We start from the raw sequence: 56,975 nt of genomic DNA, 5'->3' as shown, positions 1-56,975 counted from the left end.
CTCGGCTCCCCCGAGGACGTCGCGCCGCTGATCGTGTGGCTCGCATCGGAGCTCTCGGCAGAGGTCACCGGGCAGGCCATCGGCATCGGTGGCGACCGGATCACGCTCTATTCCCACCCGGCCTCGCTGCGGACGGTCGATTCCGACGGGGGCTGGAGCGCCGCCGGCATCGATGCCGCCTGGCGTTCGGAGCTGGCCGACCTCGCCCAGCCTTCCGGTCCGCCGTCGCGGGACTGAGGCCACGAGATGAAGGGTCACTACAGCGACGTATGGCAGGCCGTGGCGAGCGCGTTGCCGGATCGACCGGCGATCACCACCCGCGAGGCCACGCTGACCTACCGGGAGTTCGCCCGGGCCGCCGGCGCGTTCGCCACGCGGCTCCAGGATGCCGGGATACGCCCGGGCGACGCGGTCGCGATTCTGATGTACAACCGCCCGGAGTACCTCGTCGCGCTGTTCGCCTGCTTCGCGACCGGCATCGCGCCGGTGCCCATCAACTACCGTTACCGCCCGACCGAGGTGGCCGAGCTGCTTCAGGACTCGCAGGCGGCGGCGCTGCTGTTCCCGACCTCGCTCGCCGATGTCGTGACCGCGGCGGTCGCCGAGGCCGCGAGCATGCCTCTGCTGATCCAGGTCGATGACGGTGGCGGACCGGTCGAGGGCGCCTTGGACTACTCCGAGATCATCGCCGGGGGCGGCCGACTGCCCGCGACGCCGCCCGCGGACGGCGAGCTGCGTCTGTACACCGGGGGAACGACCGGCCGGCCGCGCGCCGTGGTGTGGGGCACGCAGGACATCCTCGAGGTGCAGCTGTACTCGATCTACGCGTCCTCCGGGTTGCAGACACCCCAGACGATGGCCGATGTCGTGCGGATCGCGGCGGACCCGGAGACGCCGAGAGTAGCGACCCTTCCGCTCGCCCCGTTCATGCACGGCACCGCGCTGTTCACGTCGATGAACACGCTCGTGCTGGGCGGCACCGTGATCATCAATGCATCGCCGCGGCTGGACGCCGACGAGGCGGTTCGTCTCGCGATCGACAAGGGCGCCACCCGGGTGATCGTCGCCGGGGACGCGGTGGCGCTTCCCCTCGTCGAAGCCGCGGAGCGGGCGGGCATTGCGCGACTCGGCAAGGTCGATTCGATCATCAGCTCGGGGATGCGGTTCAGCGACGCGACCAAGGGGCGACTGCACCTGCTCGGCGACATCTCGATCATCGATCTCCTCGCCTCCACCGAGGGCGGCCCGTTCGCCGTCAGCGTGACGGCGCGCCCCGAGGATCTCCCGGGTCACCTGCGGATGCTTCCGGGTGCGGTCGTTCTCGACGAGGAGCTGCGCGAGGTGCAGGGCACCGTCGGCGCCCGCGGCATCCTGGCCTTCCGCGGAACGCTTCCCAAGGGCTACTTCGGCGACGAAGTGAAGTCCCGTGCCACCTTCCCGGAGATCGGGGGCGTTCGTCACGTGATGCCCGGCGACTGGGTCGAGGTGCTCGAGGACAACTGCGTCGAACTGCTCGGTCGCGGCAGCTCGGTGGTCAACACCGGCGGCGAGAAGGTCTACCCCGTCGAAGTCGAGGATGCGCTGCTGGCGCACCCTTCCGTCGCGGACGCCATCGTGTTCGGACTCCCGGACGCGCGGTTCGGCGAAGCGCTGACGGCCATCGTGGTGCCCACCGAGGGGGCCGTCGTCACCGAGGCGGACCTGCGCGCGCACGTCGAGCCGCTGCTCGCCGGCTACAAGAAGCCGCGGCGGATTCTGGTGCGCCCGAGTCTCGAGCGCAGTCCCCACGGCAAGATCGACATGGCCCGGCTGAAGGAAGACGCTGCTCAAGAGCTGGCCGCCCAGGCGAAGTAGCGGCAGTGTTCCGCTCGCATTCCTGAGCTGAGCACCGCAAGGGAGTGTGCCCCGTCCGATCCCTCGGGCGGGGCACATCCGTGCGTGGTCTGCGCAGACGGTCCGCGTCAACCTCAGTTGACATGTTCTCGATACGTCAACTATGGTTGACGGATGCCGCGGACGCGGCATCCGGAATCCGAAGGACGAAGCGTATGAGCGGCGACGAGATCCGGACCCTCATCGGGTCGGTGCCCGAGGGTGCGCCGATCGCCGAGCTGCACCGGCTCGCCGGGGTGCGACAGGAGATCGCTCGCGCCGAGGAGGTCCAAGTGCGCCGCGCGCGCAACCTCGGATACTCCTGGCAGGCGATCGCCGCCGCCCTGGGCGTGAGCCGGCAGGCCGTCCACAAGAAGTACGGTCGTAAGTGACCCCGAGGAACCAGAGGTAGAACTGTGTCCGTAGAACGCACCGAGGATGTGGAGCGCGTCCTGTCCGATGCCGGCGCGGAGCCGGTCGAGGCGGCACCCGCTGCGACCGGGCGTCGCCGCGGTCAGAAGGTTCCTGAGGGCCCGCGCGCGACCTTCGGCCAGCTCCTGCCGTTCATCTTCGAGCACAAGCGCGTGCTCGTGCTGGTCGCCGTGCTCAGCGTGCTGGGCGCGATCGCGACCCTCGCCCAGCCGCTGCTGGTCGGCCAGGTCATCGAGCGCGTGCAGAACGAGGATCCGCTCGGTTCGCTCGTGTGGGTGCTCATCGCTCTGGTCATCGTGTCGTCCGTGATCTCGGGCTACCAGCACTTCCTGTTGCAGCGGACCGGTACCGCCGTCGTCTATTCGAGTCGGCGCAGGCTGATCTCGCGCATCCTGCACCTGCCGATCAGCGAGTTCGACGCCCGACGCACCGGCGACCTGGTCTCGCGCGTCGGCACCGACACCACGCTGCTGTACGCGGTGCTCACCCAGGGCCTCGCGGATGCCGTGGGCAACGCGCTCATCTTCGTCGGCGCGTTGATCGCGATGGCGATCATCGACCCGATCCTGCTGCTGCTGATCGTCGTGGTGATCGGCGTCTCGGTCGTCGTCGTGGTGCTGCTGAGCGGCAGGATCCGCACAGCATCCACCGAGCAGCAGGCCAAGGTCGGCGAGCTCGCATCCGCTGTCGAGCGCGCGGTCGGCTCGATCCGCACCGTGCGCGCCGCCGGGGCGACGGAGCGTGAGGTGGCGTCGGTCTCATCGCTCGCGACGGATGCCTACGCCGTCGGCGTGCGCATCGCGAAGGTCTCGGCGCTGGTGGTGCCGGTCGCCGGCATCGCTCTGCAGGTGTCGCTTCTCGCCGTGCTCGGCGTCGGCGGATTCCGCGTCGCATCGGGCGCGATCAGCATCGCCAGCCTCGTGACGTTCATCATCTTCCTGTTCCTGCTCATCGCCCCGCTCGGGTCGACGTTCGGAGCGATCACCTCGGTGAACCAGGCGCTGGGCGCCCTCGGGCGCATCCAGGAGGTCCTCGACCTGCCCACCGAGGAGCAGGGCGACGCAGCAGCCGCGTCCGCCCTGCGATCCGCAGAGGAGCGCGAGGGAGCGGTCGCGAGGACCGACGCCTCGGCGTCGGTCGCGATCGCGTTCCGCGACGTGCGGTTCCGGTATCCGGATGCCGTCGTCGCGGCCCGCGAGGCGGCGACAGCGGAGGCGCGTGCCGTGCTGGAGCAGGTGCATCTGGAGCGCTCCGCAGCGGACACCGCCGGCGAGGAGAATCGCGACGTCCTGCGCGGCGTGACGTTCGCGGTGCCTCGTGGTTCGCGCGTCGCCCTGGTCGGGCCGAGCGGGGCGGGGAAGAGCACGGTGCTCTCGCTGATCGAGCGGTTCTACGATCCGACCGGCGGGGCGATCGAGCTCGACGGTCGCGACATCCGACTGCTCCCGCGGGAGGAGCTGCGCGCGCAGTTCGGCTACGTCGAGCAGGACGCCCCGACCTTGGCGGGAACGATCGCGGACAACCTGCGACTCGGTTCTCCCGACGCGTCCGACGCCGCCTGCGAGCGGGTGCTGCACGCCGTGAATCTGACCGAGGTGCTCGAGCGCAACCCGCTCGGCCTGCAGGCGCCGGTCGGCGAGGGCGGAGTGATGCTCTCGGGCGGCGAGCGTCAGCGGTTGGCGATCGCGCGGGCGCTGCTGGCCGCTCCGCCGATCCTGCTGCTGGACGAGTCGACCTCCTCGCTCGACGGCGTCAACGAGCAGCGGATGCGCGAGGCCATCGACGCGGTCGCGGCAGGGCGGACGCTCATTGTGATCGCGCACCGGCTCTCCACCGTGGTGGACAGCGACCTGATCGTCGTGCTGGATCGCGGTCAGGTCATCGGCCAGGGAACGCACTCCGAGCTCATCGCCTCGACACCGCTGTACCGGGATCTGGCCAAGCACCAGCTGCTGGTCTAGCGCCCCGGCTCCTCTTCCGCTCCGAATCGCCCTTCGCTCCCGAGCACCCCTTCGCTCGCCTGTCACAACACGCCCGGTGACGCGACAGTTTGCGACAGCCGAACCAAAAGGGCCCGTGACCCCGGCCGCTCGCCTGTCGCTACACGCCGGGCGGCGCGACCGTTCGCGACTGCGGAACCCAAGGCACCCGCAACCCCAGGGGCCCCCGCAACCCCGGCCGCTCGGCTGTCACAACACGCTCGGTGACGCGACAGTTCGCGACTGCGGAACCCAAGGCACCCGCAACCCCAAGGGCACCCGCAACCCCGGCCGCTCGGCTGTCACAACACGCCGGGCGACGCGACCGTTCGCGACAGCGGAACCCAAGGGGCCCGCGACCCCGGCCGCTCGCCTGTCACAACACGCCGGGCGACGCGACAGTTTGCGACAGGGGACCTGAAGGGGTTCCCGCAACCCAAGGCACCCGCAACCCCGGCCGCTCGCCTGTCACGACACGCCGGGCGGTGCGACCGTTTGCGACAGGGGAGCCCAAGGGGTTCCCGCAATCCAGGGAATCGCACCCCCGGGGTACCCGCAACCGCGGGCGCGAAAGGATCAGGCGCGCTGCAGGCGGTACCGCAGTGCGGACAGCTCGGCCTGCAGCGGTGCGGGGATGCGACCGCCGAAGGTGCCGTAGAACTCCTCGGTCAGGTCGGCCTCGCGCAGCCACGAGGCGGGGTCGATCGCGAACAGCGCTTCGAGGTCCTCCTGGGGCACGTCGATGCCGTCGAGGTTCAGGTCCTCGGTGCGCGGCAGGCGCCCGATGGGGCTGTCGACCGCGGAAACGGAACCGTCGATGCGACGGATGATCCAGTCGATGACACGCGAGTTGTCGCCGAAGCCGGGCCACAGGAAACGACCGTCCGAGCCCTTGCGGAACCAGTTGACCTGGAAGATCCGGGGCGCGCGGTCGAACCGCAGCTTCTGGCCGACCTTCAGCCAGTGCCCGAAGTAGTCGGCCATGTTGTAGCCGCAGAAGGGCAGCATGGCGAACGGGTCGCGGCGCAGCTCGCCGACGGTCCCCTCGGCGGCGGCGGTGCGCTCAGAGGAGATGTTCGAGCCCATGAACACGCCGTGAGTCCAGTCGGTGGCCTCGACCACCAGCGGAATGTTCGTCGCCCGACGGCCGCCGAACAGGATCGCGTCGAGCGGGACACCCTCCGGGGTCTCCCAGTCAGCGGCGATCTGCGGGCACTGACCCGCGCCCACGGTGAAGCGGGAGTTCGGATGCGCCGCGGGGCGTCCGGAATCCGGGGTCCACGCGTTGCCTTCCCAGTCGGTGAGCTGTGCGGGCGGCTCGTCCGTGAGCCCTTCCCACCAGACATCACCATCGGGGCGCAGCGCGACGTTCGTGAAGATGGTGTTGCCCCACAGCGTCTCGACCGCCGTGACATTGGTCGACTCGCCGGTTCCGGGCGCGACGCCGAAGAACCCGGACTCGGGGTTGATCGCCCACAGACGTCCGTCCTCGCCGGGGCGCAGCCAGGCGATGTCGTCGCCGAGGGTCTCGACGCGCCAACCGGGGATCGTCGGGCGCAGCATCGCGAGGTTGGTCTTGCCGCACGCGGACGGGAACGCCGCAGCGACGTGGTAAGCCCGCCCGGCGGGGTCGATGACGCGGATGAGGAGCATGTGCTCCGCGAGCCAGCCCTCGTCGCGGCCGATGACGGACGCGATCCGCAGCGCGAAGCACTTCTTCGCGAGGATGGCGTTGCCGCCGTACCCGGACCCGTACGACCAGACTTCGAGGGTCTCGGGGAAGTGGACGATGTACTTCTCGTCGTTGCAGGGCCACGCAACGTCCTGCTCACCCGGCGCAAGCGGGGCGCCGACGGAGTGGACCGTCTTGACCCAGTGCTTGCCCTTCGCGATCTGGTGGAGGACGTCGGTGCCGACGCGGGTCATGATGCCGATGGAGGTCACCGCGTAGGCGCTGTCGGTGACCTGCACGCCGATGTGCGAGAGCGGACCGCCGACGGGGCCCATCGAGAACGGGACGACGTACATGGTGCGTCCGCGCATGCTGCCGGCGAAGATGCCCCGCAACGTGTCGCGGATCTCGGCGGGCTGGATCCAGTTGTTGGTGGGGCCGGCGTCCTCTTCGCGCTCGGACGCGATGAACGTGCGGCCTTCGGTGCGGGCGACATCGCTCGGGTGCGAACGGGCGAGGTACGAGCCGGGACGCCACTCGGGGTTCAGCTTGATGATCTTGCCCTCGTCGACCATCTCGCGCAGCAGGGCGTCGTTCTCGGCACGCGAACCATCTACCCAGTGGATGCTGTCGGGCTGGGTCAGCGCGGCGATCTGGTCGACCCAGGCGATGAGGTCGGCCATGCCGGCGCCCGCGATCTCGGGCCGCTTGCCGAACTCCGCGCTCACCGGGGCAGGTCCGCGTGCGGTGCGCGGCGCGGGGCGGGTGAAGATGTCGGCCAGTGCCATGGTTACTCCTCTTCGATCGTCAGATCGGTGCTCTTCCTCTACTATGCGAGGTATCCCTAGGAGTTTCAGCTCTTATGCAGATCAAGAATGGCCATTCTTTCAGTATCATCAAGGAATGGCCCCCACCTCTCTGGAACTGTCCACGCTGGGCCACCGCATCCGGCACCAGCGCGTCTCGCAGCACCTGACGCTGGACGAGCTGGGCGAGCTGGTCGGGGTCGCGGGCAGCCAGCTGAGCCTGATCGAGAACGGCAAACGCGAACCGAAATTGTCGCTTCTTCAGGCGATCGCGACGGCGACGGGCGTCGAGGTGACCGACCTTCTCTCCACCGAGCCCCCGAACCGCCGCGCAGCGCTGGAGATCGAGCTGGCACGCGCGCAATCCAGCTCGATCTTCCGCCAGTTGGGCATTCCGGCCGTGAAGGTGACCAAGGGCATCCCGGATGAGACGATCGAGTCGATTCTCGGTCTGCACCGCGAGCTGCAGCGTCGCGAGCGCGAGGCCATCGCCACACCCGAGGAAGCCCGCCGCGCCAATACCGAACTGCGGCTGCGGATGCGCGAGGGCGACAACTACCTGCCCGAGATCGAACAGCTCGCGGAGAAGCAGCTCAAGGCCGCGGGACATGTGTCCGGCGCCCTCACCCACCGCACGGTGAGCATCATGGCCGAGCAGCTCGGCTTCGAGCTTCTCTACGTCAACGACCTCCCGCACTCGGCCCGTTCGGTCACCGACCTCGAGCACGGTCGCATCTATCTGCCGCCCGCGTCGATCCCGGGTGGCCACGGACTTCGGTCGATGGCACTGCAAGCGATGGCGCACCGGCTCCTCGGGCATCAGCGCCCCACCGATTACGCCGATTTCCTCGAGCAGCGCCTGGAGATCAACTACTTCGCAGCGTGCGCGCTCATGCCCGAGACCGCGTCCGTCGCCTTCCTCTCGCAGGCCAAGAAGGATCGCAACCTCGCCGTCGAGGACTTCCGCGACGCGTTCGGCGTCACCCACGAAGCCGCCGGGATGCGTCTGACGAACCTGCTCACCCGGCATCTCGGCATCCCCCTGCATTTCCTCCGCGCCGACGGTTCGGGTGCGATCTCGCGTGTGTACGAGAACGACGACCTGCCGCTCCCCCACGATGTGACCGGGTCCATCGAGGGACAGATCGTCTGCCGCAGATGGTCGGCCCGCGCAGCCTTCTCGGAGCACAACCGCACGACCGAGCACTACCAGTACACCGATACCCCGGCGGGGACGTTCTGGTGCTCGACCCAGACCGGATCGACCTCCGACGGGGAGTTCTCGATCACCGTCGGCGTCCCGTTCGACGACGCGAAGTGGTTCCGCGGGCGCGAGACGCAGAAGCGGGCGACCTCGACGTGCCCCGACGAATCGTGCTGCCGACGACCCCCGGCCGATCTCACCGCGCGCTGGCAGGGCAAAGCCTGGCCGAGCGCTCGCGTGCACATGCAGATGTTCTCCCCGTTGCCCCGCGGCGCGTTCCCCGGGGTGGATGACAACGAGGTCTACACGTTCCTGGACCGGCACGCGCAGGGCTGAGGTCAGTCTGCGGCGACCTCAGGGGTGACGGATGCCGCGCCCGCAGCACCGACGGGCACGACGCCGTCGGCTTCACCGGTGGCACGCCCGCCCGGCGGGCTCCACCGCAGCCAGGCGCGGACGTAGATGACCAGCGCCAGCACGAGTCCGGCCACCACCCACAGCACCACGAGATAGTCCACCCACGAACCGATCGGCGGCGACCCCGGCAGAAAGGTCCGCAGGGGGATGATGGCGAACAGCATCGCGGCCATCCAGCTCATCAGGGTCGCCTCGACCTTGTGGCTGCCGCGGTACGCGACGATCGCCACGGTCAGCGCGAGCACCGGCAGAACGGTCATCAGGGCCAGGAGGACCACCCCGAACGCGACCGTCGCCACCGATCGCGCCGCGGTGATCCGCACCTGGGACACCGGCTCGCCGTCGATGACGAGTTCCTCGGTGCCGCCGATCGCCTCCGATGAGAAGGTCCAGCCGGGCACGTGTGCCGATCCGCACAGCACCGTGGTCACCGCGCTCGGCTCGCCGTCGACGGTCTGCAGCGACAGGAACGCGACATCCACGCTGTGCGTGTCGAACGGCCATCGTTCGATGTACCCGTCCGTGATGAGCCGCAGCGATTGCGGCGACGGGATCTCGTCCGCGGCGAAGGTGAGCGCGCGGGGGCCGTCGTTGTCGGTGACCACCACCGTCAGCGGGTCGCTGAGCAGCCCGGTGTCCGCCGTTCCCACGGGACCGAACGACACGACGCTGAGGTTTGCGACGAGCCGGTCGGCGGGCGCGTCCACGGCCTCCGGGCGCAGAGACAGCAGCACCGCATCGGAGGGAGGCTCCTCGGTGCACCCCTGGATGGTGGCGAACCGGTCGTTGACCGCATACAGCGCGACGACGGCCACGTACACGATCAGGACCGCCACGAGCCCGAAGATCAGCCCGCGGCTGCGGCGCGGCGGTTTCGTCGACGGCGGATCAGGCGTCACGGGGACAGTGTGGCACGGGGCGGCTCACGCGGTGATGAAGGCCCGATATCGATCCAGGGCCGCCCCGATCTCGGCATCCGTCGCCGCGCCGGGCGCGAACAGTTCCGGAACCGGAGAATCCGTGTGGCGGCCGAGCGCGAGCGAGTGGGTCCAGACGCCGACGACCTGCCCGCGCGCGACGATGGTCGGCCGCACGATGCCGTTGATGGCAGGGCCGATGTGGGCGAGGAACTCGGACGCGCACACCGATGTGCGGTCGGCGTACGAGATGTAGTACTCCTCATACGGCGGGAGCGCGAGGACCTCGTGCGCGGCCGCGCTGCGCCGCGGCGCCTTGCCCGCGGCGACGTAGGTCGGTTCGCGATCGTCCGACGCGATCGAGATCCGATCGGATGCCGCTTCGGCGGCGGCCCGCGCGACTCCCAGCGGCAGTCCGGACCACCACGCGAAGTCCCGTGCCCCCGCAGGGCCGTGCGAGGTGATGTAGCGGACGAACAGTTCGGCGAGCGGATCAGCCGGGGACGCGGCATCCGTCACCCATTCGTCGGTGCGGACGATGTACTGCTCACGCGTCGGACCGGCGGGACGCGGCACGACCGGGCCCTGGCAGACGAGGCCGCGCAGGGACAGGGCGACCAGAAGGTGGTAGCCGCGCTGCGACGCGGTGCTGACGCCGCCGCCCTCCAGGACGGCGAACAGCTCTTTGCGGGAAAGCCGGTTGCCGCCGCGGAGGGCGGTGAGGGCGAGTCGCTCGGCCTTCGCCAGCTCGTCGGCGTCGATCCCCTCGGCGCGGTGCACGGCCGCGGCCGCGTTGCGCTGCCGCTCGGCGGTGACCGAGAGCACCCAGCCGAGATCACGCGCGGGGATGACGTGGATGGTCCCGCGCATCGTCCACGACCGCACGATCTCGCCGCGGTCGAAGGCCGCATCCACGTCCCGGACGGTGGACGCACCTTTCGTCCGCGACGCGAGTGCCCAGCGACCGCCCCAGAACTCCTGGCCCTGCGTCGCGAGCATGTGCTCGGCGGCCGCGGCGATGCTCGGCGCGGGCGCGGTGAGGCGATGCGAGCGCAGCCGCCGCTCGATGATCCGGGAGCTGTTCACCTTCGTATTCTGCCGCGGCCCGCGGACGGGATACGTCCGCGTTACCGTCGCGTCACCCGTACGGGTTGGCGGTGAGGGTGTATTTGGTCTGAAGGTATTCGTGGATGCCCTCGGCACCGCCTTCGCGGCCCAGGCCGGACATCTTCCAGCCGCCGAAGGGGGCGGCGGCGTTGGAGACGACGCCCATGTTCAGGCCCATCATCCCGGTTTCGAGCCGCTCGATCATGCGCTGCCCGCGGGCGAGGTTATCGGTGAAGACGTAAGAGACGAGTCCGTACTCGGTGTCGTTGGCAAGGCGCACGGCCTCGTCCTCGGTGTCGAACGGCACGATCGCCAGAACGGGCCCGAAGATCTCCTCGCGGAGGATCTCACTGCCCGGCTGCACGTCGGTGATGACAGTGGGTTCGTAGAAGGTGCCCGGTCCGTCGATCGCGTTGCCGCCGGTGCGCACCGTCGCGCCGCGCTGCACCGCGTCGCCGACCAGTTGCGCGGCCTTCGCGACCGCACGGTCATCGATCAGCGGGCCGATCGTGACACCGTCCTCGGTGCCGCGGCCGATCGCGAAGCCCTGCACGCGCTCGGTGACCCGCTGCGCGAACGCGTCGGCGACCGAGCGGTGCACGATGAACCGGTTCGCGGCGGTGCACGCCTGCCCGATGTTGCGGAACTTCGCCGCGATCGCGCCGTCCACCGCCTTGTCGAGGTCGGCGTCCTCGAAGATCACGAACGGGGCGTTGCCGCCGAGCTCCATGGAGGTGCGCAGGACGCCGTCCGCGGCCTGCTTGAGCAGGGCCTGACCCACCGGCGTCGAGCCGGTGAACGACAGTTTGCGCAACCGCGGGTCGCGGATGATGGGCTCGGACACGGCGCCGGTCTGCGTCGTGGTGATCACGTTCACCACACCGGCGGGCAGCCCGGCATCCTCGAGCACCTTCGCGAAGTACAGGGTCGTCAGCGGAGTGAGCGCGGCGGGCTTGATCACCACGGTGCAGCCGGCCGCCAGTGCGGGGGCGACCTTGCGGGTGGCCATCGCGAGCGGGAAGTTCCACGGGGTGATCAGGTAGCACGGGCCGACAGGGTGCTGCGAGACGATCATGCGACCCGTGCCCTCCGGGTTCGGACCGTACCGGCCCTGCACGCGCGCGGTCTCCTCGCTGAACCAGCGCAGGAACTCACCGCCGTAGGCGACCTCGCCGCGCGCCTCGGCCAGCGGCTTGCCCATCTCGATCGTCATCAGCAGCGCGAAATCCTCCTTGCGCTCCTGCAGCAGATCGAACGCGCGACGCAGCAGCTCGGCGCGCTCGCGCGGCGGCGTCGCCGCCCACGCCGGGAACGCCTCGACCGCGGCATCCAGTGCAGCCTTGCCATCGGCCGGCGAGGCATCCGCGATCTGCTTGACGATCTCCCCGGTGGCCGGATCGAAGACCGGCAGACGCTTCTCATCCGTCGCCGGGCGCCACGCGCCCCCGATGAACAGGCCGTCCGGCACGCGCTCCATCAGCTCGGTCTCGCGGTTGTCAGTCACAAGGGCTCCTCGTTCTCTCGGGATGCCGCGGCTCGTGCTGCGGCATCCCCTCTCGTTGGCTCATCGCCCAGTCTGGCTGCCTGCGCCCGGCCAGGCGATGTACGCGGTGTACACCCCTCCGCGCTCGGGTGTTCGTCTCGGACGGTCAGACGGCGAGCGCCGGTGCGCTCTGCGGCAGCAGGAAGCGGGCGAAGAACTCGGTGAGTTCCTCGGTGGCCGTCAGCGGCAGCACCGTGGCCACGTACTGGTCGGGGCGCACCACGACGACGGCGCCTGCGCCGCGGTCGATGCCGCGCAGGTCGAAGATCTCGTCCGCCGGATCGGTGGCGTAGACCTTCTCGTAGTCGATCAGCTGGAACGGGCCGACCCGAGGCAGGAACACCTGCGGCACGGTCTCGAGTGCGACCTCGTCGTGAGGCACCGGGTAGATGACCTTCACGTCGAAGACGCTGTCGCGGTCGGCGCCGACCGGAGTGAACCGCGCAAGAGGCGACTCCGTGGACTCGGCGAGCCACGTCGCCCACTCGTCCAGTGCGGATCTCTGGCCGGCCTGGGTCTGCGGGGCGAACGCGTAGATGCGCCACCGCCCGTCGGCCCGGGCGTGATGGCCGAGGTGGATGGGCACGGCGTCGGCGACGCGCATGACCGGGGCGGAGCGGAAGCGCTTCCCGATCGGGAAGCCCTCGGCCAGGTGCTGGAAGGTCGCCTCGCCGATCAGCAGCGACGGCGGGTATTGCGTCATGAACCCGGCGGGGAACTCCGCGGTCCGGACGTAGAAGTCGCCGAGCTCCTCGGGGCTGTCGAACTCCTCGGGCTTCTTGGCCATCAGGCTCGACCACTGCTTGTCGAAGTCGATGAGGTTCTGGGCGATCACCTGACGCTCAGCCGAGTAGGTGCTCAGCACCGACCCGGGGCTGCGACCCTCGAGCACCTGTCCGAGCTTCCAGCCGAGGTTGAACCCGTCCTGCATCGAGACGTTCATGCCCTGACCCGCCTTGGCGCTGTGCGTGTGGCACGCGTCGCCCGCGATGAACACGTGCGGCTCGCGGTCGCTGCCGGCCTCCACGTCATCGAAGCGGTCGGTGACGCGGTGTCCGACCTCGTAGACGCTGTGCCAGGCGACATCCTTCACGTCCAGCGTGTAGGGGTTCAGGATGGCGTTGGCCTTGGCGATGATCGACTCGAGGGACGTCCGGCGCACCGCGCCGTTGTCACCTTCGGGCACCTCGCCGAGGTCGACGTACATCCGGAAGAGGAAGCCGCCTTCGCGGGGGATGTGCAGAATGCTGCCGGCCTGCGACTGGATCGCGCACTTGGAGCGGATATCGGGGAAATCCGTGACCGCGAGCACGTCCATGACGCCCCACGCATGCTGGGCGACCTCGCCGACGTACGTGCAGCCGATCGCGTCGCGCACGCGACTGCGCGCGCCATCGCAGCCGACGACGTACTTCGCATGCACGACGCGCTGCTCGCCGGCGCGTGGACCGTCGGTGTACTGCAGGGTCACGGCGACCGGGTACTCCCCCTCGTCGGCGACCTCGAGGGTCACGAACTCCAGGCCGTAGTCGGGCGTCACGCGGGCCGGCGAATCGGCGGCCACCTCGGCGAAGTAGTCCAGCACGCGGGCCTGGTTGACGATGAGATGCGGGAACTCGCTGATCCCCTGTGCGTCATCGACGGTGCGTTGCGTGCGGACGATCTTGGCCGGGTCGGCCTTGTCGGGGGTCCAGAAGTTCATGACGGTGAGGTGGTAGGCCTCTTGGATGATCTGCTCGGCGAAGCCGAACGCCTGGAACGTCTCGACGCTGCGGGCCTGGATGCCGTCCGCCTGACCGATCTCGAGCCGACCGGGGCGTCGCTCGATCAGGCGCGTGACGACGCTCGGGAACTGGGCGAGCTGCGCCATCAGCAGCATGCCTGCCGGGCCGCCGCCGACGACGAGCACGTCGATCTCGTCGGGCACCTCTTCCGGCCGATCGATCCCGGTGCCGGCGGCCGGCTTCCTGCGGGGATCGCCTGATACATAGCCGTGGTGGTGGAACTGCATGACATGTCCTCCTCGGACAGCGGTGTCGAGGTGAGTGGGGGGCGGTTGCGGAACGGGCGTTAGCCGTTCTATATTCGAACGATACGTTCTACTTCTGAACAGATCGTATACGGTCGTCCATTGAACCCGCAAGGGGAGGCCCCGATGACGGAGACCGCCACCGCGCCCGCGTCCCAGACGTTGAGCCGCGGCATCCGGATCCTGGAGATCCTCGCGAGCGCGCGCCAGCCGCTGTCGATCGACGAGACGGCCCGCCGGCTGGGCGTGCATCGGTCCGTCGCGTACCGGCTGTTGCGCACGCTCGAGGATCACGGCCTCGTCACCCGGGACGGCACGGGCCGGATCCAGCTCGGTGCGCGCATGGCCGCCCTCGCGGCGGGAGTCGCGCACGATCTGCAAGCCGAGGCCCTGCCCGAGCTGACCGCCGTCGCCAACGAACTCGGCGCGACCTGCTTCATCGCCGTGCTCGACGCGGACGAGTGCGTCACGCTCGCCAGCGTCGAGCCCCGGCACGCGACCGCGTCGGTCGCCCAGCGGCCGGGGTCGCGGCATCCGGTCACCGCCGGCGCCCCCGGCAAGGCGATCCTGTCGGTGCTGCCGCAGAGCCAGTGGCCCGGCGAGGTGACCGATCGGCTTCGCCGGGAGGTGACGGATGCCGCGGACCGCGGATTCGCGACCAGCCACGACGAGGTGATCCCGACGCTGCGATCCGTGTCCGTCCCGCTGATGCTGCGCGGTCGCCCGCCCGCCGCGATCGCCGTCGTCTACGTCGCGAGTGCGCACGAACCTGCGGAGATCGCCGCGCGGCTGCAGCGATCCGCGGCCGTGATCCAGGACGCGTTGGGCAGTTGAGCCGCGGTCGCGGGTGGGTTCGCGCTATGCGGCGGCGTGCGACATCTCTTCGACCAGCTGAACGGTCTGCGCGGCGACGCGCTGCGGCACGCCGTCGAACGCCTCGGTCCGTGCATCCGAGGCCATGTAGACGCTCTCGCGAGCGAGGAAAGCGGCCCGATCGCCCTCGGCGCTGACCGCCCAGACGAACTCCTCGGTCTCGGGCAGGCCATACGCAAACTCGATCGTGAAGCCCGCACCCCCGCGCACCTTCGGCATCCACTCGTTCCACCAGGCGACGAACGCCTCGTATTCGCCGGGGACGAGCGTGTACCTGCGCAGCTGGGTCGTCTTCATGTCCTCAGCTTCGCACGCGGCGCGCACGTGCTTCGCACGCATCGACGCTCCGCAGTCGCCTTGTGCGCCCTCGACGCGCCCGCCGCCCGCAAGAGGTGACTGCGGAACGGGTTGGGGTGCGGGGCCGCGCGCGGGGGGGGGCGCCGTATACTCGAACGGTCCGGGGCGGGGTCCGCGCCGGTGCTCGAAAAAGGGGCACGTAGCCGCGGCATCCCGATCGCCGCTCGCGAGACACATACGGAACTCACCGTCCGTTCTGTCTCTGGAGCTGCCCATGCCCACCGTCTCCGCGCACGTCGCCGCCACGCTCGCTCGCCACATCGACCACGTCTTCGGCGTCATGGGCAACGGCAACGCGTACTTCCTCGACGCGCTCCAGCGCTCCACCGACGTCGGCTACACGGCCGTGCGCCACGAGGCCGGCGGCGTCACGGCCGCCGACGCCTACCACCGCGCCGGTGGGGGCCTCGCCGCGGCGACCGCCACCTACGGCGCCGGATTCACGAACACGCTCACCGCGCTGGCCGAAGCGGTGCAGGCGCACGTCCCCCTCGTGCTGGTCGTCGGCGACGAGCCGACCTCGGGACCCCGGCCGTGGGACGTCGACCAGATCGCCCTGGCCTCGGCCGTCGGGGCACGCACGTACACGGTCGGGCGAACGGATGCCGCGGCGACGACCGTCATCGCGATCGAGCACGCGCTGACGTACCGGGTGCCCACCGTGCTGGCCATCCCGTACGACGTCGCGACGCTCGATGCCGGACCCGTGCCCGACGCTCCCGAACCCCGCCTGCCGCATCCGTTGGCACCGGCGGGTCCGTTCGCCGAGCAGACGATCCGCGATGTCGCGGCGGCGCTGGCCGGAGCGAAGCGGCCGTTCCTGCTCGCCGGACGCGGGGCGTGGATCGCGGGCGCCGGCGAGGTGCTCGGCGAGCTGGCGGACGCGACCGGAGCCGTCACCGCGTCGACCGCGCTCGGCCGGGGGATCTTCCCGCGCTCCGAGTTCGACCTCGGCGTCACCGGCGGCTTCGGCGCGGAGGCTGCCATGCAGCTCGTCACCGAGGCCGACGTCGCCGTGGTCTTCGGCGCCTCGCTCAACCAGTTCACGATGCGGTTCGGGTCGCTGTTCGGGCCGCGGACGCGCATCTTCCAGGTCGACATCGCGCCGGCCGCGACGCATCCGCACGTGGGTGGCTATCTCCGGGGGGATGCCGCGGCCGTCGCCCGCGCGATCGCCGCCGAGCTCGCGCGCACTCCCGCGGTTCCGAGCGGTTGGCGTGAGCGCCTCGACATCCCTGCCCTGCGTGCGTACGAGGCGGGCGACGACATCGCTCCCGATGGCGCACTGGATCCGCGCTCGGCGGCGGCGAGGATCGGCGAGATCCTCGAGAGCACCGACGCGCTGCGGGACCGGGTCGTCGTCTCGGACGGTGGGCACTTCATCGGGTGGGCGAACATGTACTGGCCGGTCGCCGCGCCCGACCGCATGATGATGGTCGGCACGGCGTTCCAGTCGATCGGCATGGGCTTCGCGAGCGTTCCCGGCGCTGCCCTCGCGCAGCCGGACGCGACGATCGTTCTGACCACGGGCGACGGCGGCGGGCTGATGGCCCTCGCGGACCTGGAGTCGGCGGTGCGCGTCGCCGCGGGCCGCGGCCTGGCGGTGGTCTGGAACGACGCCGCCTACGGCGCCGAGGTGAACCTGTACGGACTGAAGGGCCTCGCGAAGGAGCCCATGCTCATTCCGCAGGTCGACTTCGCCGAGGTCGCCCGCGGGTTCGGAGCGCGGGGAGTCGTCGTTCGCACCTTGGCGGACCTGGACCGGCTCGCCGAATGGGCCCGGGTCCCGGCATCCGATCGTCCGTTCCTGCTGCTGGACCTGCGGATCTCGGGATCGGTCATCGCGCCGTACCAGCTCGAGATCATCCGCGTGAACTCGTGAGAGTCGCCGGTCGCTGAGCCGTGGCCCGGCAACGCCACCGAGACCCGGGCCGATAGCGCCGGGTCTCGGTGGACCGGGGGGTTCTGGGTGCCGGAGCGCGGCCCGGGTCAGGCCTTGGCCAACCCGTAGATCGGGCTGACCGACTGCTCGGCCTCGTGATCCGGGCCGAGCGGGATGCCGGAGCGATCGCGCAGCAGCAGCGTCGCGGCGAGGCCGACCAGCGTCATGCCCACGAGGTACCAGGTGACGGCGGTGGTGGAGCCGGTGGCCTGCACCAGAGCCTGCGCGATCGTGGGAGCGAACGCGCCGCCGAGGATCGCGCCGATCGCGTACGAGATCGAGACGCCGGAGAAGCGGATCGACGCCGGGAACAGCTCCGAATACAGGGCCGCCTGCGGCCCGTACGTGAAGCCCAGGCCGATCGTGAGGATCGCCAGGCCCAGGAACAGCAGGCCCACGTTCCCGGTGTTCACCAGGGGGAACAGGGTGAACACGCCGACCAGCTGCAGGATCCAGCCGATGATGTAGGTCGAACGGCGGCCGATGCGGTCCGAGACCCAGCCGGCGAGGAAGGTCGACAGCAGCCAGGTCACCGCCGACCCGGTGACCGCCCACAGCACCGGTCCGCGCTCGAGCCCGACCGGGCCCTCGGGATTGGTGGCGTAACCCTGGATGTAGCCGCCCGTGGTCATGTAGCCGACCGCGTTGTTGCCGGCGAAGACGAGGGCAGCGATGACGACCAGCAGCGTGTGCTTGCGGAAGAGCTGGATGATCGGCATCTGCGCCTTCTCTTTGCGCGCGGCGAGCTCGGTGAACACCGGGCTCTCCTCCACGCGACGGCGCACGTAGTAGCCGACGAGGATGAGCACGACGCTGAGCAGGAACGGGATGCGCCAGCCCCACTGCAGGAACGCGTCGCCGGGAGCGATGACGGTCATCAGCGCCATGACGCCGGACGCGAGAAGCAGTCCGAGCGGGACGCCGATCTGGGGGGCCGCACCGAAGACGCCGCGGCGCTTCTTCGGCGCGTGCTCGACGGCCATCAGGACGGCGCCGCCCCACTCGCCGCCGGCCGAGATGCCCTGCAGGATGCGCAGCAGCACCAGCAGGATCGGGGCCCAGACGCCGATCGCCTCATAGGTGGGCAGCACTCCGATGAGTGCGGTGGCCGCGCCCATCAGGATCAGCGTCCACATCAGCACGACCTTGCGCCCGTACTTGTCGCCGAAGTGCCCGGCCAGGAACGCGCCGAGCGGGCGGAAGAGGAAGCTCACGCCGACGGTGGCGAACGCGATGATCGCGCTGTTGGCACCGAGCGGCGCGAAGAAGAGCTGCCCGAAGACGAGCCCGACCGCCGTGGCGTAGATGAAGAAGTCGTACCACTCGACGGTGGTTCCCACCACCGTGGCGAAGACGACGCGCCGCCGATCGGTGGTGCTGGCGATGGTGCCGGTGGGGGTGAATCCCTGCGGCGGTGGTGCGGTCATGGGTGACTCCAATGTCAATTCGACGTCCCTGCGCGGCAAGCCGGGGGTGGGACTTGCCCGTTCCCTTGAGATAATATACGATTTCAGATACAACGCAAGGGCGAGGGAGCTCATGAGCAATTCGACGGATGCCGACGGCCGCTACGGGCCGCTCCCGGTTCGGCCGGGCAAGATCATCGCGATCCACCTCAGCTATGCGTCACGCGCCGACCAGCGCGGCCGCCGCCCCGCGGATCCTTCGTACTTCTTCAAGCCGTCCAGCTCTGTGGCGGCATCCGGCGGCACCATCGAGCGCCCCGACGGCACCGAGCTGCTCGCGTTCGAGGGCGAGATCGCACTGGTCATCGGCACTCCGGCCCGGCGGGTGTCACTCGCCGACGCGTGGAACCATGTCGGCTGGGTCACCGCGTCGAACGACTTCGGCCTCTACGACCTGCGGGCCAACGACAAGGGCTCCAACGTCCGTTCCAAGGGTGGCGACGGATTCACGCCGATCGGACCGGATCTCATCGACGCACGGGCGGTCCACCCCGCGCAGCTGCGCCTGCGCACCTGGGTGAACGGCACGCTCGCGCAGGAGGACTCCACCGCCAGGCTGCTGTTCCCGCTCGCTCAGCTCGTCGCGGATCTGTCCCAGCACTTCACTCTCGAAACGGGCGACGTGATCCTCACCGGCACGCCGGCCGGCTCATCGGTCGTCGTTCCCGGCGATGTGGTCGAGGTCGAGGTGGACGCCCCCGGCGCGGGGTTGACCTCGGGTCGCCTGCGCACCACCGTCACCCAGGGCGAGACCGCGTTCGACGAGACGATCGGCTCACTGCCCGCCGTCGATGACACCCAGCGGGCCGAGGCATGGGGTTCACTGGCAGCGGCCGGACTGCCGCCCGAGGCGGGCGAGCGCGGCTCGGCCGCCGGGCCCACCCTCTCGCCTGCGCTGCGCGAGAAGCTGCTGCGCATCCCGGTCGCCGGCCTCTCGGGACAGCTGCGCAAGCGCGGTCTGAACAACGTGACCATCGACGGCGTGCGCCCCATGCACCCGGGCACCAAGATCGTCGGCACCGCGAGGACCCTGCGATTCGTACCGGGACGCGAGGACCTGTTCGCCTCCCACGGCGGCGGGTACAACGCGCAGAAGCGCGTGTTCGACGCGGTCGACGAGGGCGAGATCATCGTGATCGAGGCGCGCGGCGAGACCGGATCCGGCACGCTCGGCGACATCCTGGCGCTGCGGGCGAAGGCGCGGGGCGCCGCGGGGATCGTCACCGACGGGGGCGTGCGCGACTTCGACGCGGTCGCGGCGATCGGCATCCCGGTGTACACCTCCGGCGCGCACCCGGCGGTCCTGGGCCGCAAGCACGTGCCGTGGGATCACGACGTGACGATCGCGTGCGGAGGCACCACCGTGCAACCCGGTGACATCCTCGTCGGTGACACGGATGGCGTGATCGTGCTGCCGCCCGGGATCGCCGAGGAGGTCGCCGATGCCGCTCTGGCGCAGGAGGACGAGGACGCGTGGGTGGCCGATCAGGTCGCCGCAGGGCATCCGGTGAATGGCCTCTTCCCGATGAACGCCGAGTGGCGGGGGAGGTATGACGCATGGCGTCAGACGAAATCATGACCGTCGCCCCGATCGATCAGAGCAAGTCGCAGCAGGCGTACCACTGGATCAAGGGCCGCATCGCGAATCAGGACTTCACCCCGGGCTACCGGCTCGTGCTGGGCTCGATCGCGGGCGAACTGGGCATGAGCGTCGTGCCCGTGCGCGAGGCGATCCGCCAGCTCGAAGCCGAGGGGCTGGTCACGTTCGAGCGCAACGTCGGCGCGCACGTCTCGATGGTCGATGACACCGCGTACCGCTACAGCATGCAGGCGCTCAGCATCCTGGAGGGCACCGCCACGGCGTTGGCCGCGCGGCGACTGACGGCGGAGGACATCACCCGCGCACGGAGCGTCAACGACCTCATGGTCGAAGTCCTCGATCACTTCGATCCGCGATCGTTCACGGCGCTGAACCAGGAGTTCCACTCGATCCTGTTCGCGCAGTGCGCGAACCCGCGGATCCTCGACCTGGTGAACGCCGAATGGGGACGCCTCGGCCACCTGCGGGATTCGACCTTCAGTTTCGTCCCCGGCCGCGCCGCGGAGTCCGTGCGCGAGCACGAGAAGATCCTCCAGCTCATCGAGTCCGGCGCGCCTCTCAGCGAGATCGAGATCGTCGCCCGGCGCCACCGCTCGGCCACCCTCGACGCCTTCCTCATCCACGAACACCCCGACGAGGCCCTCGGCCTCCCCGCTTTCTGACACCACTGCGAGGTACTTCATGACCGACACCGCCACCAGCCTGCAGGCCCACCACGTTCCGGCCGACCTGCCCACCCGCATCCAGCACTACATCGACGGCGAATTCGTCGACAGCGCCGACGGCGACACCTTCGACGTGCTCGATCCGGTCACCAACGAGACGTACCTGCAGGCGGCCGCCGGCAAGAAGGCCGACATCGACCGCGCCGTCGCCGCCGCCCGCCGCGCCTTCACCGAGGGCCCCTGGCCCCGGATGCTGCCCCGCGAGCGTTCCCGCGTCCTGCACCGCGTCGCGGACATCGTCGAGTCCCGCGACGCGCGCCTGGCCGAGCTGGAGTCCTTCGACTCCGGTCTGCCGATCACGCAGGCGCTCGGCCAGGCACGCCGGGCCGCAGAGAACTTCCGCTTCTTCGCCGACCTGATCGTGGCTCAGGCCGACGATGCGTACAAGGTGCCGGGGCGCCAGCTGAACTACGTCAACCGCAAGCCGATCGGCGTGGCCGGCCTGATCACGCCCTGGAACACGCCGTTCATGCTGGAGTCGTGGAAGCTCGGCCCGGCACTGGCCACCGGCAACACGGTCGTGCTCAAACCGGCCGAGTTCACGCCGCTGTCGGCGTCGCTGTGGGCCGGGATCTTCGAAGAGGCCGGACTGCCGAAGGGCGTGTTCAACCTCGTCAACGGACTCGGTGAGGATGCCGGAGACGCACTGGTCAAGCATCCCGATGTCCCGCTCATCTCGTTCACCGGTGAGAGCAGCACCGGCCAGCTGATCTTCGGCAACGCCGCCCCCTTCCTGAAGGGACTGTCGATGGAGCTCGGCGGCAAGTCGCCGGCGATCGTGTTCGCCGACGCCGACCTCGAGGCCGCCGTCGACGCCACCATCTTCGGCGTCTTCTCCCTCAACGGCGAGCGCTGCACCGCCGGCAGCCGCATCCTGGTGCAGCGCGACATCTACGACGAGTTCGTCGAGCGCTACGCGGCCCAGGCGTCCCGCGTCATCGTGGGCTATCCGCACGACCCGAAGACCGAAGTGGGCGCCCTCGTGCACCCGGAGCACTACGACAAGGTGATGAGCTATGTCGAGCTCGGCAAGTCCGAGGGCCGCCTGGTCGCCGGTGGCGGGCGCCCGGACGGCTTCGACACGGGCAACTTCGTCGCACCCACCGTCTTCGCCGACGTCCCGCCCAGCGCGCGCATCTTCCAGGAGGAGATCTTCGGCCCGGTCGTGGCGATCACGCCCTTCGACACCGACGAGGAGGCGCTGGCGCTGGCCAACGACACCAAGTACGGCCTGGCCGCCTACGTCTGGACCAGCGATCTGAAGCGCGCGCACAACTTCGCGCAGTCCGTCGAGGCCGGCATGGTCTGGCTCAACTCGAACAACGTGCGCGACCTGCGCACCCCGTTCGGCGGAGTGAAGGCGTCCGGGCTCGGCCACGAGGGCGGCTACCGCTCGATCGACTTCTACACCGACCAGCAGGCCGTGCACATCACTCTCGGCGAGGCCCACAACCCGACCTTCGGCAAGGCCGAGCACCACACCGAGACCGACCTCGACGACCCCGACCCGCGCTGATCGCCGCCGACCGACCCCCACGCAAGGACGCTCTGATGACCACTGACAAGACCCTCACCTCCTCGGGCTTCTACGTCTCGCAGGAAGCCCCCATCCACACCGACAACCCCATCGCGACGCCCGCCGCGCCCGCGCCGGACATCCTGCGCTGCGCGTACATGGAGCTCGTCGTCACCGACCTCGCCGTCTCACGCGCGTTCTACGTCGATGTCCTCGGACTGCATGTCACCGAGGAGGACGCCGACGCCGTCTACCTGCGCTCGACGGAGGAGTTCATCCACCACAACCTGGTCCTGCGCAAGGGACCGCTCGCCGCCGTCGCCGCGTTCTCGTATCGCGTCCGCGCGCCGGAGGATCTCGACAAGGCCGTGGCGTTCTACACGGAGCTCGGATGCCGCGTCGAGCGTCGTGCGGACGGCTTCACGAAGGGCATCGGCGATTCGGTCCGCGTCGAGGACCCCCTGGGCTTCCCCTACGAGTTCTTCTTCGAGACCGAGCACGTCGAGCGTCTCTCCTGGCGCTACGACCTGCACACGCCCGGCGAGCTGGTGCGCCTGGATCACTTCAACCAGGTGACCCCGGACGTGCCCCGCGCCGTCAACTTCATGCAGAGCCTCGGCTTCCGCGTCACGGAGGACATCCAGGACGACGAGGGCACCGTCTACGCCGCGTGGATGCGCCGCAAGCCGACCGTGCACGACACCGCCATGACCGGCGGCGACGGCCCCCGCATGCACCACGTCGCCTTCGCGACGCACGAGAAGCACAACATCCTCGCGATCTGCGACAAGCTCGGCGCGCTGCGCATGTCCGACCGCATCGAGCGCGGTCCCGGTCGCCACGGCGTCTCGAACGCGTTCTACCTGTACCTGCGCGACCCCGACGGACACCGCGTGGAGATCTACACGCAGGACTACTACACGGGCGACCCGGACAACCCGGTCGTCACGTGGGACGTCCACGACAACCAGCGCCGCGACTGGTGGGGCACGCCGGTGGTGCCGTCCTGGTACACCGAGGCCTCGTTCGTCCTGGACCTCGACGGCAACCCCCAGCCCGTCGTCGCACGCACGGACGCCAGCGAGATGGCGGTCACCATCGGCGCGGACGGATTCTCATACACGCGCCCGACCGACGCGCCCGAGGAGCTGCCCAGCTGGAAGCAGGGCGAGTACAAGCTCGGCAATCAGCTCTGACCTCGGCATCTTGCGCCGCCATCCCCGTCCGTGTCCCGCTTTGACAGCTTCTGGCGCCCCCAGACAGTGAATAGTGGGACATGGTCGGGCGCCGGCGCAGGCACCGGTCGCAGGACACCCGCAGTGCAACGGAGGATGACGGATGCTGGATGACACGACGATCGCCGCGATCGCCGCAGAGCTGGCCGAGGCGGGGCGCACACGCAGCGTGATCCCCCGGATCACCGCGCGCTACCCGGACGCGACGATCGAGGACTCGTACGCGATCCAGGGCGTGTGGCGGGACGCGAACATCGCAGCGGGCCGGCGCCTGGTGGGCCGCAAGATCGGGCTGACCTCCAAGGCGATGCAGCAGGCGACCGGCATCAGCGAGCCCGACTACGGCGTCATGTTCGATGACACCGTGTGGGACAACGGCGCGACGATCCCCTTCGACGACTTCTCCAACGTCCGGATCGAAGTGGAGCTCGCGTTCGTCCTGAACCGGCCCCTGGAAGGCCCGCACTGCACCCTGATCGACGTCCTGCGCGCGACGGAATACATCACCCCCGCCCTCGAGGTGCTCAATTCGCACATCGAGCTGGAGGGGCGCACCATCGTGGACACGATCTCGGACAACGCCGCATACGGCGGGATGGTGCTGGGCGGCATCCCGATGCGACCCGATCAGATCGACCTGCGCTGGGTCTCCGCCCTGCTGTACCGCAACGAGACGATCGAAGAGACCGGCGTCGCCGCCGGAGTGCTCAACCACCCCGCGACCGGCGTCGCGTGGCTGGCGAACAAGTTCGCGCAGCACGGGGCCCGCCTCGAAGCGGGCGAGATCATCCTCGCCGGATCCTTCACCCGGCCCATGTGGGTCTCGCGCGGCGACACGGTGCTGTGCGACTACGGACCGATGGGAACCATCACATGCCGCTTCAACTAGCTCCGACCTTGCGCGATCGACTGGCCGCGGCATCCCGCCCCCTCGTCGGGATGTGGGTGTGTTCGGGATCGCCGCTGGTCGCCGAGGTCTGCGCCGGTGCGGGCCTGGACTGGCTGCTGATCGACATGGAGCACTCCCCCAACGGCCTGGAGTCCGTACTCGCCCAGCTGTACGCCGTCTCGGCGTACCCGTCGACGGCGTTGGTGCGCGTACCCGTCAACGATGTGGTCATGATCAAGCAGGTGCTCGACCTGGGCGCGCAGAACATCCTCGTGCCCATGGTCTCGTCCGCGGCCGAGGCGGAAGCCGCCGTCGACGCGGTGCGCTACCCCCCGCGCGGCTCGCGCGGCGTCGGATCCGCACTGGCCCGCTCCGCCCGGTGGAACCGCGTGGACTCGTACCTGCCGAACGCCGACGCGCACGTCTCGCTGTTCGTGCAGATCGAGAACTCCGCGGGGGTGGATGCCGCGGCCGAGATCGCCGCGGTGGACGGCGTCGACGGGATCTTCGTGGGACCGTCCGACCTGGCCGCATCGATGGGACTACTCGGTCAGCAGAGTCACCCGGACGTCGAGGCCGCCGTCCTGCGCACCTTCGACATCGCCCGCGACGCGGGCACGCCGGTCGGTGTCAACGCATTCGACCCGGCCGTGGCCGACCGCTACCTCTCCGCCGGCGCCGCGTTCGTGTTGGTCGGCGCCGACGTATCCCTGCTGGCCCGCGGGTCGGAGGCCCTCGCGGCCCGGTTCATCGCGGACGACGGCGCGGCCGAGCGCGCGTCGTACTGACCGCGCCGGACGGCGGGACGGCATCCCGCGGTCTGCGCGGGGGTCAGACCCGATCGAGCCGGGCGACGCCGATCTTCGAGTCCGCCATGCCGTAGAAGACGTAGCGCACGCCGTCGATCTCCTCGATCGCCGTCGGGAAGACCACGTTCGGCACGATTCCGGCGCGCTCGTCGTCCGTCTCGGCCTGAAGCAGCGGCTCGGGCGTACGGGCGATCACGACGGACGGATCGTCCGCGTCCAACAGCATCGCTCCTGCCGCGTAGTGCACGTTCCGCTGGTGTGCGAACGCGTTCTCGATCCGCCCGGTCACGCCGTGGTGCAGCAGCAGCCAGCCCTCCGGGACCCGCAGCGGCGCGGGGCCTCCCCCGATCTTCGTGGCCTCGAAGTCGAACTCGGGACCGGCGAGGAAGCGGTGCTGCGTCCACAGCGTGAGCGCGGACAGGTCCGCGCGGACCGCGTCGACCGGAACGTAGCTGATCCAGATCGACTGTCGCTCATCGGTGACGCCGGCCGGCACCACCACGCCCTGACCGGGCTTGGTCTCGCCCAGATCCCACATCGGCCGGTGCAGCACGGCGAAACTGCGCACTCCGTCCGGCGCGGTCACCGCCTCGGGGAAGAAAACGGTGTCCTTGTTGTGGAACAGGTTCAGGTCGATGTCGAGGGCGTCGTCGTACGCGAACAGGACGGGTCCGAGCCGACGCCACTCCCGCAGATCGCTGGACACGGCGAGCGCCGTGCGCGGGCCGAGCGGCCCGTACGCGACGTACGTCATGACGTGCAGCCCGAGCTCATCGATCCACGTGATGCGCGGGTCTTCGACGCCGGCGTTGCCCACCCCGCGCTCCCAGGAGCGGTCGGGTTCCAAGACGATGCCCTCGCGGGCGACGCCCACCGGGACCCCGTCCTCGATCACGACCCGAGCCAGCACGACGCGTGAGACATTCCCCTCGGCCACGACGCGGGGCAGCAGGTACAGCTCGCCGTCCGGTCCGCGGCCCGACGCGGGGTTGAGGACGCCCTCCGCCTCGAGCGGATTGCCCTCCTCGGGGCTCATGATCACCCCGACCCGGGTGAGCGTGTACGGAACGGTGGGAAGTTTCACAGTGGTCATGTCAGCCTTTCACGCCCGACCCGATGTCGGAGCTCTGGAATTGGCGCTGGAAGATCACGAACAGCACGACCGCGGGGATGGCGAGCACCACGGCGCCTGCCAGGATCGCCCCGAACGGGTTGGATGCCGAGGCGGCCACCGTCGTGATGTAGTTCGCCAACGACACGGCCAACGGCTGCAGCGCCGGATCCTTGGTGATCAGGAAGGGCCAGAGGAACTCGTTCCAGGGCCCGATGAAGGTGAGCAGCACCACGGTCAGCAACGCGGGCCGCACCAGCGGCAGGGCGACGCTCCACAGCACGCGCATCTCGCTCGCGCCGTCGACGCGCGCCGCGTCGAACAGCGCGCGCGGCACCTGCAGGAAGTACTGCCGGAAGATGATCACGGCCGCCGAGTTGATCGCGAACGGCAGGATCATGCCCAGGTGCGTGTCGGCCAGTCCGTAGTCCCGGGCGATCAGCACGTAGAGCGGGATCATCAGCAGCTGGAACGGCACGATCTGCACCAGCAGGGCGATCGAGAACGTCAACCCGCGACCGCGCCAGTGCAGCACCGAGAGGGCGTAGCCGGCCAGAACGCCGAACACCACCGTGCAGAGGATCACTCCGGCGGTGAAGATGCCGGAGTTCACCAGGCCCGACAGCAGACTGATGCGCTCGTTGATCTCGACGTAGTTCTGCAGCGTGATGTTCGCCGGATTCGGGAACGCCCCCGCCGGAGTCGGGTCGGGCTTGGTCTGCAGCGAGCCGATGACCATGTAGTAGAAGGGGAAGAGGAACGCCAGACCTCCCACCGCCAGCACGATCCAGCGTGCGATCGCGCCGCCGCGGCCGGGGTGACCGCGGCGAGGCGGAGCGGCATCCGTTCCGGTCTTCTTCCGCGCCTCTGCGCGGGTGCCGGTGGCGGTCATGACTCCTCATCTCCCACGAGCTTGCGCTCGATCAGTGCGAGCGCCAGCACGAGGATGACGAGGATCACGCCGATCGCGGCCGCCACATCCGGATTCCCCTGCTCCAGACCCTTCTGGTACATCAGCAGCACCGGCGAGGTGGAGGCCCCGTTCGGTCCGCCGCCGTTCGTGAGCAGATACGGCTCGGTGAACAGGTTCGCCCCGGTGATCGTCGCCAGCAGCAGCACCAGCAAGGTCGCCGATCGCACCCCGGGCACCGTCACGGAGAAGAACGTGCGCACCGGTCCGGCGCCGTCGGTGGCCGCGGACTCGTACAGCTCGTGCGGTACCGCCTGCAGCGCCGCCAGGTACAGCAGGATGAAGAACCCGAGCTGCTTCCAGGTGACGAAGAAGGCGATCGTCGGCATGGCGAGGAACGGGTTGATCAGCCACGACGGGTCCGGTGCCAGTGGGCCGAGGACCTGGTTGACCAGGCCGCCGCCGCTGAACATGAACAGCCACACGCCCACGACCGCGACGGATGCCGTCACATACGGCACATAGAAGCTCACCCGCAGGAACAGGCGCGCCCGCACGACGCGATTGAGCGCGGTCGCCAGCAGCAGCGAGAGCACGACGGTGAGCGGGACGTTGATGATCAGGAAGATGCCGACGTTGAGGAACGAACGCCAGACCGCTGGATCCGTGGCCACGGTCACGAAGTTCTCGAAGCCGACGAAGTCCCGTTCGACGTCTGCGCCCGGCGCTGCGAAGAAGTAGTCGTGGAAGGACATCCAGACCGCGAAGATCAGCGGGAAGGCGAAGACGACGCCGATGAAGATGAGGTATGGAGCGCTGAGCAGGATCCCGAGCGGGTTCTCGCCGAGGATGCGGCGGCGGCGCCGGGCCGAGCGCGCGTGCTGCGCGCCCGCCCGGGCCGAGTCCGTCTCCGGCTCCGCGATCGCGGAGGACATGACCGTCAGCCCTGGCCGACCAGGGTGTCGACCTCGGCGGCCGTGTCGGTGAGGAACGACGGGATGTCGCCTTCGCCGAAGATGACGGCCTTGGAGTAGGCGTCGCGGAACGTCTGCCACACCTCGATCGAGTTCGCCACGTTCGGCACCTCGACGACGCGTCCTGCCTGGTCGCCGAACACCTCGTATGCGGGGTTCTCCGCGAAGAAGTCGGGGTACACGGTGGTCAGGTCTTGACGCAGTGGCATCTGCCCGGTCAGCTCGAGGAGCTGTCCATCCTGTTCCTCGCTCGTCGCGAACTTCAGGACGTCCCAGGCGGTGCCCTTGTTCTTGCACGCCGAGAAGAGGCCGACGTTCTTGGCATCGCTGAAGGTGTAGGTCTCCTCAGCGGGTGTTCCGGCCGACGTCGGAACGGGCACGGTTCCCCAGTCCACGTCGTCGCCGAAGTAGTCGATGGCCCACGGGCCCGCGATGGTCATGGCCGAGTTACCGGCGACGAACGAGTCGCCATTGAACTCCTCCTGCCCCGCGAGGCCTTCCTCGTACATCGTCGCCCAGAACTCGGACACCGCCTGGCCGGCGTCGGAATCGAAGGTCGCCTTGCCGTCCTCGACGAGCAGCGTGCCGCCCGTCTCCGCCCCGTACAGCGGGTAGAAGTCGAACCACGACTGGAAGAACTGGCTCGCCGGTGAGGGGTAGATCGCGTACGGAGCGGCGCCGGACGCGGTGAGCGTGCGCGCCGTGTCCAGGAACTCGTCATACGTGGACAGAGCGGGTGCCTCAGGATCGAGACCGGCGGCGGTGAACATGGCCTTGTTGTAGAAGATGACGACCGGGTTGGATTTCCAGGGCATCTGATAGAACTCGCCGTCCGCCGAGGCATACTGCGCCGCGTTGTCGCCGCTGCGCGCGTTGATGTAGTCGTCACCGTCCTCGAAGCTCGACAGCGACACGAGCCCGCCCGCCTTCTCGAACTGCGGCACCGCTGCCGGCGACGTGTTGAAGATCAGGCAGGGCGCGTTGCCCGCGGTGATGGCGGCACTGATGACAGCCTCACTGCTGTCACCGGCCGGAATCTCCTGTGCCTTGACCTGCTCGTCGGGGTGATCGGCATTCCACGCCTCGACCATCTGCTTGCCCCACTCGATCTCGGCCTCGTTGTTCGAGTACCAGATGGTGATGTCGCCGCGGGCCTCCAGGTCATCGCCGCCTCCTCCCCCGCCGCCGCTGCCGCAGGCGGTGAGGGTGAGTGCTCCGGCGGCGGTGAGCGCCGCGATCGTCATGCTTCTTCGCATCGTTCTTCCTTTCCATCCAGACGCGACGTCCGCCGCGTCCTGAGTCGCCCAGTCAGCTGGGCGTATCGCGCCGCGGTGCGGGTGCCGCACCGGTCGATTCGCGCACGACGAGATGCGCGGGGGCGAGCTCGGAGTCGTCGAGCTCATCGCCTGCAATGGCGGCGAGAAGCGTCCGCGCCGCTGCTGCTCCCCACTCCACGACGTCCGTCGCGACGGAGGTGAGCGAGGGGTAGACGTGACGGGCGATCTCGCTGTCGTCGAAGCCGGCAATGGACAGGTCGCCGGGGACCGACAACCCGCCGCGCTGCGCGACCGCGATGCCCGCCAGCGCCATCACGTCGTTCGAGTAGCAGATCGCGGTGGGGCGGGTTGCGGCATCCGCGATCAGCGCCCTCGTGGCCTCGGCCCCCTGCCGCGCGCTGAAGTCGGTGTCCACGACGCGATGGGCGATGCCGCGGCGCTCGCAGGCCCGCTCGAAAGCCGCGCCCCGGCGACTCGCGTGGAGCATCTCGGGAGAGCCCGCGACATGCGCGATCGACCGATGACCCAGGTCGGCGAGGTGGTCGACGGTCGCGATGACCCCGTCGATGTCATCGACGGAGACCGCAGGGAAGGCCGAAGCGACATCGGGGTGGCCGAGCGTGACGGCCGCCAGGCCGAGGGACTCGATGAGATCAAGCCGCTCGTCGCCGGCGCGCAGATCAGCGAGGAACACGCCGTCTACGCGCCGCTCGGATGCGAGCTTGCGGTATGTGTCTGCTTCGCGACCGTGCGAGGGCACCGATGCGAGAACGAGCGCCTGCCCGGCCGGCGACAGCTCGCGCTCGACACCCGCGATGAAGGCGGGGAAGAAGGGGTCGCCCGCGACGATCTCGGTGTCGCGCTGGAGGACGAGCCCGAGCGCGAACGAGCGGTTGGTGCTCAACGATCGAGCCCGCACATCCGGCGACCAGCCCAATTCCGCGGCGATGGCGAGGATCCGGCGGCGCGTCGCGACGTTCACACCGGGCCGGTCATTGAGGGCGAACGAGACGAGTCCCTTGCTGACCCCCGCGCGCTGCGCGACGTCGGCGATGGTCGGGCGTCGTGTCCGACCCACGTGCGATTCATCCATCCGGCTACGCTGCCTTCTAAACCGGTTTATTAAACCGGTTTAGGCAACCGTACCCCACCGGATGCGAATTGTCGACGGATGCCCGCGGCCGTGCGATCTCTCGCGTCGTGATCTGCGCGACGCGTTCGCATGGCACTCTGGACCGATGAAGAGAGACGTCGCCAGCCGCATCGAACTCGAAGTGACCGAGCCCGCAGAGTTCGTGTTCTCGATGGCGGTGAGCGGTCACCACACGCCGGTCACCGAGCACATCACGTTCACCGTCGACGGGGATCCGCTGACGTTCGCATCCGTTCCGGATGCGCACGGCACGCGACTGCACAAGGTGACCAGCCCCACGGGTCGCCTCGTGGCGTCGTACGACGCCTCGATCCACGGCGAAGCGGCCGCGACGGTGGCGAACCCCACCGACCTGATCACCTACCGCCGTCCGAGCCGGTACGCGGAGTCGGACACGCTCGGACCGACCGCCTACGCCGAGTTCGGCGGAATCACCGACCCCGCCGAACTCCTCTCGTCCGTCTCGTCGTGGGTGGGCACGCGCCTGGTCTACGTGAGCGGGTCGAGCCTGCCGACCGACGGCGCCACCCGCACACTGCTCGCCCGGCAGGGCGTGTGCCGGGACTATGCGCACCTGACCGTGGCGTTGCTGCGTGCCCTCAACGTGCCCGCCCGCGTGGTCTCGGTGTACGCGCCGGGGCTGTACCCCATGGACTTCCACGCCGTGGCCGAGGCGTGGATCCAGGACGCCTGGTACGTGGTGGATGCCACCACCCTCGCGCCGCGCTCCACCCTCGTGCGCATCGCCACGGGCCGGGATGCCGCGGACTCGGCGTTCCTGACCGTCGTCTCGGGACGCGCCGACCTGGTGGACCTGGAGGTGCTGGCCATCGTGGACGAGCTGCCGAACGACGACCTCACCCAGCTCGTCCGCATGCACTGAGCCCCCGGGCGGCGCGGTGGCGGTCCGCGGAGGCGCGTGGCAACGTATCCCGTATGAAGAAGTGGGTCGTACGTTTCCTTTCGCTCCTGGTGTTCAACGTGGTCGTGCTGCTTGTCATCGGCTGGCTCACCCCCGCTCGGGTCGGCTGGTCCGCCCTCTGGGCGGGTGTCATCCTCACGGCCCTGACCATCTGGATCAAGCCGCTGATCCATAAGGCGTTCACCGGCATGGTCGCGAAATCCGCGAATCAGCGCACCAGGGTGGGCGAGAAGCTCGTGCAAGGTGTCCTCGTCTTCATCGTGGCGCTGATCGTCTGGATCCTGACGGTGATCCTCTCCGGGGTCAGCGTCGGAGGGTGGCTCTGGGGGTACATCCTCCCGCCGGTGATCATCCTCATCGGCTGGGCGATCTACGACGCGATCGACGACCGGGTCGAAAGCTCAGCCGGGGCGCTCTACGACAGGGCCACCGGCTCGAAATCGACCAGCACCTCGGTCCCGCCCCCGGCCATTGCGTCCCCCGAGACCGCGGCCGCGCGGCGGGAGCTGGACGACGGTCTGACCGAGGAACAGCGCCGGATGCTGGACGAGCTGGACAGGAGCTGATCGGCCGCTGTCGATCGGATCGATTCTCGATCGTCATAGGGGTGTCACAGGCCGACCAGATGCCGGCCGATCACACGACAGCCCCACAGATGAAGGCGGATCCCATGCGGTACACACTTCTGCTCCACTATCCCGAGATGAGCGCGACGGAGCTCGGACCGGAGGCCCTGGCCGACGGCATGCGCGAATTCGACGACTACGCCAAGGCGTTGGACGCGGCCGGTGTGCTGCGCTCGGCCGAGGTCCTGCAGCCGTCATCGGTCACCACGACGGTGCGCGGCGGCGACCCGCTGCGGGTGCAGGACGGCCCCTACGCCGACACGAAGGAGCAGCTCGGCGGCACATTCGTGATCGAGGTCGACGACCTCGATCAGGCCATCGTGTGGGCCGGCAAGGCTCCCTCGGTGAACTGGGGAGCGGTGGAGATCCGGCCCTCCGGCACCCGGTTCCTCGACGGAGCCTGGACGTCGTTCGACTACCGATGACCTCTGCCCCGCGAGCGGATGCCGGCAGCGGGCGCCGCGCCCACGCCGCCGCCGAGCGGGTCGCGCGCGCGTCGTACGGTCGCATCCTCGCGGTGATCGCCGTCGCCACCCGCGACGTGGCCCTTGCTGAGGACGCGCTCTCCGACGCGTTCGAGAAGGCCCTCCGCGCGTGGCCGGAATCCGGCATCCCGGACAACCCCGAAGGGTGGCTGGTCACAGTGGCCCGCAACCGTCTGCGCGATCTGATGCGTTCGTCCGCTGCCCGCACGAGCGCGCCCCTGCTGGAGAGCATTCTCGGCTCGGACGATCGGGATGCCGCGACCGTGCTCGCGGATCGCGACCGCATCCCCGACAAGAGGCTCGAACTGCTCTTCGCGTGCGCCCATCCGGCGATCGACCCCGGCATCCGCACACCGCTGATGCTGCAGGTGGTCCTCGGGTTCGACGCCGCGCAGATCGCGCGCGCCTTCGCCGTCGAACCGGCGACGATGGCGCAGCGGCTGGTGCGGGCGAAGCGGCGGATCCGAGACGCGGGCATCCCGTTCGTCGTTCCGGCGCGCGCCGACATGCCGGCGCGCCTCGACGCGGTGCTGGAGGCCGTGTACGGCGCCTACGCGATCGACTGGCTCGAGGCGCCGGCGGCGGGGATCGACGCGGTCCGCGAGTCGATCGCCGACGAGGCCCGCTGGCTTGCCGTGCTGCTGGCCAGCCTGCTGCGGACGGAAGCCGAGGCATGGGGCCTGGCGGCGCTTCTGACCTTCGCGCAGTCGCGAGCGCCCGCGCGCGACGTGCGACCCTGGCCTCCACTGGACGAGCAGGATCCGGCTGGGTGGGATGCCGAGCTCATCGCGGAGGGCCGAGCGCTGCTGCGCCGAGCGTCGGCGCTGGGGAACCCGCTGGGCCGCTTCCAGCTGGAAGCGGCGATCCAGGCCGTGCACTGCGACCGTGCGCGCACGGGGATCCTGGATGCCGAGACGCTCGTGAAGCTGTACCGCGGGCTGGTCGCGATCGCCCCGACCGCCGGCGCGCGAGCCGCCCTCGCCGCCGCCGAAGCGCGCCTGTGACGCTGCCGGCCCGGATCAGGCCGCGCTGCGCTCCGCCGCCTCGACGACGTTCAGCAGCAGCAGGGCGACGGTCATCGGACCGACTCCGCCGGGGTTCGGCGACAGGAAGCCCGCGACCTCGGCCACATCCGGGTGCACGTCCCCGTGCACCTTGGCCTTGCCGGTCTCGGGATCCTCTTCGCGCGTGACGCCGACATCGAGGACGGCGGCACCCGGCTTCACGTCGGCTGCGGTGATGAGGTGCTTCACTCCGGCCGCGGCGACGATCACATCGGCCTGGCGGAGGTACTGGCCCGCGTCGACCGTGCCGGTGTGCGTCAGCGTGACGGTCGCGTTGAACTCGCGACGCGTCAGCAGCAGGCCGATGGAGCGGCCGATGGTGACGCCGCGACCGACGACGACCACGTGCTTGCCGTTGAGGTCATAGCCGTTGCGCACCAGCAGCTCGATCACGCCGCGCGGCGTGCACGGCAGCGGCGAGGTGATCGGGCTGTTGACGTTGAGCACGAGCCGGCCGAGGTTCGTGGGGTGCAGGCCGTCGGCGTCCTTGTCCGGGTCGATCCGCTCGAGGATCGCGTCGGTGTCGATGTGCTTGGGCAGCGGGAGCTGCACGATGAAACCGTGGCAGGCGGGGTCGGCATTCAGCGCGTCGATGGCCGCTTCGACCTGCTCCTGCGTGGCATCTGCGGGCAGCTCGACCTGGATCGAGTTCATGCCGATCGCCTCGGACTGGCGGTGCTTCATTCCCACGTACAGCTGCGAGCCGGGATCCGCGCCGACCAGCACGGTCGCAATGCCGGGGACGATGCCCCGTTCGGCGAGAGCCGCGACGCGCTCGCGCAGCTCCTCCTTGATGGCCGCCGCAGTGGCGACCCCGTCCAGTCGTTGTGCGGTCATCGTTGTCGCCTCCGGGTTGCGCGAGCGGGGACTCGCAAAGCTTGTCGTATCACTATGCCCGTAGGTATGCGCATAGGCAAACGCGCACGCGATCTACTGAACGAGACCCGGGTACAGCGGGAACTGCGCCGTCAGCCTCGCGACGCGGACCCGCAGGGCCTCCACGTCGGCGTCGGGCAGCAGCGCGAGGGCGATGATGTCCGCGACCTCGGAGAACTGCGAGTCCCCGAATCCTCGGGTCGCCAGCGCCGGCGTGCCGATCCGCAGGCCCGACGTGATCATCGGCGGCCGAGGGTCGTTGGGCACCGCGTTGCGGTTCACGGTGATGCGGATCTCGTGCAGCAGGTCTTCGGCCTGCTTGCCGTCGATCTCGGCGTCGCGCAGGTCCACGAGCACGAGATGCACGTCGGTGCCGCCGGAGCGGACGGTGATGCCGGCATCCTTCACGTCCTGCTGCGACAGCCGCTCGGCGAGGAGGTGCGCGCCACGCAGGACACGCTCCTGGCGCTCTTTGAACTCGGGGGTGGCGGCCAGCTTGAACGCCGTCGCCTTGGCCGCGATGACGTGCATCAGCGGCCCGCCCTGCTGTCCGGGGAACACGGCCGTGTTGATCTTCTTGGCGATGTCGGGGTCGTTGGTGAGGATGAAGCCCGACCGCGGGCCGCCGATCGTCTTGTGCACGGTCGAGGAGACGACGTGCGCGTGCGGCACCGGGTTGGGGTGCAGTCCGGCCGCCACGAGACCGGCGAAGTGCGCCATGTCCACCCACAGCAGCGCGCCGACCTCGTCGGCGATCTCGCGGAAGCGGGCGAAGTCCAAGTGCCGCGGGTATGCCGACCATCCGGCGATGATGACCTTCGGCCGGAACTCGATCGCGAGGCGACGCACTTCGTCCATGTCGATCAGGGACGTCTCGGGGTCGACGCCGTAGGCGACGATGTTGAACAGGCGCCCGGAGAAGTTGATCTTCATGCCGTGGGTGAGGTGACCACCCTGGTCCAGCGAAAGCCCGAGCAGCGTGTCGCCGGGGCGGGCGATCGCGTGCAGCACCGCCGCGTTCGCCGTCGCCCCCGAGTGGGGCTGGACGTTCGCGAATCCGGCGCCGAACAGCGACTTCGCGCGTTCGATCGCGAGTTCCTCTGCGACGTCGACCTCTTCGCAACCGCCGTAGTAGCGGCGGCCCGGGTAGCCCTCGGCGTACTTGTTGGTCAGCACCGAGCCCTGCGACTGCAGCACCGACACCGGTACGAAGTTCTCGGAGGCGATCATCTCGAGGTAGCCGCGCTGTCGCTCGAGTTCGCGCTGGAGGACCTGCGCGATCTCGGGGTCGACCTCGGCGAGCGGCGCGTTGAAGTAATGGTCGGTCATTGGCGTTCTCCTTGACTGCGGCGCGTCCCGGCTTCTGTGCGAAGTCCGTTATTGAGTAGTCCGCGATGCGGACGTATCGAAATACGCATCGACCCAGGCGTACGGTCGAGTGCCGTGTCGGTCGCTCCCCGGTGGTTACCCACCTCAACGCCAGTCGCGACAACCCGAGCATAACGGATGCCGGTCCGTGCGAACGCGGGACTCGGCCGCTAGGCTGGAGACTCCTTTTGTTAGGAGCCTTTACATGAAGCTCGTGCGCGGCGGCACCATGGGGATGGCAGGCGTCCTGCTCGCGCTGCTGGCGGGTTGCACGGCCGCGACCCAGAATGGAGCCACTGTGTCAGCACCCGCCGCCTCGCCCGGAGTCGTCCCCGCACCGCTCTCGATCGCGGTGGACGCCACCGCTGCCCCGTTCCGCATCGACCGGCACGTCCGGATCCTCGGGAACCCGGATGCCGCGGCCGCCCTCACCGCGATCGTCGCGGCCCGGACCGGCACAGCCGTCCCCGCCCGCGAGAGCGCACCCCCCGCCGCCGAGAGTGCACCCTCCGCCCCCGAGAGTGCACCCTCCGCTCCCGAAAGTGCACCCTCCGCCCCCGAGAGTGCACCCTCCGCCCCCGAGAGTGCACAACAGACTCCCGAGAGTGCACCGACGATCGCCCTGCGCATCGAGCCGGGCGGCGCGGCCGAGTCGTACCGGATCACGGCGGATGCGGCATCCGTCGTCGTCACGGGCGCCGACGCGGCCGGGCTGTTCTACGGGGTACAGACGCTCGGGCAGCTGATCATCCGGAACGGTTCGGGCTTCGTCGTGCCGGCCGCGCGGATCGCCGACGCCCCGCGTTTCGCCTACCGCGGCGTCATGCTCGACGTCGCGCGGCATTTCTTTCCGGTCGAGACCGTGAAGGCGTACATCGATCGTGCGTCGGGGCTGAAGCTCAACGCGCTGCACCTTCACCTCAGCGACGACCAGGGCTGGCGGATCCAGCTGGACTCGCGGCCACGGTTGACCGAGCGCGCCGCCGCCACCGCGGTGGGAGGCGACGCCGGCGGCTTCTACTCGAAGGCGGACTATCGCGAGATCGTCGCGTACGCGGCATCCCGCCACATGATCGTCGTGCCCGAGGTCGACGTGCCCGGCCACACGCACGCCGTCGGGCTCGCCTACCCGGAACTGGCGGAGGAGCCGGACCTGCCGCATCTCGTCAGCGATGGCGAGGGTGCGCCGCCGGTCGCGGGGACTCCGTACACCGGCACGGCCGTGGGCTTCTCGTCGCTGAAGATCCACGACGAGGCCACCTACGACTTCGTCGCCGACGTCATGGGCGAGCTCGCCGCGATGACACCCGGCCCGTATCTGCACATCGGCGGCGACGAGGCGCTGGGCACCGACCCCGACGATTTCGCGCTCTTCATGGCGCGCGCGACCGGAATCGTGGCCGACCTCGGGAAGATCCCGGTGACGTGGCACGAGGCCGGCGCGGCCCCCGACATCGACCCGAGCACGATCGGCCAGTACTGGGGATTCACGACCCCGACCGACGGCGCGGACGAGAAGGCGCGGGCCTTCGCCGACAGCGGCGGGGTGATCCTCTCCCCCGCCGATGCGGTGTACCTCGACATGAAGTACGACGCGTCGAGTCCGTTCGGCCTGACCTGGGCGAACGGTCCGACCAGCGTGCAGCGCGCGTACTCGTGGGAGCCCGCGTCGATCATCGACGGCGTGGACGAGGACGACATCCTCGGCGTCGAGGCCCCGCTGTGGACGGAGACGATCCGAACCCTCGACGACATCGATCGGATGGCCTTCCCGCGGGTGGCCGCCGCGGCCGAGATCGCCTGGTCGTCGGCCGACGGCGAGCTGCGCACGTGGGAGTCGTTCCGGTCGCGCGTGGGAGCGCTCGGCCCGCTGTGGACGAGCCTCGGCATCCGCTTCCACGCCTCGGACGAGATCCCGTGGGCCACGCAGTGAGCACGATCATCCACTCCATCCGCCTGGTGGATGCCGGACGGATCGTCGAGGACGGGTGGGTGCGCGTCGAGGCGGAGCGGGTCGTCGCCGGCGGCGCCGGCGACGAGTGGCGCAGCGTCGCCGAGCCCGCCGATGTCGTCTGCGACGGCGAGCGGATCGCGGGCCCGGGCGCGATCCTCACTCCCGGATTCCTCGACATCCACGGCCACGGCGGCGCCGGGGAGTCCTACGACGACGGACCGGACGCGATCCGCGCCGCGCGAGCGCTGCACCGCGCGCACGGCACCACGCGTGCGGTCCTCTCGCTGGTGACCGCCCCGCTCGAGACGCTGGAGCGGCGCGCAGCCACGGTCGCCGACCTGATGCAGACGGATGCCGACATCCTCGGCTCGCACCTGGAGGGTCCGTTCCTCGCCGGCGCGTATCAGGGCGCGCACGATGGCGCGCTGCTGCGCGCGCCCGACGCGGCCGCCGTGGAGCGGCTGCTCTCGGCCGGGCGAGGGACGGTACGACAGGTCACCCTCGCGCCCGAGTTGCCGGGCGCGCTCGAGGCGATCCGGCTCGTGGTCGACGCGGGCGCCGCGGCGGCCGTCGGGCACACCGGGGCGGACTTGGACCTCACGCGCGCGGCCTTCGATGCCGGCGCGACGATCCTCACCCACGCGTTCAACGCGATGCCGCCACTGCATCACCGGGATCCCGGACCCGTCGCAGCCGCGGCATCCGACGCCCGGGTCACCCTGGAGGTGATCGCCGACGGCGTGCACCTGCACCCCGCGCTGGTCCGCATCGCGTTCCTCCTGGCGCCCGGGCGGGTCGCCCTCGTCACCGACGCGATGGCGGCGGCGGGACAGTCCGACGGCCGCTACGCACTCGGATCGCTCGGCGTCGACGTGGCGGGCGGCATCGCGCGGCTGGCGGACGGCGGCGCGATCGCCGGCTCGACCCTGACGCAGGATGCCGCGCTCCGCTGCGCCGTGGGGGCCGGGGTGCCGCTGGGCGATGCGGTGGCGGCGCTCACCGCGGTGCCCGCGCGGGCCATCGGGCGCTCCGGCGATCTCGGATCGCTGCGTCCAGGCATGACGGCGGATGCCGTGCTGATGTCGCGCTCGCTCGAGACGGTCGCGGTCTGGACGGCGGGCATCCGCGACTGATCCGCCCGCGGCCAGGATCGCGGCCCGCCGTAGAATGGACGCATGTCCGACAGTTCCCGCGCGCGGCCGGCCGCTCCCCGCGAACCAGGCACCCGCGCACCCCTCTCCGCGATCGACGTGCTGGCGTTCGTGTGCGAGCTCTTCGCGTTCGTCAGTCTCGCGATCTGGGGCTTCGCCGCATGGCAGTTCCCGTGGAACGTCGTCGCCGGAATCGGTGCGCCCGTGCTGGCCATCCTGACCTGGGCGCTGTTCGTCTCCCCCCGCGCCGTGTTCGAAGTGCACCCGTTCTTCCGCGCCATCGTCGAGCTCCTGGTCTACGTCTCCGCGACGCTCGCGTGGTGGAGCCTCGGCCTCACCTGGGTGGGGCTGGTCTTCGGAGTGGTCTCGGTGACCGCCGGAGTCCTGGCCGGTCGGCGACGACTCGCGTGAGCGCCGGCGCCGACGTCGTCGCAATGCTGCGCGCCGCTCTCGGCGACCGGGTCGACACGTCGGAGCGGGCGCGGGCGGACGCGCGTGCCGACAAGTCCGGGCACGCGGCATCCGGAACACCGCTCGCCGTCGTGCATGCGGCCTCGGTCGCCGACGTGCAGGAGACGCTGCGGATCGCGACCGCGACGAGCACGCCGGTCGTCCCCCGAGGCGCCGGCACCGGCCTGGCGGGCGCGGCGAACGCCGGCGCCGGCGAGATCGCGCTGTCGCTGCGCGGCATGGACCGGATCCTCGAGGTGCGGCCGGATGACCTGCTGGCGGTCGTGGAACCCGGCATCCTCAATGCGGACCTGAACGCCGCGCTCGCCGAGGAGGGCCTCTGGTGGGCGCCGGACCCGGCCAGTCGCGCGATCTCCACCGTCGGGGGCAACATCGCCACCGGCGCGGGCGGACTGCTGTGCGCGAAGTACGGCGTCGTCCGGGATGCCGTACTCGGCGTGGATCTGGTCCTTGCCGACGGGCGGCTGCTGACGCTCGGCCGTCGGACCGTGAAGGGCGTGTCGGGGCTGGACCTCACCGCGCTCGTCATCGGATCCGAGGGGACGCTGGGTGTCGTCGTCGGCGCGACACTGAAGCTGCGGCGGCTCATTCCCGGCGAGGTATGCACCCTGGCCGCGACCTTCGCGGACGTGCGCACCGCCGCCGAGGCATCCGCCGCCGTCACCGCCTCGGGCGCGCAGCCGGCGATCATGGAACTGATGGATGCCGCGTCCCTCGCCGCGGTGCACGCTCTGCTTCTGCTGGATCCGCCGACGCCCGGCGCCGCGCAGCTGACGATCCAGACCGACGGACCCGCCGCCATGGCCGAGGCCGGCGAGATCGCCGAGGTGCTGCGCACGGCGGGCGGGACGGTCACCGTCTCGCGCGATCGTGAGGAGGGCGAGCGGCTGCTCGCGATCCGGCGCTCGATGCACCCGGCCATGGAGACGCTCGGCACCACCCTCATCGAGGACGTGTCCGTCCCCCGCAGCGCACTGCCGGCGATGTTCGACGAGATCGCGCGCGTCGAGCGCGAGCACGGCGTGGTCATTCCGACGGTGGCGCACGCGGGCGATGGAAATCTGCACCCCAACTTCATCTTCGCCGGCGAGCGCGATGCCGCCGGCATCGTCGAGGTGCCCGCCTACATCTGGGATGCCGCGGACGATCTGTTCCGTGCCGCCCTGCGCCTGGGCGGCACACTCACCGGGGAGCACGGCGTCGGGGTGCTCAAGAGCCGGTGGCTGGTCGATGAGCTCGGCGCGGACCAGTGGGAGCTGCAGCGTCAGATCATGCGCGCGTTCGACCCGCTCGGCATCCTGAACCCGGGCAAGGTGTTCGTCTCGTGACCTCCCGGCGGATCCACGTCAGCGCGGCCGTGATCACCGATGCCGCGGGGCGCGCGCTGGTGGTGCGCAAGCGAGGGACCGCGATGTTCATGCAGCCCGGGGGCAAGCCGGAACCGGGCGAGAGCGCGGCCGAGGCGCTCTCGCGCGAGCTGCACGAAGAGATCGGACTCGTCGTCGAGCCGGGTGCGCTGCAGCCGCTCGGCAGTTTCGAGTCGGACGCCGCGAACGAGCCGGGGCACCGCGTGATCGCCGAGGTGTTCCGCGTCGACGCGGAGCCCGAGGCGGTGTCGGCGCGGGCCGAGATCGCGGAGGTTCGCTGGATCACGCCGCGCGAGGTCGCGTCGATGCCGCTCGCGCCGCTGAGCCTGGACTTCCTGCTCGCGCTCGCCTGGGCAGACCGCCCGCTCCGGTAGCCCGGCCCGCCGCGCGCTACAGCCCCTGCCAGTCGGGCTTGTGGGCGAACGTGTACCGGTAGTACTCCGCGAAGCGCAGAGCGGATGCCGCGGCGTCGTCCACGATCACCGTCGCGTGCGGGTGCAGCTGGATGGCCGATCCGGGAAGCGACGCGGTCAGGGGTCCCTCGACGGCCCCGGCGACCGCCTCGGCCTTGCCTTCGCCGAACGCGAGCAGCACCAGATGGCGGGCGCGCAGGATCGTGCCCAGGCCCTGTGTGATGCAGTGCCTGGGCACGTCGTCCACCGAGTCGAAGAAGCGCGCGTTGTCCTCGCGCGTCTGCATCGTGAGGGTCTTCACGCGCGTCAGTGACGCGAACGAGGAGCCGGGCTCGTTGAACCCGATGTGGCCGTCGGTGCCGATGCCGAGAAGCTGCAGGTCCACTCCGCCGGCATCCACCAGCGCGCGCTCGTAGTCCTCGCCTGCATGCTCGATCCCCTCGAGCGAACCGTCCGGGATCCGCACTCGGGCCGGGTCGAGCCCCAGGGGCTCGACGACCTCGCGCGTGATGACCGAGCGGTAGCTCTGCGGATGCGCCGGCGCGAGGCCGACGTATTCGTCGAGGGCGAACCCGCGTACGCGCGCGACGTCCGCGCCGACGAGCCGGGACCGGAGCGCGTCGTACACCGCGAGGGGGGTCGAGCCGGTCGCGAGGCCGAGCACCGCGCCGGGATCGCGCCGGATGAGCCGGGCGATCTCGTCGGCGGCGAGACCGCCCGCCGTTGCGGCATCCGGGACGATGACCACCTCAGCCATGCGCCCGCGTCCCCTCCGCTCCGGCGCGCGGAGCCCCCACCAGGGCGGCGCCGAGCGCAGCGGCCGGCGAGCCGGCGGGCAGCAGCTGCACCCGCCGCTCGAGGCGAAGGGAGCGCATGAACGGCGAGGCCTCGGCGCTGGCGGCGAGCTCGGCCGACACATCCGTCAGAAGACGCGCGCCCAACCCCGATACGCCTCCTCCGAGCACGACCACGTCCACGTCGGCCGTCAGGACGAGGATCCGTACGGCCGCCGCCACGCCGCGAGCGAGGCCCGCCCGCAGATCCCGGGCGATCGGCTCACCCGAATCGGCGGCGTCGAAGACGTCTCGCACCGGTAGCGCGCCGGAACGGCCCCACCGCTCGGCGATGGGGCCGTTCCGGCCCCACCGCTCGGCGATGGCACCGCCGCCCGCGAACGCCTCGATGCAGCCGCGCTGGCCGCATCTGCACAGCGGCCCGTGCGGGTCGATGGAGATGTGCCCGACTTCTCCGGCCGTTCCGCGCACCCCGCGCCACAGCTCGCCGTCGGCGACGATCCCGGCGGCGACCCCCGTGCCGAGGTTCAGGTAGGCCATCGACCCGGATGCGCCGAGCGCCGAGCCCGAGCTGACAGTCTGCAGTGCGTACGCTCCGAACGCCGCCGCCTTCACGTCGTTCTCGACCCGCACCGCCACGCCGAGCCGCGGTCCCACGGCGGCAACGAGGTCCAGCTCTTCGACGCCCAGGTTGACGGCGTGGACCACGCGCGAGGTGCCCGGCTCGACCTGCCCGGGGATGCCGATTCCGACGGACTCTATCGGTCCGTGCGCCGCCGCCTCTGCGCCGAGCGTGCGCACGGCCTTCAGAAGAGTGCGGATCACGGCATCCGGCCCCCATCCCGTCGGGAGCCGCAGGCGGCGCACGATCGCACCCGTCGCGTCGACGGCCACCGCGTCGGTCTTGGTCCCGCCGATGTCGAGCCCGATCCTCATCGGCCGTCCTCCCCTCGGGAGCCGGCGGTGTACGACGCGCACATCAGCCCTTGACCGCCCCCGCGACGAGTCCGCTCGTCATGCGGCCCTGCACGATCAGGAAGAAGATGACCACCGGGATCGCGACCAGGGTGGATCCGGCCATCAGCTCGGCCCAGTTCGTGCCGCCGTTGGGGTCCAGAAAGGTGCGCAGCCAGACCGGCAGGGTCATCGATTCCGGTCGAGGGTTCAGCACGAGCGCGAACACGAACTCGTTCCACGCCTGAATGAAGCCGAACACGCCGGTGGCGACGAGTCCGGGCGCGAGCAGCGGGAACGTGATGCGCCAGAACGCCTGTGCGCGGCTGAGCCCGTCGATCATCGCCGCCTCTTCCAGCTCGACCGGAACGCCGTTCACGAAGCCGCGCAGCGTCCAGATCGTGAACGGCAGAACGGTGGCGATGTAGACGGCGGACAGCCCCACCACGGTGTTCAGCAGCGCCCAGCTGTCGATCAGCCGGAAGGTCGAGATGATCATCGCCTCGGCCGGGATCATCTGGACGAGCAGGATCGTGATGATGAACGCGGCGCGGGAACGGAATCGGAACCGGGTCACCGCCAACGCGGCGAGGAACGCGAACACGAGCGCCACCGCGACGGTGAGAAGCGTCACCTGCAGCGAGTTCAGCAGTGCGGGCAGGAACGGCGCCCGGTCGTTGTGGAAGATGACGTTCACGTAGTTGTCGAGGGTGCCGTTGTCGGGCCAGAAGTGAAGCTCCGTCCCGCGCACCTGCGCGTTCGGCTGGAACGAGGTGTTCACCATCCAGTACACCGGGAACACGGACGCGAAGAAGACGACGATGGCGGCGGCGCCGGCGAGCACCGAGCCGACCCGGCGACGGGCACCTCCCCCGCGGCGCCGGGGAGTCGTCGCGGGCGGGCGTGATCCGGCGACGGCGGTCACAGCGTGTCCTCCTTGACGGTGCGTCGGACGTAGAAGATCGACACGCCCGCGAGCATCAGCACGACGATGACGGAGATCGCGCCGCCGGCCCCGAAATCACCGGAGCCGAGCGAGACACGATAGATGTACACGCCGAGCGTGTTGGTCTGCTCGGCGAGGCCTCCGATCGACTGGAGCGCGTAGATCTGCGTGAATACGCGCAGGTCCCAGATCACCTGGAGGATCGTGACGATCGCGAGGATGGGACGGATGAACGGGACCACCACGAACCGGAAGCGCTTGAACGCGCCCGCTCCGTCCAGCTGTGCGGCCTCGAGGATCTCGTCGGAGACCTGCGTAAGCCCGGCGTAGACGGTGAAGGCGACGAACGGCACGGCGCCCCACACGATGATGATCGATGCCACGAAGAAGAAGCTGAGGGGCTCGATCAGCCAGGAGTGGCCCTCGAAGGGAAGCCCGAACCACTGGCTCAGGACGTTGTTGAGCACCCCGTACTGGGTGTCGAAGATCCATCCCCAGACGATCGTGGCCGACAGCGGCGGCATCGCCCACGCCAGCAGCAGCCCCACCGAGACGAGTGTGCGCAGCGCCGCACCCAGTCGCTTCATGAGCAGCGCCACGAGCACGCCGAGGATCATCGTGGCGATGACGCAGACGGCGGCCAGGACGACGGAGCGGCCCAGGACCTGCCAGAACTCCGGATCGGTCAGCACGTCCGCATAGTTGCCGAGGCCGACGAACTCCGGCGGCGCTCCGAAGATCTGCGCGCGTCCGAACTCCTGGAATGACATGACGAACAGCTGGATCAGCGGCCAGCCCGTGATCGCCGCCAAGACGATCAGCGCAGGGACGAGCAGCGCATAGGGCGTGAAGCCGCCTGCCCGCCGGGCGCGTTTCGCGCCGGGCGCGGCGGGAGGCTGAGGCGCCAAGATCCTCTCGCCCTCGACCGCGCTCACCGCGGGGCCGAGGTCGTCGCGGACGCTGGACATGTCGGGTCTCCTCTGGATTGAAGCCGGGCCGGCGGTCGACAGGCGCCGCCGGCCCGGATGAGAAGGGGTCGCACCGCTGCGGCGCGGGCCCCTCCGGTGGATCAGCCGTTGAGGATGTCTTCGATCTTCGTGTCCACTTCAGCGGCCAGCGCCGGCACGTCGCCGCCCTGCGCGATCTTCACGAAGAAGTCCTCCAGCACGCGGGATGCCTCGACCTCTGCCCAGTTGGGCGACGCCGGGGTCAGCTTCGCATTGCCGGCGGCCTCGGTGAAGGCCTGCGCTTCGGGAGTGTCACCCAGGGTGGAGGCGAGGGACTTCTTGGCGGGGATCAGCCCGTTCTCGCCGTAGATCGTCTGGAACCCGTCGCTGAGGATGATCTCCAGTGCCTTCTTCGCCAGGTCGGGGTGATCCGACTTCGCGGAGATGCCGATGTTCGAGCCGCCGGCGAACACCTGGGCGGCGCCGCCGTCCATACCCGGCAATGCGTAGACGAATGGGGCTGCGGGGGGCGTTGCCGTCTCGCATTCGCTGGCCAGGCCCAGGGCCCAGTTCGGCGCGGAGAACTGGATCGACTGACCCTCGCAGTACGGCGTCCAGGGCTCGGCGTTGTCGCCGTCCTTGGGAGCCAGCGACGCGGTCGTCATCAGGTCCTGCACCTGCAGCAATCCGGCGACCGACTCGTCCGAGCTCAGCTGCGCGTCCCACGTGTCGCCGTCGGCGACGGCGATCTCGCCGCCGTTCTCCCAGATGAAGGGCAGCGCGTTGTACCAGTCCTGGCCGGCGAAGGAGAAGCCCGACTTCCCCGGGTTCGCGGCAGCGAGCTCCTTGGCCTGGGTGACGAAGTCGTCGAGGGTCGCCGGGGCCTCGGTGACGAATGCGGGGTCGGCGAAGACCACGCGGGCACCGGAGTACAGCGGCGGGGCGTAGAACTGGCCGTCGAACGAACCGGCCTCCACGAACCCGGGAAGCAGGTCGTCGCCGCCGAGGGCCTCGTACTGGTCCGTGATGTCCAGGAGGGCGCCCACCGAGGTGAACGCCGGCGCCTGCGTGTTGCCGAACTCGACGAGGTCGGGGCTGTCGGAGCTGGAGAGGCTCGTGGTGAGCCGGTCGACGAGTCCCTCCCACGTCTGCTCTTCGATGACCAGCGTGGATCCGGGGTTCTCCTCCTCGAACGTCTCGGTGAGGTAGTCGCGCGCCGCCTGCGGCGTGTCCGCGCCGACGAGCCAGACTCGGATTTCGGCATCCGCCGAGTCCGAGGGCGACGTGCCAGAACCTCCGGCGCAGCCCGCGAGCACGACGGCGGTCGCGCCGAGGAGCCCGAGGGCTCCGAGCTTCTTGTTCATGGTGTGTTCCTTCGTCTTCTTCTCTCGGTGTTGGCTGGGCCGGGTGACCCATCCGGGTGGTGCGGGCCCGATCGGGCCGGCGGTGACGGACGGCGCTATGACACGCCGAGTTGTCCCGACAGGACCATGACGGCGGCGCCGCGCAGGACGATGTCCTGGCCCTGCTCCGTCATCCGCACCCGCACGCCGTCATGGAACTCGGCGAGCGTGCGAGCGCGAAGGGTGTCGACGGTCGCCTCCGCGAGCGGTCCGTCGAGGAGTTCCGGAGGACCGGACAGGACGATCTCGGACACATCCAGCACACCCACGATCGGGGCCAGGGCGATCCCCAGCCGCTCGCCCGCATCGCGGAGGATGCCGACGCGCGATGCGTCGTCGTCCGCGGCCGCCAGCCGCGCCGTCAGGGCGGGAACGGCGAGCCAGGCCTCGAGGCATCCCACCTTTCCGCATGCGCACACCGGGCCCCCGTCGGTGCCGATGGTCACGTGTCCGATCTCACCGGCGGCCGAGTGCGCCCCGCGCATCGGTCGCCCCGACGCGAGCAGGCCGGAGCCGACGCCGCGGCCGACCTTGACGAGCAGGACGTCGTCTCCCGCGCCGCCGAAGGTGTACTCCGCCAGGACGGCCGCGTTCGCGTCGTTGGCCACGAGCACCGGCAGCCCCACGGCATCCTGCAGGGCGGTCTTGAGATCGAAACCCGCCCACCGCAGATTGGGAGCGGTGAGGATCACGCCGTCCTCGTCCACGATGCCGGGCGTGCCGACCCCGATGCCCAGGACCGGGGCGTGCGCGTCCCCGACCAGGTCGCGCGCCAACCGGACGACGGCGCCGATCACGTCGCCGTCGGTCAGCGCGGGCACCTCCCGACGCGCCACGATGGCGCCGTCCAGGGTGAGCACGGCACCGATGAAGACGTCGCTGCCGGACAGGTCGATGCCGACGATGCGATGGCCGGCCCGGTCGAGATCGACCAGGATCGCCGGCTTGCCCGGACCGGACGCCTCGCGCACGCCCATCTCGGCGACGAAGCCGTCCGAGATGAGGTCGGAGATCAGGTCCGAGATCGTGACCCGCGTCAAGCCTGTCTCGCGAGAGAGGTCCGCACGGCTCATCGCGCCCTGGTGGAACAGCGTCTGCAGAAGCAGCGAGCGGTTGTGACCGCGGGCGTGCTCGGGCAGGACCTTCTTCCCCTGCCGCAGCGTGCGGCCCGGACGGAAGGTGCGCCCCGCTCCTGGGGCGGAGGACGGCGATTCGAGAGCAGGGGCACTGCGCGGTGCGTCCGGTGACATGTTTGTTAGTAGACCTTACGAACCAGGTGCGCCGCAAGGCTTCAGGTCCAATTTGAACGGGGTGTTTACAAAACCGTTACATTGCGCGACAAGAGGTCCGTGGACGCAACACCGAGCACCGGGTTCGGCCCTCGCCTACGCTTTAGGGCAGGAGGCCACCTCATGACCCACCGCATCGCAGCCTTGACGCTGGCGGTGATCGCCGTCTTCGGCATCACCGCGTGCGCTCCCGCCGGTTCGTCCCAGGACAGCTTCCAGAGCACGGACGCGCCCGGCGACGAGGGGCAGTCGAAAGCCGATGCCTGCTCCCTCATCCAGCAGAGCATCGAGGACGCAACGGCTGAGTTCGAGAACGCGGCCGCGGACGATCCCGGCGCGGTCGTGGAATCCATGAAGGGCGCGGCCGAACGCATCGCCGCCGCCGCGGGCGAGATCACCAACGACGAGGTCGCCGCCTTCCTGCCGGCTCTGCAGCAGATGTTCGCGGACGCCGGCGAAATCATGGAGGCGGTCGTCCAGGGGGACGCCTCGAAGGTCGAGGACCTCGCCGGCCTGGGCGCGAAGTTCCAGGAGACCAGCGGCAGGTTCCAGGAGATCTGCGACTCGTGACACCGGCGATCCCCGGCACGGTCGCCGCGGATCCGTGATAGATCCGTTGCCATACGCTCGCGGGTCGTCCCGTACGATGGGATGACGTGTTCGCAGCCGGGGGGTGATGGCATTGACCGATCTGGCCACCAGGCCCGGCGCCGAAGAAGCGCCGCTTGAGGGTGCCGCCGCCACGACCGGTGCAGAACCCACGACCGTCGCGGACGGCGACGACAGCGGCCCGAACTACGCGTGGGCCCCGGCCGACCCGGCCCCGCGCAAGCGCCGCCTCGCCCTGTGGATCGGCATCCCCGCCGGCGTGTGCGTGGTCGCGCTGGTGGCCACCTCACTCGTTCTGATCGCACCCGGCACGTCGGTAGCCGGTGTGCCCGTCGGCGGGCTCACCCCCGGTGCGGCCGCCGACGCGATCGAGGGCCGCCTCGCGGAGACCACCATCGTGCTCACCGGTGCCGGCGGAGACGCCGAGATCACCGGCGCCGAGCTCGGGGCGTCGGTGGACGCGCGCGCCCTGGCCGATGCCGCCTTCGCGCAGAACCCGATGTGGAACCCCACGACATGGTTCTCGACTCCCGTCGAGGCCCCGATCAGGATCGACGCGGATGCCGCGACCTCGGCTCTGCGCGCTGCGGCCCCCGACCTGTACACCGATCCGGTGGATGCCCTGGTCGCCTTCGATGCGGCATCCGCAACCTACGTCGCCGTACCGTCCGAGCTGGGCACCGGCATCGACGTCGATACGGTCCGCACGACGCTCGCCGAGGCCTTCGCCGCCGGGCAGACCGTCGTCGAACTCGACGCGGAAGCAGCGCCGGTCGAGGCGGAGCGCCCCACGTTCGTCGCCGCGGCGACCGTGACCAGGCTGAACTCCATGCTCGACTCCGTCGGCTTCTACGTCGGCGCGGAGCGCACCGTGCCGATCGACCGGGCGGTCGCGGCATCGTGGATCACCGTCGAGCCGGCCGCGCGCGGAACCTTCGAGATCTCGGCCGATCCCGCGGCGATCCAGCCCGTGGTCGACGGCCTTGCTCCGCTCGTGAACCGGCCCGCCGAGAACGGCGTCGTCATCACCGATTCGCGCGGCGGGGTGCTGCGTGAGGACGCGGCGGGGATCTCCGGTCGCGAACTGGGCGACACCTCGACGGTGGCATCCGACTTCGCGACGCAGCTGACCGCCGGCAACGGCGTGTACGCACTGCCGGTCGCCGAGGTGGCTCCCGTGATCACCAGCCTCGCCCGGCGCATCGAAGTCGATCTGGGAGACCAGCGCACGTACCTCTTCGAGAACGACAACGTCGTGCAGTCGTGGGCGATCTCCTCCGGCGCGGAGGGGTTCAGCTCGAGCACCGGCAACTTCCGCATCACCTCCAAGCTCACGTCACAGGACATGGGGGAGCTCTGCTACAACCCGAACTCCCAGACCCCGGGTGCTTACTGCACACGGGACGTGCCGTGGGTCATGTACTACAACGGCGATGAGGCGCTGCACGGTGCGTACTGGCACAACAACTTCGGCAACGTGATGAGCCACGGCTGCATCAACATGCCGGTCAGCGCCGCCCAGTACGTCTTCGGCTGGGCGCCCAAGGGCACCGAGGTCTCCGTCCACTATTGACACGAGCGAACCCACGCGCGCTGCGCGCGTCGAGTCCGCTGCCTGGCACGGTCGCAGCTGAATACGCGCCGCGCTCTCCGCCATGACCGGCGGCCGAAGGCGCGTACCGAGACCTCCGCCGGGGTCATGACCCCCTCGCGTCGAAACCCGGGGACGAATCGTGCACGGACGTGAAGAGGGGACGGATGCCGCGGCATCCGTCCCCTTCTTTTGACGCAGACTCAGCCGATCGCGTCGACGATCTCGTTGAACGTCTTCGACGGACGCATGACGGCTTCGACCAGCTGAGCGTCCGGCCGGTAGTAGCCGCCGATGTCGACGGGCGAACCCTGCACGGCGAGGAGTTCGGCGACGATCTCCTGCTCGTTCGCGGCGAGCGCCGCGGCGACGGGCGCGAAGACGGCGGCCAGCTCCGCGTCCGCCTTCTGCGAGGCGAGCTGCTGGGCCCAGTACAGCGCCAGGTAGAAGTGGCTGCCCCGGTTGTCGATCGTGCCCAGAGCGCGGCCCGGGGACTTGTCGTTCTCGAGGAAGGCGCCGGTCGCGGCATCCAGTGTGTCGGCCAGCACCTGGGCCTTGCCGTTGCCGGTGAAGGTCGCCAGGTGCTCGAGCGAGGCCGCGAGCGCGAAGAACTCGCCGAGCGAGTCCCAGCGCAGGTAGTTCTCCTCGAGCAGCTGCTGCACGTGCTTGGGCGCCGAGCCGCCGGCGCCCGTCTCGAACAGTCCACCGCCGGCCAGCAGCGGCACGATCGAGAGCATCTTGGCGCTCGTGCCGACCTCGAGGATCGGGAACAGGTCGGTGAGGTAGTCGCGCAGCACGTTGCCGGTCACCGAGATGGTGTCCAGGCCGTGCCGCATCCGAGCGAGGCTGTACCGGGTCGCCTCCGCGGGCGCGAGGATCGAGATCTGAATCCCGTTGGTGTCCATCGTCGCGAGGGCCTGGTACACCTTCGCGATGACCTGAGCGTCGTGCGCACGGTTGACGTCGAGCCAGAACACGGCGGGTGAGCCCGTGGCCCGTGCGCGACTGACCGCCAGCCGTACCCAGTCGACGAGCGGGATGTACTTCGTCTGGGTGGCGCGCCAGATGTCGCCCTTCTGGACGTCGTGCTCGATGACCACCTGACCGTCGCCGTCGACGACCTGCACCGTACCGGGAGCGGCGATCTCGAACGTCTTGTCGTGACTGCCGTACTCCTCCGCGGCCTGCGCCATGAGACCCACGTTCGAGACGCTTCCGATCGTCGCGGGATCCAGCGGTCCGTTCGCGATGACGTCATCGATCGTCGCCTGATAGACGCTGGCGTACGACGAATCCGGGATGACGGCGAGCGTGTCCTGCTCGCTGCCGTCCACGGCCCACAGCTTTCCGCCGTTGCGCACGAGGGCGGGCATCGAGGCGTCGACGATGACATCCGAGGGGACGTGGAGGTTCGTGATGCCCTTGTCGGAGTTGGTGTACGACAGCCGTGGGCCGCGCTGGAGGTCGGCGGCGATGGCCGCAGCGATCTCGGCGCCTTCCTCCACGTCGTCGAGCCCGGCGAGGATCGAGCCGAGCCCGTTGTTCGGGCTGAGCCCGGCCGCATCGAGCCGTTCGCCGAACTTCTCGAACACATCCGGGAAATAGGCCTTGACGACGTGGCCGAAGATGATCGGGTCGCTGACCTTCATCATCGTGGCCTTCAGATGCACCGAGTAGAGGACATCGTCCTCGGCGGCGGACCGCAGCGTCTCGGCGAGGAACTCATCGAGTGCCGCCGCCGAGAGGAAAGTGGCGTCGACGATCTCGCGCGGCAGCACCTTGAGGTTGTCCTTGAGCACGGTGACTTCGCCGTCGGCGCCGATGTGGCGCACGGTGAGGACGTCGTCGTGCGCGGCCACCCACGACTTCTCGTTCGACTTGAAGTCGTCGTGGCCCATCGTGGCGACCCGGGTCTTCGATCCCGCCGGGAAGGGCTTGTTGCGGTGCGGATGCTTGCGCGCATAGTTCTTCACCGACAGCGGGGCGCGCCGGTCGCTGTTGCCCTCGCGCAGCACCGGGTTCACGGCCGACCCCTTGATGCGGTCGTAACGGGCGCGGACGTCCTTGTCCTCGAGCGACTCGGGCTCATCGGGATAGTCCGGGATGTCGAATCCCTGGCTCTGCAGTTCCGCGATGGCGGCCTTCAGCTGGGGAATCGACGCCGAGATGTTGGGGAGCTTGATGATGTTGGCCTCGGGCAGCGTCGCGAGGCCGCCGAGCTCGGCCAGGGCGTCCCCGACCTGCTGCTCGGGAGTGAGCTGCTGCGGGAATGCCGCCAGCACCCGTCCCGCGAGCGAGATGTCCCGCGTCTCGACATCCACCCCCGCCTGGCTGGTGACAGCCTTCACGATCGGCAGGAACGAAGCGGTGGCAAGCGCCGGAGCCTCGTCGGTGTGGGTGTAGAAGATGGTCGATTCGGTCACCGGGTTGTCTCCGTTCGGGTGGTCTTTCCAGCCTAACCCAACGCCAAAGTATCTCGACATCGAGATATCTCATGAGGTGAACTCCGCGTTAAGGCGTTACGTCCGACGTGCCGGGATGCTGTCATTCCGGCTACCCTGTGGCTATGGCTGAGCTGAGACTGGTCGAACTGTCCGCCGCGACGATCGTGGCGGTCAACAACATGTCCCTCAAGCCCGGGCAGGAGCAGTATCTGGCTCCCGTCAGCTACGGCATCGCCGCGACGGTGATCAACCCGCAGACGTCGTGGCAGCGCGTCGTGCTGGACGCCAACGAGGTCGTCGGCTTCGTCAGCGCCAACTTCGACCCCGAGGCTCCCGAGGAGCACTTCCAGTCGGTTCTCTGGCGGATCAACGTCGACGCGGACGACCAGGGCCGCGGCGTCGGGCGCTTCGCGGTTCAGAAGCTCCTCGAAGAGGCGCGCGATCGCGGCATGGATCGCGTGAACGTGATCTACGAGGCCGGCGAGGGCGGGCCCCAGGCGTTCTTCGAGCGCGTCGGCTTCACACCGGTCGGCGAGACCGAGTACGGCGAGGTCATCGCCGAAGTCCGCCTCTGACCGCTCGCGTTGCTGCCGCGGCTCGCGTCTGACACTCGCCGATTCGGACATGGGCATCCGTTTCGGACCGGCGAACCGAGTTCGTCCGAATCCAGGGGCGATCGCCGATTCTTGATCCGCTCGTCCGCTCCTCCCCGACCCGACCTCTCCATCGGCACTGCACACATCCGCACTGCGCTCCCCTCGGCATCCCCCCAGCGGGCATGCTCTCGACGTGGATATCGCGCAGTGGGTGACGGACCGTGGCGGCATCGTTCATCGCAGTGATCTGCTGGAACGTGGTGTGACCGCGAGGGCGCTGCGCGCGGCCATCACCGCCGGCGTTCTCCAGCGCGTGCGACGGTACTGGGTCGCCACGTCCGCCGCACCGCGCGCGCACCTCGTGGCCGCACGGTGCACCGGCGTTCTCGCGTGCGTTTCCGCCGCTCGAGCGCGCGGGTGGTGGATACCCGAGGGCGTGGATGCCGGCATCCATCTCCGCATGGCAGCGCATGCCGCGACGCCGCCCGCAGACGTGACCGCGCACTGGGATCGGCCGATCGTGCCGACCTCCCCTCGCGTCCTCATCGAGTCGATAGAGGATGCACTGAACCACATCGCGCGATGCGTACCCAGGGAAGCCGCTCTGACGATGTGGGAGTCCGCCGCACGAACCGAACGCCTGTCGGCAGAGAGCCTCCGACGCGTGGAATGGACGACGGGGGCGGCTCGGGAGTGTGCGGCGGCGGTCACCGGGCTGTCCGATTCGGGGCTCGAGACGCTCTTCGTCCTCCGGTTGAGACCGTGGGGAATCCCCATCCGGCAGCAGATCGTGCTGGCGGGCAGGCGGGTGGACGCACTCATCGGCGAACGACTGGTCGTGCAGATCGATGGATTCGCATTCCACTCGTCAGCGGCAGATCGCAGCCGGGACGTCGCGCATGACCTCGAGCTGACGCTGCGGGGCTATACGGTCCTTCGATTCACCTATGCGCAGGTCGTCCACGAGTGGCCGGCCGTCGAGCGAGCCATCGCACGGGCGATCGCCGCGGGCGCGCACGTGACCCGGTGAGGTGAGACCGCGTTCGGATTCGGAGACCGGCGTCGCATTCGGACCCGCACGCCGCGGGGGTCCGAATCCATTGCGGATCTCCGATTCCGGCGCGCGCCGGGCCGAACTGGGCCGGGCAGACGGACGGGCGGCTCGCAGGACCGAAGTCCGGCGAGCCGCCCGTCGCGTCGAGGACTATGCGCCCTTGCGTGGCTTGAAGACGTTCGTGTCCTGCGTCTTCTCGCGCTTCGCGGCGCGCTTTTCCTTCAAAGTCTGTTGCGGGGCCTTCTTGTTTGTCGCACTGGGGGCCTTGTTAGCCATATGGACTCGCTTCCCTTCGGTGAGCTGGCGTGTTCCACGCGACCATAGCCCACTTCCCGACGAAAAGCATTTCCTGATCAGACGGAAAAAACCGAAATCACGGGTTAAGTCTCGAACGCGTCGTCGCTGGCCCGTTCGGGCCATCTGAAGTTGGCCCCGACGAGCGATGTGGCCGGGGGCGCTCGACGGCTTTGCTAGCGGTCATGAACACGACCACCACCACCACGAACGACACCCCCACACCGCATCGGATCGAATCTCTCGCCACGCTGCGCACCGAAGCGCTCGTCGGGCGGCTGCTCGAAGGCGGGCTCGGATCCGCCGAGCTGCTGTCCATCGAGCTGGGCCGACGCCTTCACCTCTACGACGTGCTGTTCGAGAGCGGACCGGTGACCGCCGCCGACTTCGCGACCGCGGCCGGCATCGCGCCGCACTACGCCCGAGAGTGGCTCGAGCAGCAGTCTGTGGCCGGCATCCTGGATGTCGTCTGGCCGGGCGCAGTCGAGACGCGCGAGTACCTCCTGCCCGGCGCCCACGTTCCCGTGCTGGTCGATCCGGACAGCCGGTTCAATCAGATCGGGCTCTCCGGTTTCGATGAGACTCTCGCCGAGATCGCCGAGGCGTACCGCAGCGAGGGCGGTGTCGGTTTCGGGAGGTCCGGGACCGCACCCCGCAGACGCATCGCGGGTGCGAACCGACCCGGTTTCGTGGCGCGCGTGCGCTCGCGGGTCGACGCTCTGCGGCGGCTCCCCCGGATGCGCTGATCCGTCGCCGCCCTACACTGGCCTCGTGCTCGCCGAGGACCAGGTCATCCGCTACGCCGATCTCGGCGGTCGCGACGTGGCCTGGGCCTCGGTCGGCTCGGGGCCACCCCTCGTGATCGGAGGCTGGTGGTGCAGCCATCTCGAGCTGGACTGGCACGAGCCGTCGTTCCGGCGCTTCGTCAGCCGGCTCGCCGAGCACCGCACCGTGATCCGGTACGACCGTCCGGGAACGGGCCTGTCCGACCGCACCGGACCACCGCCCGCCTCGCTCGAGGATGAGGTCGGCATCCTGCGATCACTGCTGGAGCACGTCCCGGGACGGGTCGATCTGCTCGGCGCGTCGTCAGGGTCGCTGGTCGCGGCGGCGTATGCCGCGAGCAATGCCGAGCGGGTCGACCGGCTGCTGCTCTACGGCAGCTACGCCGCGGGCAGCCAGATCGCCGCGCCCGCCGCTCGGGACACCCTGCTCGAAGTGGTCGCCGCGCATTGGGGCCTCGGGTCGAAGGTGCTCGCCGACATCTTTCTGCCCGGGGGCTCGGCGGCCGAACGCGAGGCGTTCGCGCAGTTCCAGCGCCGATCGGCCTCGCGCGAGGTCGCGCTGGCGTCGCTGCGTGCGGTCTACGAGCACGACGGGACACGGGTGCTGCCCCGGGTCGCGGCGCCCACCCTCGTCGCTCACCGGCGCGCGGACACGGCGATCCCGTTCGCCCTCGGCCGCGACGTGGCCGCGCGCATCCCGAATGCCGAGTTCGTCGCCCTCGAGGGCGTGGACCACTTCCCCTGGCGCGGGGACTGGCAGTCGCTCGCCGACGCGCTGCTGAGGTTTCTGGGTGCGTCCGTTCCCGAAGCGCCCACGCCTCACGACCCGTCGACCGATCCGACGGCAGCACTCACGCCGCGAGAGCTGCAGGTGCTCCGCCTGATCGCCACCGGCAGCACCGATCGCCAGATCGCGGAGACCCTTGTGCTGAGCGCACACACCGTGCACCGCCATGTCGCGAACGTGCGCACCAAGCTGGGCGTGCCCTCCCGCGCGGCGGCCGCGGCGTGGGCCGTCGACCGCGGGCTGCTCTGAGCGAAGTCCCGCCGCGGCCCGGCGTGAGAACCGGGCCGTGATGACGGATGCCGCGGCCTCCGCGAACGCGCGGCCGCGGCATCCGTTCCGGACTCAGACCAGCGACTCCCGCCAGGCGGCGTGCAGCTGCGAGAACTTTCCGGTCCCGGCGATCAGCGCCGCGGGCGTATCGTCCTCGATGATCTCGCCATGCTCCATCACCAGCACGCGATCGGCGATCGCGACGGTCGACAGACGGTGCGCGATGATGATCGCGGTCCGGTCGGCCAGGAGCGTCTGCAGCGCGTCCTGGATCTGCCGCTCCGACGGCATGTCCAGCGATGCGGTCGCCTCGTCGAGGATCAGCACCGCGGGGTTGGCCAGGAACGCCCGGGCGAACGAGATCAGCTGACGCTGGCCGGCGGACACGCGCCCGCCGCGCTTGTTCACGTCGGTGTCGTAGCCGTCCGGAAGCGCCTCGATGAAGGCCTCAGCACCGACCGCACGCGCAGCCGCGCGGATCTCGTCCATGGTCGCGTCGGGCTTGCCGAATGCGATGTTGTCGGCCACCGTCCCGCTGAACAGGTACGCCTCCTGCGTCACCATGACGATGGCGCGGCGCAGGTCCTTCGGGTGCAGCTGGCGCAGATCGATGCCGTCCAGGGTCACGCGCCCGCGGGTCGGGTCGTAGAACCGCGAGACGAGCTTGGCGAGGGTCGACTTGCCCGCACCGGTCGTGCCG

Annotated in this window: 50 protein-coding genes and 1 riboswitch (2 of these 51 only partly in view); of the genes, 28 read left to right on the top strand and 22 right to left on the bottom strand. The window is 69.8% G+C overall.

Going from position 1 to position 56,975, the window contains the following annotated elements:
• The 4 genes from ABD655_RS05360 to ABD655_RS05345 form a co-directional block, all read left to right on the top strand.
• Positions 1–237, top strand: partial view of an SDR family NAD(P)-dependent oxidoreductase gene (locus ABD655_RS05360; protein WP_344712198.1) — the final stretch only. 684 nt of this gene lie to the left of the window's left edge; only the last 237 of its 921 coding nucleotides appear in the window; its start codon lies beyond the left edge, outside the window; the stop codon is at positions 235–237.
• Positions 238–246: 9 nt separating this feature from the next.
• Positions 247–1,854 carry an AMP-binding protein gene (locus ABD655_RS05355; RefSeq protein ID WP_344712196.1) on the top strand — a complete coding sequence of 536 codons (1,608 nt, stop codon included), beginning with the start codon at positions 247–249 and terminating at the stop codon, positions 1,852–1,854.
• Between the two features lie 194 nt (positions 1,855–2,048).
• Positions 2,049–2,264: an AsnC family protein gene (locus tag ABD655_RS05350; RefSeq protein ID WP_344712194.1), complete on the top strand. Its 216-nt coding sequence runs from the start codon at positions 2,049–2,051 to the stop codon at positions 2,262–2,264.
• A gap of 48 nt (positions 2,265–2,312) precedes the next feature.
• Positions 2,313–4,265, top strand: a complete 1,953-nt coding sequence (locus ABD655_RS05345; RefSeq protein ID WP_425561674.1) for an ABC transporter ATP-binding protein — start codon at positions 2,313–2,315, stop codon at positions 4,263–4,265.
• Positions 4,266–4,859: 594 nt separating this feature from the next.
• Here the strand turns inward: ABD655_RS05345 and ABD655_RS05340 are convergent.
• Entirely contained in the window at positions 4,860–6,743 is a 1,884-nt protein-coding gene (locus ABD655_RS05340) for a phosphoenolpyruvate carboxykinase (GTP) (RefSeq protein ID WP_344712193.1), read from the bottom strand.
• Positions 6,744–6,858: 115 nt separating this feature from the next.
• Between ABD655_RS05340 and ABD655_RS05335 the strand changes: the two genes are divergently transcribed.
• Entirely contained in the window at positions 6,859–8,301 is a 1,443-nt protein-coding gene (locus ABD655_RS05335; RefSeq protein WP_344712192.1) for a helix-turn-helix domain-containing protein, read from the top strand.
• Between the two features lie 2 nt (positions 8,302–8,303).
• Here ABD655_RS05335 and ABD655_RS05330 read toward each other — a convergent pair whose 3' ends face one another.
• The 4 genes from ABD655_RS05330 to ABD655_RS05315 form a co-directional block, all read right to left on the bottom strand.
• Positions 8,304–9,281 carry a DUF4436 family protein gene (locus ABD655_RS05330; protein ID WP_344712191.1) on the bottom strand — a complete coding sequence of 326 codons (978 nt, stop codon included), beginning with the start codon at positions 9,279–9,281 and terminating at the stop codon, positions 8,304–8,306.
• A 24-nt stretch (positions 9,282–9,305) separates the two neighbouring features.
• Entirely contained in the window at positions 9,306–10,385 is a 1,080-nt protein-coding gene (locus ABD655_RS05325; RefSeq protein ID WP_344712189.1) for a winged helix DNA-binding domain-containing protein, read from the bottom strand.
• 52 nt (positions 10,386–10,437) lie between these two features.
• Positions 10,438–11,883: an NAD-dependent succinate-semialdehyde dehydrogenase gene (locus ABD655_RS05320; protein ID WP_344715694.1), complete on the bottom strand. Its 1,446-nt coding sequence runs from the start codon at positions 11,881–11,883 to the stop codon at positions 10,438–10,440.
• Positions 11,884–12,055: 172 nt separating this feature from the next.
• Positions 12,056–13,960, bottom strand: a complete 1,905-nt coding sequence (locus ABD655_RS05315; protein WP_344712187.1) for an FAD-binding monooxygenase — start codon at positions 13,958–13,960, stop codon at positions 12,056–12,058.
• Between the two features lie 144 nt (positions 13,961–14,104).
• On the opposite strand from ABD655_RS05315, the gene ABD655_RS05310 reads away from it, so the two are divergent.
• Positions 14,105–14,812 carry an IclR family transcriptional regulator gene (locus tag ABD655_RS05310; protein ID WP_344712185.1) on the top strand — a complete coding sequence of 236 codons (708 nt, stop codon included), beginning with the start codon at positions 14,105–14,107 and terminating at the stop codon, positions 14,810–14,812.
• A gap of 24 nt (positions 14,813–14,836) precedes the next feature.
• On the opposite strand, the gene ABD655_RS05305 is transcribed toward ABD655_RS05310, so the two are convergent.
• Positions 14,837–15,148 carry a hypothetical protein gene (locus tag ABD655_RS05305; RefSeq protein WP_344712184.1) on the bottom strand — a complete coding sequence of 104 codons (312 nt, stop codon included), beginning with the start codon at positions 15,146–15,148 and terminating at the stop codon, positions 14,837–14,839.
• A gap of 274 nt (positions 15,149–15,422) precedes the next feature.
• On the opposite strand from ABD655_RS05305, the gene ABD655_RS05300 reads away from it, so the two are divergent.
• Entirely contained in the window at positions 15,423–17,090 is a 1,668-nt protein-coding gene (locus tag ABD655_RS05300) for a thiamine pyrophosphate-binding protein (RefSeq protein ID WP_344712183.1), read from the top strand.
• 107 nt (positions 17,091–17,197) lie between these two features.
• On the opposite strand, the gene ABD655_RS05295 is transcribed toward ABD655_RS05300, so the two are convergent.
• Positions 17,198–18,577 carry an MFS transporter gene (locus tag ABD655_RS05295; protein WP_344712181.1) on the bottom strand — a complete coding sequence of 460 codons (1,380 nt, stop codon included), beginning with the start codon at positions 18,575–18,577 and terminating at the stop codon, positions 17,198–17,200.
• Between the two features lie 112 nt (positions 18,578–18,689).
• Between ABD655_RS05295 and ABD655_RS05290 the strand changes: the two genes are divergently transcribed.
• The 6 genes from ABD655_RS05290 to ABD655_RS05265 all read left to right on the top strand — a co-directional run bounded on the left by ABD655_RS05290 (position 18,690) and on the right by ABD655_RS05265 (position 25,369).
• On the top strand, positions 18,690–20,195 hold the full coding sequence (locus ABD655_RS05290) for a fumarylacetoacetate hydrolase family protein (protein ID WP_344712180.1): 1,506 nt from the start codon (positions 18,690–18,692) through the stop codon (positions 20,193–20,195).
• Positions 20,174–20,878: a GntR family transcriptional regulator gene (locus ABD655_RS05285; protein WP_344712178.1), complete on the top strand. Its 705-nt coding sequence runs from the start codon at positions 20,174–20,176 to the stop codon at positions 20,876–20,878. Before ABD655_RS05290 ends, ABD655_RS05285 begins: the two co-directional genes overlap by 22 nt.
• A gap of 19 nt (positions 20,879–20,897) precedes the next feature.
• The gene (gene hpaE, locus ABD655_RS05280; RefSeq protein ID WP_344712176.1) at positions 20,898–22,457 is read left to right on the top strand and encodes a 5-carboxymethyl-2-hydroxymuconate semialdehyde dehydrogenase; all 1,560 of its coding nucleotides are present in this window, start codon (positions 20,898–20,900) and stop codon (positions 22,455–22,457) included.
• A gap of 35 nt (positions 22,458–22,492) precedes the next feature.
• Positions 22,493–23,653, top strand: a complete 1,161-nt coding sequence (gene hpaD, locus ABD655_RS05275; protein WP_344712174.1) for a 3,4-dihydroxyphenylacetate 2,3-dioxygenase — start codon at positions 22,493–22,495, stop codon at positions 23,651–23,653.
• A 142-nt stretch (positions 23,654–23,795) separates the two neighbouring features.
• A complete protein-coding gene (gene hpaH / locus ABD655_RS05270) occupies positions 23,796–24,581 on the top strand; it encodes a 2-oxo-hept-4-ene-1,7-dioate hydratase (RefSeq protein WP_344712172.1) in 786 nt (261 codons plus the stop codon).
• Entirely contained in the window at positions 24,566–25,369 is an 804-nt protein-coding gene (locus ABD655_RS05265) for an HpcH/HpaI aldolase family protein (RefSeq protein WP_344712171.1), read from the top strand. Before hpaH ends, ABD655_RS05265 begins: the two co-directional genes overlap by 16 nt.
• A 43-nt stretch (positions 25,370–25,412) precedes the next feature.
• Here the strand turns inward: ABD655_RS05265 and ABD655_RS05260 are convergent, their stop codons facing one another.
• The 5 genes from ABD655_RS05260 to ABD655_RS05240 are packed head-to-tail and all read right to left on the bottom strand — an operon-like array spanning position 25,413 to position 30,755.
• A complete protein-coding gene (locus ABD655_RS05260) occupies positions 25,413–26,483 on the bottom strand; it encodes a glycoside hydrolase family 130 protein (protein ID WP_344712170.1) in 1,071 nt (356 codons plus the stop codon).
• A 1-nt stretch (position 26,484) separates the two neighbouring features.
• Positions 26,485–27,393, bottom strand: a complete 909-nt coding sequence (locus ABD655_RS05255) for a carbohydrate ABC transporter permease (RefSeq protein ID WP_378721239.1) — start codon at positions 27,391–27,393, stop codon at positions 26,485–26,487.
• A complete protein-coding gene (locus tag ABD655_RS05250; RefSeq protein WP_344712168.1) occupies positions 27,390–28,346 on the bottom strand; it encodes a carbohydrate ABC transporter permease in 957 nt (318 codons plus the stop codon). Before ABD655_RS05250 ends, ABD655_RS05255 begins: the two co-directional genes overlap by 4 nt.
• A gap of 5 nt (positions 28,347–28,351) precedes the next feature.
• Positions 28,352–29,641, bottom strand: coding sequence for an extracellular solute-binding protein (locus ABD655_RS05245; protein WP_344712166.1), 1,290 nt, complete (start codon positions 29,639–29,641; stop codon positions 28,352–28,354).
• A 52-nt stretch (positions 29,642–29,693) separates the two neighbouring features.
• Positions 29,694–30,755 (bottom strand): LacI family DNA-binding transcriptional regulator, encoded by a 1,062-nt coding sequence (locus ABD655_RS05240; RefSeq protein WP_344712164.1) that lies wholly within the window; start codon positions 30,753–30,755, stop codon positions 29,694–29,696.
• Positions 30,756–30,900: 145 nt separating this feature from the next.
• Here ABD655_RS05240 and ABD655_RS05235 point away from each other — a divergent pair, with 145 nt between their 5' ends.
• The 4 genes from ABD655_RS05235 to ABD655_RS05220 all read left to right on the top strand — a co-directional run bounded on the left by ABD655_RS05235 (position 30,901) and on the right by ABD655_RS05220 (position 33,852).
• Positions 30,901–31,698 (top strand): transglutaminase-like domain-containing protein, encoded by a 798-nt coding sequence (locus tag ABD655_RS05235; protein ID WP_344712163.1) that lies wholly within the window; start codon positions 30,901–30,903, stop codon positions 31,696–31,698.
• Between the two features lie 53 nt (positions 31,699–31,751).
• Positions 31,752–32,303 (top strand): hypothetical protein, encoded by a 552-nt coding sequence (locus tag ABD655_RS05230; protein ID WP_344712162.1) that lies wholly within the window; start codon positions 31,752–31,754, stop codon positions 32,301–32,303.
• Positions 32,304–32,407: 104 nt separating this feature from the next.
• Positions 32,408–32,788 carry a YciI family protein gene (locus ABD655_RS05225; protein ID WP_344712160.1) on the top strand — a complete coding sequence of 127 codons (381 nt, stop codon included), beginning with the start codon at positions 32,408–32,410 and terminating at the stop codon, positions 32,786–32,788.
• Positions 32,785–33,852: an RNA polymerase sigma factor gene (locus tag ABD655_RS05220; protein WP_344712159.1), complete on the top strand. Its 1,068-nt coding sequence runs from the start codon at positions 32,785–32,787 to the stop codon at positions 33,850–33,852. The genes ABD655_RS05225 and ABD655_RS05220 overlap by 4 nt, the downstream gene beginning before the upstream one ends.
• A 15-nt stretch (positions 33,853–33,867) precedes the next feature.
• Here the strand turns inward: ABD655_RS05220 and ABD655_RS05215 are convergent, their stop codons facing one another.
• Together ABD655_RS05215 and glyA are read right to left on the bottom strand one after the other, a co-directional pair.
• Entirely contained in the window at positions 33,868–34,749 is an 882-nt protein-coding gene (locus tag ABD655_RS05215; protein ID WP_344712157.1) for a bifunctional methylenetetrahydrofolate dehydrogenase/methenyltetrahydrofolate cyclohydrolase, read from the bottom strand.
• Between the two features lie 93 nt (positions 34,750–34,842).
• Entirely contained in the window at positions 34,843–36,117 is a 1,275-nt protein-coding gene (glyA, locus tag ABD655_RS05210; protein WP_344712155.1) for a serine hydroxymethyltransferase, read from the bottom strand.
• Positions 36,118–36,201: 84 nt separating this feature from the next.
• A riboswitch (ZMP/ZTP riboswitch) is annotated at positions 36,202–36,285 on the bottom strand.
• Between the two features lie 76 nt (positions 36,286–36,361).
• Between glyA and ABD655_RS05205 the strand changes: the two genes are divergently transcribed.
• The 5 genes from ABD655_RS05205 to ABD655_RS05185 are packed head-to-tail and all read left to right on the top strand — an operon-like array spanning position 36,362 to position 41,473.
• Positions 36,362–38,089 (top strand): family 20 glycosylhydrolase, encoded by a 1,728-nt coding sequence (locus ABD655_RS05205; protein ID WP_344712153.1) that lies wholly within the window; start codon positions 36,362–36,364, stop codon positions 38,087–38,089.
• Positions 38,086–39,243 (top strand): N-acetylglucosamine-6-phosphate deacetylase, encoded by a 1,158-nt coding sequence (locus tag ABD655_RS05200; protein WP_344712151.1) that lies wholly within the window; start codon positions 38,086–38,088, stop codon positions 39,241–39,243. Before ABD655_RS05205 ends, ABD655_RS05200 begins: the two co-directional genes overlap by 4 nt.
• 42 nt (positions 39,244–39,285) lie before the next feature.
• Positions 39,286–39,672, top strand: a complete 387-nt coding sequence (locus ABD655_RS05195) for a YrdB family protein (RefSeq protein ID WP_344712149.1) — start codon at positions 39,286–39,288, stop codon at positions 39,670–39,672.
• A gap of 23 nt (positions 39,673–39,695) precedes the next feature.
• Positions 39,696–41,060, top strand: a complete 1,365-nt coding sequence (locus tag ABD655_RS05190) for an FAD-binding oxidoreductase (RefSeq protein ID WP_344715688.1) — start codon at positions 39,696–39,698, stop codon at positions 41,058–41,060.
• Entirely contained in the window at positions 41,057–41,473 is a 417-nt protein-coding gene (locus ABD655_RS05185; protein WP_344712147.1) for an NUDIX hydrolase, read from the top strand. The genes ABD655_RS05190 and ABD655_RS05185 overlap by 4 nt, the downstream gene beginning before the upstream one ends.
• Before the next feature lie 16 nt (positions 41,474–41,489).
• Here ABD655_RS05185 and ABD655_RS05180 read toward each other — a convergent pair whose 3' ends face one another.
• The 6 genes from ABD655_RS05180 to ABD655_RS05155 form a co-directional block, all read right to left on the bottom strand.
• Complete coding sequence (locus tag ABD655_RS05180; protein ID WP_344712145.1) at positions 41,490–42,269, bottom strand: glucosamine-6-phosphate deaminase; 780 nt, start codon at positions 42,267–42,269, stop codon at positions 41,490–41,492.
• Positions 42,262–43,242, bottom strand: a complete 981-nt coding sequence (locus ABD655_RS05175; protein ID WP_344712144.1) for an ROK family protein — start codon at positions 43,240–43,242, stop codon at positions 42,262–42,264. Before ABD655_RS05175 ends, ABD655_RS05180 begins: the two co-directional genes overlap by 8 nt.
• 43 nt (positions 43,243–43,285) lie before the next feature.
• The gene (locus ABD655_RS05170; RefSeq protein ID WP_344712142.1) at positions 43,286–44,185 is read right to left on the bottom strand and encodes a carbohydrate ABC transporter permease; all 900 of its coding nucleotides are present in this window, start codon (positions 44,183–44,185) and stop codon (positions 43,286–43,288) included.
• Positions 44,182–45,174: a carbohydrate ABC transporter permease gene (locus tag ABD655_RS05165; RefSeq protein ID WP_344712141.1), complete on the bottom strand. Its 993-nt coding sequence runs from the start codon at positions 45,172–45,174 to the stop codon at positions 44,182–44,184. The genes ABD655_RS05170 and ABD655_RS05165 overlap by 4 nt, the downstream gene beginning before the upstream one ends.
• 101 nt (positions 45,175–45,275) lie before the next feature.
• On the bottom strand, positions 45,276–46,517 hold the full coding sequence (locus ABD655_RS05160; protein WP_344712140.1) for an extracellular solute-binding protein: 1,242 nt from the start codon (positions 46,515–46,517) through the stop codon (positions 45,276–45,278).
• A gap of 95 nt (positions 46,518–46,612) precedes the next feature.
• Positions 46,613–47,806 (bottom strand): ROK family transcriptional regulator, encoded by a 1,194-nt coding sequence (locus tag ABD655_RS05155; RefSeq protein ID WP_344712139.1) that lies wholly within the window; start codon positions 47,804–47,806, stop codon positions 46,613–46,615.
• A gap of 162 nt (positions 47,807–47,968) precedes the next feature.
• On the opposite strand from ABD655_RS05155, the gene ABD655_RS05150 reads away from it, so the two are divergent.
• On the top strand, positions 47,969–48,415 hold the full coding sequence (locus ABD655_RS05150) for a hypothetical protein (protein WP_344712138.1): 447 nt from the start codon (positions 47,969–47,971) through the stop codon (positions 48,413–48,415).
• Positions 48,416–48,521: 106 nt separating this feature from the next.
• Complete coding sequence (locus ABD655_RS05145; RefSeq protein ID WP_344712137.1) at positions 48,522–50,027, top strand: L,D-transpeptidase family protein; 1,506 nt, start codon at positions 48,522–48,524, stop codon at positions 50,025–50,027.
• 221 nt (positions 50,028–50,248) lie between these two features.
• Here the strand turns inward: ABD655_RS05145 and ABD655_RS05140 are convergent, their stop codons facing one another.
• On the bottom strand, positions 50,249–52,468 hold the full coding sequence (locus ABD655_RS05140) for an NADP-dependent isocitrate dehydrogenase (protein WP_344712136.1): 2,220 nt from the start codon (positions 52,466–52,468) through the stop codon (positions 50,249–50,251).
• Between the two features lie 143 nt (positions 52,469–52,611).
• Here ABD655_RS05140 and ABD655_RS05135 point away from each other — a divergent pair, with 143 nt between their 5' ends.
• The 4 genes from ABD655_RS05135 (at position 52,612) to ABD655_RS05120 (ending at position 56,254) form a co-directional block, all read left to right on the top strand.
• Positions 52,612–53,064, top strand: a complete 453-nt coding sequence (locus ABD655_RS05135) for a GNAT family N-acetyltransferase (protein WP_344712135.1) — start codon at positions 52,612–52,614, stop codon at positions 53,062–53,064.
• A 214-nt stretch (positions 53,065–53,278) separates the two neighbouring features.
• Positions 53,279–54,115: a DUF559 domain-containing protein gene (locus tag ABD655_RS05130; protein ID WP_344712134.1), complete on the top strand. Its 837-nt coding sequence runs from the start codon at positions 53,279–53,281 to the stop codon at positions 54,113–54,115.
• Positions 54,116–54,618: 503 nt separating this feature from the next.
• Entirely contained in the window at positions 54,619–55,179 is a 561-nt protein-coding gene (locus tag ABD655_RS05125) for a hypothetical protein (protein WP_344712133.1), read from the top strand.
• 25 nt (positions 55,180–55,204) lie between these two features.
• Positions 55,205–56,254 (top strand): alpha/beta fold hydrolase, encoded by a 1,050-nt coding sequence (locus tag ABD655_RS05120; RefSeq protein ID WP_344712131.1) that lies wholly within the window; start codon positions 55,205–55,207, stop codon positions 56,252–56,254.
• A 93-nt stretch (positions 56,255–56,347) separates the two neighbouring features.
• Here the strand turns inward: ABD655_RS05120 and ABD655_RS05115 are convergent, their stop codons facing one another.
• Positions 56,348–56,975, bottom strand: partial view of an ABC transporter ATP-binding protein gene (locus ABD655_RS05115; protein ID WP_344712129.1) — the end only. 1,190 nt of this gene lie beyond the right edge of the window; the window shows 628 of its 1,818 coding nt (coding positions 1,191–1,818); its start codon lies off the right edge, out of view; it ends in the stop codon at positions 56,348–56,350.

It is taken from the genome of Microbacterium terregens, assembly GCF_039534975.1.
Lineage (GTDB): Bacteria > Actinomycetota > Actinomycetes > Actinomycetales > Microbacteriaceae > Microbacterium > Microbacterium terregens.
The sequence above is the reverse complement of the archived record's forward strand: the minus strand, read 5'-3'. Positions and strand labels throughout refer to the sequence as shown.

What these genes read in the sequence shown, in the direction of transcription:
- ABD655_RS05355 (WP_344712196.1), top strand. Translation starts at nt 247, where the DNA reads ATGAAGGGTCACTACAGCGACGTATGGCAGGCCGTGGCGAGCGCGTTG.
- ABD655_RS05350 (WP_344712194.1), top strand. Translation starts at nt 2,049, where the DNA reads ATGAGCGGCGACGAGATCCGGACCCTCATCGGGTCGGTGCCCGAGGGT.
- ABD655_RS05340 (WP_344712193.1), bottom strand. Translation starts at nt 6,743, where the DNA reads ATGGCACTGGCCGACATCTTCACCCGCCCCGCGCCGCGCACCGCACGC.
- ABD655_RS05335 (WP_344712192.1), top strand. Translation starts at nt 6,859, where the DNA reads ATGGCCCCCACCTCTCTGGAACTGTCCACGCTGGGCCACCGCATCCGG.
- ABD655_RS05320 (WP_344715694.1), bottom strand. Translation starts at nt 11,883, where the DNA reads ATGGAGCGCGTGCCGGACGGCCTGTTCATCGGGGGCGCGTGGCGCCCG.
- ABD655_RS05315 (WP_344712187.1), bottom strand. Translation starts at nt 13,960, where the DNA reads ATGCAGTTCCACCACCACGGCTATGTATCAGGCGATCCCCGCAGGAAG.
- ABD655_RS05310 (WP_344712185.1), top strand. Translation starts at nt 14,105, where the DNA reads ATGACGGAGACCGCCACCGCGCCCGCGTCCCAGACGTTGAGCCGCGGC.
- ABD655_RS05305 (WP_344712184.1), bottom strand. Translation starts at nt 15,148, where the DNA reads ATGAAGACGACCCAGCTGCGCAGGTACACGCTCGTCCCCGGCGAATAC.
- ABD655_RS05300 (WP_344712183.1), top strand. Translation starts at nt 15,423, where the DNA reads ATGCCCACCGTCTCCGCGCACGTCGCCGCCACGCTCGCTCGCCACATC.
- ABD655_RS05295 (WP_344712181.1), bottom strand. Translation starts at nt 18,577, where the DNA reads ATGACCGCACCACCGCCGCAGGGATTCACCCCCACCGGCACCATCGCC.
- ABD655_RS05290 (WP_344712180.1), top strand. Translation starts at nt 18,690, where the DNA reads ATGAGCAATTCGACGGATGCCGACGGCCGCTACGGGCCGCTCCCGGTT.
- ABD655_RS05285 (WP_344712178.1), top strand. Translation starts at nt 20,174, where the DNA reads ATGGCGTCAGACGAAATCATGACCGTCGCCCCGATCGATCAGAGCAAG.
- hpaE (WP_344712176.1), top strand. Translation starts at nt 20,898, where the DNA reads ATGACCGACACCGCCACCAGCCTGCAGGCCCACCACGTTCCGGCCGAC.
- hpaD (WP_344712174.1), top strand. Translation starts at nt 22,493, where the DNA reads ATGACCACTGACAAGACCCTCACCTCCTCGGGCTTCTACGTCTCGCAG.
- hpaH (WP_344712172.1), top strand. Translation starts at nt 23,796, where the DNA reads ATGCTGGATGACACGACGATCGCCGCGATCGCCGCAGAGCTGGCCGAG.
- ABD655_RS05265 (WP_344712171.1), top strand. Translation starts at nt 24,566, where the DNA reads ATGCCGCTTCAACTAGCTCCGACCTTGCGCGATCGACTGGCCGCGGCA.
- ABD655_RS05260 (WP_344712170.1), bottom strand. Translation starts at nt 26,483, where the DNA reads ATGACCACTGTGAAACTTCCCACCGTTCCGTACACGCTCACCCGGGTC.
- ABD655_RS05255 (WP_378721239.1), bottom strand. Translation starts at nt 27,393, where the DNA reads ATGACCGCCACCGGCACCCGCGCAGAGGCGCGGAAGAAGACCGGAACG.
- ABD655_RS05250 (WP_344712168.1), bottom strand. Translation starts at nt 28,346, where the DNA reads ATGTCCTCCGCGATCGCGGAGCCGGAGACGGACTCGGCCCGGGCGGGC.
- ABD655_RS05245 (WP_344712166.1), bottom strand. Translation starts at nt 29,641, where the DNA reads ATGCGAAGAAGCATGACGATCGCGGCGCTCACCGCCGCCGGAGCACTC.
- ABD655_RS05240 (WP_344712164.1), bottom strand. Translation starts at nt 30,755, where the DNA reads ATGGATGAATCGCACGTGGGTCGGACACGACGCCCGACCATCGCCGAC.
- ABD655_RS05235 (WP_344712163.1), top strand. Translation starts at nt 30,901, where the DNA reads ATGAAGAGAGACGTCGCCAGCCGCATCGAACTCGAAGTGACCGAGCCC.
- ABD655_RS05230 (WP_344712162.1), top strand. Translation starts at nt 31,752, where the DNA reads ATGAAGAAGTGGGTCGTACGTTTCCTTTCGCTCCTGGTGTTCAACGTG.
- ABD655_RS05225 (WP_344712160.1), top strand. Translation starts at nt 32,408, where the DNA reads ATGCGGTACACACTTCTGCTCCACTATCCCGAGATGAGCGCGACGGAG.
- ABD655_RS05220 (WP_344712159.1), top strand. Translation starts at nt 32,785, where the DNA reads ATGACCTCTGCCCCGCGAGCGGATGCCGGCAGCGGGCGCCGCGCCCAC.
- ABD655_RS05215 (WP_344712157.1), bottom strand. Translation starts at nt 34,749, where the DNA reads ATGACCGCACAACGACTGGACGGGGTCGCCACTGCGGCGGCCATCAAG.
- glyA (WP_344712155.1), bottom strand. Translation starts at nt 36,117, where the DNA reads ATGACCGACCATTACTTCAACGCGCCGCTCGCCGAGGTCGACCCCGAG.
- ABD655_RS05205 (WP_344712153.1), top strand. Translation starts at nt 36,362, where the DNA reads ATGAAGCTCGTGCGCGGCGGCACCATGGGGATGGCAGGCGTCCTGCTC.
- ABD655_RS05195 (WP_344712149.1), top strand. Translation starts at nt 39,286, where the DNA reads ATGTCCGACAGTTCCCGCGCGCGGCCGGCCGCTCCCCGCGAACCAGGC.
- ABD655_RS05190 (WP_344715688.1), top strand. Translation starts at nt 39,696, where the DNA reads ATGCTGCGCGCCGCTCTCGGCGACCGGGTCGACACGTCGGAGCGGGCG.
- ABD655_RS05180 (WP_344712145.1), bottom strand. Translation starts at nt 42,269, where the DNA reads ATGGCTGAGGTGGTCATCGTCCCGGATGCCGCAACGGCGGGCGGTCTC.
- ABD655_RS05175 (WP_344712144.1), bottom strand. Translation starts at nt 43,242, where the DNA reads ATGAGGATCGGGCTCGACATCGGCGGGACCAAGACCGACGCGGTGGCC.
- ABD655_RS05165 (WP_344712141.1), bottom strand. Translation starts at nt 45,174, where the DNA reads ATGTCCAGCGTCCGCGACGACCTCGGCCCCGCGGTGAGCGCGGTCGAG.
- ABD655_RS05160 (WP_344712140.1), bottom strand. Translation starts at nt 46,517, where the DNA reads ATGAACAAGAAGCTCGGAGCCCTCGGGCTCCTCGGCGCGACCGCCGTC.
- ABD655_RS05155 (WP_344712139.1), bottom strand. Translation starts at nt 47,806, where the DNA reads ATGTCACCGGACGCACCGCGCAGTGCCCCTGCTCTCGAATCGCCGTCC.
- ABD655_RS05150 (WP_344712138.1), top strand. Translation starts at nt 47,969, where the DNA reads ATGACCCACCGCATCGCAGCCTTGACGCTGGCGGTGATCGCCGTCTTC.
- ABD655_RS05145 (WP_344712137.1), top strand. Translation starts at nt 48,522, where the DNA reads ATGGCATTGACCGATCTGGCCACCAGGCCCGGCGCCGAAGAAGCGCCG.
- ABD655_RS05135 (WP_344712135.1), top strand. Translation starts at nt 52,612, where the DNA reads ATGGCTGAGCTGAGACTGGTCGAACTGTCCGCCGCGACGATCGTGGCG.
- ABD655_RS05125 (WP_344712133.1), top strand. Translation starts at nt 54,619, where the DNA reads ATGAACACGACCACCACCACCACGAACGACACCCCCACACCGCATCGG.